The 43,093-nt window shown below is 67.9% G+C and carries 43 protein-coding genes and 1 pseudogene; 23 read left to right on the top strand and 21 right to left on the bottom strand.

What is annotated here, in order from left to right; all coding sequences use genetic code 11:
- Positions 1-380 precede the first annotated feature (380 nt).
- The 3 genes from OC184_RS12025 to OC184_RS12015 all read right to left on the bottom strand — a co-directional run bounded on the left by OC184_RS12025 (position 381) and on the right by OC184_RS12015 (position 3,282).
- Positions 381-749 carry a sugar-binding domain-containing protein gene (locus OC184_RS12025; protein ID WP_265507433.1) on the bottom strand — a complete coding sequence of 123 codons (369 nt, stop codon included), beginning with the start codon at positions 747-749 and terminating at the stop codon, positions 381-383.
- Between the two features lie 314 nt (positions 750-1,063).
- Complete coding sequence (locus OC184_RS12020) at positions 1,064-2,215, bottom strand: Hint domain-containing protein (RefSeq protein ID WP_265507432.1); 1,152 nt, start codon at positions 2,213-2,215, stop codon at positions 1,064-1,066.
- Positions 2,216-2,304: 89 nt separating this feature from the next.
- Positions 2,305-3,282 (bottom strand): GlxA family transcriptional regulator, encoded by a 978-nt coding sequence (locus OC184_RS12015; protein WP_265507431.1) that lies wholly within the window; start codon positions 3,280-3,282, stop codon positions 2,305-2,307.
- A 138-nt stretch (positions 3,283-3,420) separates the two neighbouring features.
- On the opposite strand from OC184_RS12015, the gene OC184_RS12010 reads away from it, so the two are divergent.
- Positions 3,421-4,830, top strand: coding sequence for a class II 3-deoxy-7-phosphoheptulonate synthase (locus OC184_RS12010; protein ID WP_265507430.1), 1,410 nt, complete (start codon positions 3,421-3,423; stop codon positions 4,828-4,830).
- A 35-nt stretch (positions 4,831-4,865) separates the two neighbouring features.
- Here the strand turns inward: OC184_RS12010 and OC184_RS12005 are convergent, their stop codons facing one another.
- From OC184_RS12005 to OC184_RS11980, 6 genes are all read right to left on the bottom strand, one after another.
- A complete protein-coding gene (locus OC184_RS12005; RefSeq protein ID WP_265507429.1) occupies positions 4,866-5,735 on the bottom strand; it encodes a lysophospholipid acyltransferase family protein in 870 nt (289 codons plus the stop codon).
- Complete coding sequence (locus tag OC184_RS12000; protein ID WP_265507428.1) at positions 5,711-6,655, bottom strand: DMT family transporter; 945 nt, start codon at positions 6,653-6,655, stop codon at positions 5,711-5,713. Before OC184_RS12000 ends, OC184_RS12005 begins: the two co-directional genes overlap by 25 nt.
- A gap of 383 nt (positions 6,656-7,038) precedes the next feature.
- Positions 7,039-8,361 carry an HlyC/CorC family transporter gene (locus OC184_RS11995; protein WP_265507427.1) on the bottom strand — a complete coding sequence of 441 codons (1,323 nt, stop codon included), beginning with the start codon at positions 8,359-8,361 and terminating at the stop codon, positions 7,039-7,041.
- Between the two features lie 10 nt (positions 8,362-8,371).
- Entirely contained in the window at positions 8,372-9,340 is a 969-nt protein-coding gene (locus OC184_RS11990; RefSeq protein ID WP_265507426.1) for a site-specific tyrosine recombinase XerD, read from the bottom strand.
- Positions 9,337-10,785 carry a hypothetical protein gene (locus OC184_RS11985; RefSeq protein WP_265507425.1) on the bottom strand — a complete coding sequence of 483 codons (1,449 nt, stop codon included), beginning with the start codon at positions 10,783-10,785 and terminating at the stop codon, positions 9,337-9,339. Before OC184_RS11985 ends, OC184_RS11990 begins: the two co-directional genes overlap by 4 nt.
- Positions 10,778-10,930, bottom strand: a complete 153-nt coding sequence (locus OC184_RS11980; RefSeq protein ID WP_265507424.1) for a hypothetical protein — start codon at positions 10,928-10,930, stop codon at positions 10,778-10,780. Before OC184_RS11980 ends, OC184_RS11985 begins: the two co-directional genes overlap by 8 nt.
- A gap of 48 nt (positions 10,931-10,978) precedes the next feature.
- Here OC184_RS11980 and OC184_RS11975 point away from each other — a divergent pair, with 48 nt between their 5' ends.
- Both OC184_RS11975 and aroB read left to right on the top strand, forming a co-directional pair.
- On the top strand, positions 10,979-11,605 hold the full coding sequence (locus OC184_RS11975; protein ID WP_265507423.1) for a shikimate kinase: 627 nt from the start codon (positions 10,979-10,981) through the stop codon (positions 11,603-11,605).
- Complete coding sequence (gene aroB / locus OC184_RS11970) at positions 11,605-12,711, top strand: 3-dehydroquinate synthase (protein ID WP_265507422.1); 1,107 nt, start codon at positions 11,605-11,607, stop codon at positions 12,709-12,711. The genes OC184_RS11975 and aroB overlap by 1 nt, the downstream gene beginning before the upstream one ends.
- Before the next feature lie 173 nt (positions 12,712-12,884).
- Here the strand turns inward: aroB and OC184_RS11965 are convergent, their stop codons facing one another.
- The 8 genes from OC184_RS11965 to ectA all read right to left on the bottom strand — a co-directional run bounded on the left by OC184_RS11965 (position 12,885) and on the right by ectA (position 20,804).
- Complete coding sequence (locus tag OC184_RS11965; RefSeq protein ID WP_265507421.1) at positions 12,885-14,345, bottom strand: phospholipase D-like domain-containing protein; 1,461 nt, start codon at positions 14,343-14,345, stop codon at positions 12,885-12,887.
- Between the two features lie 125 nt (positions 14,346-14,470).
- Positions 14,471-14,707: a hypothetical protein gene (locus tag OC184_RS11960; RefSeq protein ID WP_265507420.1), complete on the bottom strand. Its 237-nt coding sequence runs from the start codon at positions 14,705-14,707 to the stop codon at positions 14,471-14,473.
- Positions 14,708-14,742: 35 nt separating this feature from the next.
- Entirely contained in the window at positions 14,743-15,228 is a 486-nt protein-coding gene (locus tag OC184_RS11955; protein WP_265507419.1) for a hypothetical protein, read from the bottom strand.
- A gap of 269 nt (positions 15,229-15,497) precedes the next feature.
- Positions 15,498-16,952 (bottom strand): globin-coupled sensor protein, encoded by a 1,455-nt coding sequence (locus OC184_RS11950; protein ID WP_265507418.1) that lies wholly within the window; start codon positions 16,950-16,952, stop codon positions 15,498-15,500.
- Positions 16,953-17,096: 144 nt separating this feature from the next.
- Positions 17,097-18,515 carry an aspartate kinase gene (locus tag OC184_RS11945; RefSeq protein WP_265507417.1) on the bottom strand — a complete coding sequence of 473 codons (1,419 nt, stop codon included), beginning with the start codon at positions 18,513-18,515 and terminating at the stop codon, positions 17,097-17,099.
- Positions 18,516-18,518: 3 nt separating this feature from the next.
- On the bottom strand, positions 18,519-18,911 hold the full coding sequence (locus OC184_RS11940; protein WP_265507416.1) for an ectoine synthase: 393 nt from the start codon (positions 18,909-18,911) through the stop codon (positions 18,519-18,521).
- 5 nt (positions 18,912-18,916) lie between these two features.
- Positions 18,917-20,212 (bottom strand): diaminobutyrate--2-oxoglutarate transaminase, encoded by a 1,296-nt coding sequence (ectB, locus tag OC184_RS11935; RefSeq protein WP_265507415.1) that lies wholly within the window; start codon positions 20,210-20,212, stop codon positions 18,917-18,919.
- A gap of 55 nt (positions 20,213-20,267) precedes the next feature.
- A complete protein-coding gene (ectA, locus tag OC184_RS11930) occupies positions 20,268-20,804 on the bottom strand; it encodes a diaminobutyrate acetyltransferase (RefSeq protein ID WP_265507414.1) in 537 nt (178 codons plus the stop codon).
- Positions 20,805-21,032: 228 nt separating this feature from the next.
- Here ectA and OC184_RS11925 point away from each other — a divergent pair, with 228 nt between their 5' ends.
- On the top strand, positions 21,033-21,536 hold the full coding sequence (locus OC184_RS11925; RefSeq protein WP_265507413.1) for a MarR family winged helix-turn-helix transcriptional regulator: 504 nt from the start codon (positions 21,033-21,035) through the stop codon (positions 21,534-21,536).
- A 5-nt stretch (positions 21,537-21,541) separates the two neighbouring features.
- Here the strand turns inward: OC184_RS11925 and gndA are convergent, their stop codons facing one another.
- Both gndA and OC184_RS11915 read right to left on the bottom strand, forming a co-directional pair.
- The gene (gene gndA, locus OC184_RS11920; protein ID WP_378927190.1) at positions 21,542-22,942 is read right to left on the bottom strand and encodes an NADP-dependent phosphogluconate dehydrogenase; all 1,401 of its coding nucleotides are present in this window, start codon (positions 22,940-22,942) and stop codon (positions 21,542-21,544) included.
- A gap of 64 nt (positions 22,943-23,006) precedes the next feature.
- Positions 23,007-23,456, bottom strand: a complete 450-nt coding sequence (locus OC184_RS11915) for a PaaI family thioesterase (RefSeq protein WP_265507411.1) — start codon at positions 23,454-23,456, stop codon at positions 23,007-23,009.
- Between the two features lie 467 nt (positions 23,457-23,923).
- Between OC184_RS11915 and OC184_RS11910 the strand changes: the two genes are divergently transcribed.
- The 8 genes from OC184_RS11910 (at position 23,924) to rnd (ending at position 30,959) form a co-directional block, all read left to right on the top strand.
- Positions 23,924-26,200 (top strand): putative monovalent cation/H+ antiporter subunit A, encoded by a 2,277-nt coding sequence (locus OC184_RS11910; protein ID WP_265507410.1) that lies wholly within the window; start codon positions 23,924-23,926, stop codon positions 26,198-26,200.
- Between the two features lies 1 nt (position 26,201).
- Positions 26,202-26,621: a Na+/H+ antiporter subunit B gene (locus OC184_RS11905; RefSeq protein ID WP_265507409.1), complete on the top strand. Its 420-nt coding sequence runs from the start codon at positions 26,202-26,204 to the stop codon at positions 26,619-26,621.
- A 2-nt stretch (positions 26,622-26,623) separates the two neighbouring features.
- Positions 26,624-27,058: a Na+/H+ antiporter subunit C gene (locus tag OC184_RS11900; protein ID WP_265507408.1), complete on the top strand. Its 435-nt coding sequence runs from the start codon at positions 26,624-26,626 to the stop codon at positions 27,056-27,058.
- Complete coding sequence (locus OC184_RS11895; protein ID WP_265507407.1) at positions 27,055-28,554, top strand: Na+/H+ antiporter subunit D; 1,500 nt, start codon at positions 27,055-27,057, stop codon at positions 28,552-28,554. Before OC184_RS11900 ends, OC184_RS11895 begins: the two co-directional genes overlap by 4 nt.
- Positions 28,551-29,027, top strand: coding sequence for a Na+/H+ antiporter subunit E (locus OC184_RS11890; protein ID WP_265507406.1), 477 nt, complete (start codon positions 28,551-28,553; stop codon positions 29,025-29,027). Before OC184_RS11895 ends, OC184_RS11890 begins: the two co-directional genes overlap by 4 nt.
- A gap of 4 nt (positions 29,028-29,031) precedes the next feature.
- A complete protein-coding gene (locus OC184_RS11885) occupies positions 29,032-29,322 on the top strand; it encodes a monovalent cation/H+ antiporter complex subunit F (protein WP_265507405.1) in 291 nt (96 codons plus the stop codon).
- A complete protein-coding gene (gene mnhG / locus OC184_RS11880; RefSeq protein ID WP_265507404.1) occupies positions 29,319-29,678 on the top strand; it encodes a monovalent cation/H(+) antiporter subunit G in 360 nt (119 codons plus the stop codon). Before OC184_RS11885 ends, mnhG begins: the two co-directional genes overlap by 4 nt.
- Positions 29,679-29,783: 105 nt before the next feature.
- On the top strand, positions 29,784-30,959 hold the full coding sequence (gene rnd / locus OC184_RS11875; protein ID WP_265507436.1) for a ribonuclease D: 1,176 nt from the start codon (positions 29,784-29,786) through the stop codon (positions 30,957-30,959).
- A gap of 808 nt (positions 30,960-31,767) precedes the next feature.
- Here the strand turns inward: rnd and OC184_RS11870 are convergent.
- Positions 31,768-32,535 (bottom strand): PAS domain-containing protein, encoded by a 768-nt coding sequence (locus tag OC184_RS11870; protein WP_265507403.1) that lies wholly within the window; start codon positions 32,533-32,535, stop codon positions 31,768-31,770.
- A gap of 207 nt (positions 32,536-32,742) precedes the next feature.
- Here OC184_RS11870 and gmk point away from each other — a divergent pair, with 207 nt between their 5' ends.
- From gmk to OC184_RS11815, 11 genes are all read left to right on the top strand, one after another.
- Positions 32,743-33,372, top strand: coding sequence for a guanylate kinase (gene gmk / locus OC184_RS11865; protein WP_265507435.1), 630 nt, complete (start codon positions 32,743-32,745; stop codon positions 33,370-33,372).
- Entirely contained in the window at positions 33,372-33,905 is a 534-nt protein-coding gene (locus OC184_RS11860; protein WP_265507402.1) for a gamma carbonic anhydrase family protein, read from the top strand. Before gmk ends, OC184_RS11860 begins: the two co-directional genes overlap by 1 nt.
- Entirely contained in the window at positions 33,853-35,004 is a 1,152-nt protein-coding gene (locus tag OC184_RS11855; protein ID WP_265507401.1) for a sensor histidine kinase, read from the top strand. The genes OC184_RS11860 and OC184_RS11855 overlap by 53 nt, the downstream gene beginning before the upstream one ends.
- Before the next feature lie 95 nt (positions 35,005-35,099).
- A complete protein-coding gene (gene rpiA / locus OC184_RS11850) occupies positions 35,100-35,855 on the top strand; it encodes a ribose-5-phosphate isomerase RpiA (RefSeq protein ID WP_265507400.1) in 756 nt (251 codons plus the stop codon).
- A gap of 4 nt (positions 35,856-35,859) precedes the next feature.
- Entirely contained in the window at positions 35,860-37,239 is a 1,380-nt protein-coding gene (gene gorA, locus OC184_RS11845; protein ID WP_265507399.1) for a glutathione-disulfide reductase, read from the top strand.
- A 114-nt stretch (positions 37,240-37,353) separates the two neighbouring features.
- Positions 37,354-38,565, top strand: a complete 1,212-nt coding sequence (gene hflK, locus OC184_RS11840) for an FtsH protease activity modulator HflK (protein ID WP_265507398.1) — start codon at positions 37,354-37,356, stop codon at positions 38,563-38,565.
- Positions 38,565-39,755 (top strand): protease modulator HflC, encoded by a 1,191-nt coding sequence (gene hflC, locus OC184_RS11835; RefSeq protein WP_265507397.1) that lies wholly within the window; start codon positions 38,565-38,567, stop codon positions 39,753-39,755. The genes hflK and hflC overlap by 1 nt, the downstream gene beginning before the upstream one ends.
- Positions 39,756-40,140: 385 nt before the next feature.
- Positions 40,141-41,523, top strand: coding sequence for a DegQ family serine endoprotease (locus OC184_RS11830; protein WP_265507434.1), 1,383 nt, complete (start codon positions 40,141-40,143; stop codon positions 41,521-41,523).
- Positions 41,524-41,618: 95 nt separating this feature from the next.
- Positions 41,619-41,942 carry a 2Fe-2S iron-sulfur cluster-binding protein gene (locus OC184_RS11825; RefSeq protein WP_265507396.1) on the top strand — a complete coding sequence of 108 codons (324 nt, stop codon included), beginning with the start codon at positions 41,619-41,621 and terminating at the stop codon, positions 41,940-41,942.
- A gap of 104 nt (positions 41,943-42,046) precedes the next feature.
- Positions 42,047-42,280, top strand: coding sequence for a hypothetical protein (locus OC184_RS11820; protein WP_265507395.1), 234 nt, complete (start codon positions 42,047-42,049; stop codon positions 42,278-42,280).
- Between the two features lie 21 nt (positions 42,281-42,301).
- Positions 42,302-42,853 (top strand): glutathione S-transferase family protein, encoded by a 552-nt coding sequence (locus tag OC184_RS11815; RefSeq protein WP_265507394.1) that lies wholly within the window; start codon positions 42,302-42,304, stop codon positions 42,851-42,853.
- Here the strand turns inward: OC184_RS11815 and OC184_RS11810 are convergent.
- Positions 42,850-43,093 (bottom strand): annotated as a pseudogene (locus OC184_RS11810) (hypothetical protein); the annotation flags it as partial. The gene OC184_RS11815 and the pseudogene OC184_RS11810 sit on opposite strands and share 4 nt — an antisense overlap.

Raw genomic sequence — 43,093 nt, 5'->3', positions numbered from 1 at the left:
TGGGTGATGGTAGTCTCTGGCATGGGCATATCCCTTTCTCGGTTGAGAATTGACGGCGTTCTGATCACCGCCATGATATGCCGCCCCCCCCCCGAGGCATCACCAACTTTCGCTCATTACTCATGAGCGGCATCAGCGAGTCGTTCAGGAAATGATCGACCGGCCGGCCCTGGGCATCGAGCCACCAGCCCAAAAGCTCGCCCCGCTGAAGGTCGTCCAGGTGATCCTTGACGGCCCTGATCTGCGTCAGCGTCGTCTCCTCGGCCAGTGACCCGCAGGACGTGACGCCAAGGTCGGTGCGGCCCTTCGGTGAGGCAGTAGAGCGGGGCCGTCAGATAGTGACATTCGACGCCCAGCTTCCGTGCGAAGCCCGTCACGACCTAGAGGGTGTTCGTGCCGGACGAGCGGGTGACGCCGCCGGTCAGGCCCAAGACCCTGCTGTCGGGTTGCGGCCGCTCGTGCAGGGCGCGCACCGCGAAGCTGAGCGTCCGGCCGGTGGCGGTCGCGATCCGCAGAGCGCGCCACTCGATCAGCTTGCCGATCGTCGCGCCGGCCGCCTCGCCCATCGGGCGCTTCTGCTCCAGATGGTCGGGCAGGTCGAGGACGACGGCGGCGTCGACCAGGCGGTAACGGGCTGCCAGCGCCTCGCCCAATTCGACGCAGTCGGTCAGTGGCAGCGCGACGTCGATGTGCACCGCGCCATCCTCTCGCACCTGGGCGATCAGCTTGTTGACCCGAACCCGCGTCATGCCAATCCTCGACGCGATATCATGCTGCGTCAGCCCGTCGACGAGATAGTGCCATGCCACGCGCGCGTCCGTACTCCTCGGCCAGATCGGCTGGCACCGTGACCTCTGTCGGCGCGACATCCTTGCCCATGCGCGCTTTCCTCACTGCAGAAGACCCGCCTTTCCGGAGAAGGGATCCACCTATGTTGCCGCGGTGATCGATGGCCAGGGTGGCATCGTCGTCCGGCTCTTTGCTCGGGCCAGTTCGGCAGGAACGGCCGGAACGGTCCGCCTCAGTGACGGCCAAGCATTCCTGCGACGCCGAAGGCGCAGCATCAAGTTGTGGCAGGCTCCAGCGTCGCGACCAGGGGCTTGTTGTTGCGCAGGTGGCGGGCCGACAGCTGCCGTGCCTTGCGCCCGGCGGGCACGGGGCGCGGGGTGGGCGGCGGACCCTCGGCCACCGCAGGCAGCGCGGCCCTGATCTGCTGCCGCTGACCTTCCGGATAGGCGGACAGCGCGACGGGCCCGGGGTAGAGGCTCTCGCTCCAGGCGCCTTCGGTGTCGATGAGGTCGTGATGCTCCAGCAGGACGTGCCAGTAGCGGATCGCGGTGACCGGCGCGACAAAGATCGCCGGCTGACCGACAAGGTGACGCGCCGCGACCAGCACCTCGGGGCAGCCGAACATCCGCCCCGCAATGGCCGAGCGGATCAGCAGCCGGTGCTGCGGCGATACCACCAGCCGGCGGCAGGGCTGGCCGTCGCCAAGGGCACCGGCCGCGATGCCGATCGGCCGGTCCTGCGGTCTCAGATCCAGGTGCAGGGGGTCGGCCAGCCGGCTTCCGATCCACAGGACGGGGCGCGGCCCGCGGTCCAGCGTCATGACCAGGTCGCCCACGCGCAGGTCCTCGACCGGGCAAAGGCCAATGGTGGTGCGAATCATGGTCCCGTGGCCGAAACAGGCGGCCGCATAGGAGAGCGATTCATAGCCGCTGCCGATCAGGCTGACCTTGCTGTAGCTGTAGGTCAGGCTCTGGTCGAATTCGGGGAAGATCTGGCGGCCGCCGATCTCTTGGGGCAGGGGGAAGACCAGCACCGACTGTCGGGCGCCCAGTTCCGTCCCCAGCCCGCCGGGTTCGAGCGTCCGGGGGAGCATCATCACGAACTGGTCGGCAACCTCGGCCCCGTCGGCGTCCAAGCGCACCGGGCCCGACATCACGGCCCCCAGCCAGTTCGACAGCCGGGTTCCCGCATCCACCGTCACCGCCGTATCGCCAGACCCGAAGGTGGCAGGCTCCAGCAGCCTCTGATCCGCCTCGCCAGGGAAATAGAGGCCCAAGTCGAAGAAGCCGCCATCGTCGCTCAGCGTGATCTCGGACCGAATGGCCTGCGACATGTCGACCGGCCCGCTGCCATCCGAGAAAGGCACGAACACCGCGGGCGATTCCCGCCCCGAGTCGATCGGATCGCTGAAGGTCAAAACGGTCATCCTGATCGGCATCGCGCCCTTGAAGATGATCGCTTCTGCCCTTCCCGGCAGGCCGATCAGAGGCTTAGGTCACATTCGTTAACGACAGGTTAACGCGGATCGGCGGAGGTCCCCCGCTCGCGATAGGGGGTGCTGCCGTATTGCGCGCGATAGCATTTCGAGAAATGCGAGGGGCTGGAAAAGCCCGAGGCCAGCGCGATCTCGATGATCGACAGCTCGGTCTGCATCAGCAGGTTGCGGGCGCGCGCCAGCCGCGTCTCCATGTAATAGCGCTTGGGGCTGCGGTTCAGGTATCGGCGGAACAGCCGTTCCAGCTGGCGCGTGGACATGCCGGCGTCGGCAGCCAGTTGCGCGGGGCTGATCGGCTCTTCAAGGTTGGCCTCGATCCGGGCGATCACGGCGGCCAGGCGCGGGTGGCGCACGCCGATGCGGGTCGGGATCGACAGGCGCTGGCGGTCCTGGTCGGTGCGGATCGCAGTGTGCAGCATCTGGTCGGCCACGTCGGCGGCCAGGCCGTCGCCATGCGCCTCGGCGATCAGGTGCAGCATCAGGTCGATGCTGGAGGTGCCGCCCGCCGCCGTCAGCCGGTTGCCGTCATGGACGAAGACCGACCGGAACAGGTCCACCTCGGGAAAGGCTTCGGCGAAGCCGTCGTGGTTTTCCCAGTGGATGGTGGCCTTGCGCCGGTCCAGAAGCCCCGCCTCGGCCAGGATCCAGGCGCCGGTGCAGACGGCCCCCATCGCTGCGCCGCCACGGGCCTGGCGGCGCAGCCAGGCCAGCACGGGGCGGGTCGCCGCTCGGGCGACCTCGGTGCCGCCGCAGACGATCACGGCCTCGTCCCGGCCAGGCGGGGGCGCGTCGGCATCCAGCCCCGCATCGACCATCACCCGCGTGCCGTTCGAACAGACCGCCACGTCGCCGCGCGGTCCGACCAGCCGCCATTCGAACAGCGGCTGCCCCGATGCGCGGTTCGCCAGCCGCAGCGGCTCGATCGCGGCGGTGAAGGACATCATCGTGAAGCGGTCGAGCAGCAGGAAGGTGAAGCGGCGGGGTTTGTCGGATGGCATCTGGCTATCTGGCTGTGCGGTTGCGTCCGGCACCCAAACAGGCTTTCGCCTTCCGGGCAAGCACAGGTTGCGGCAAGGCCTTTCCCTGAAGATCGTTCACGACTATATGTGCGCGACCATTTCCAAGGAGCGCAGGACATGACGCAGGAGAACCGCAAGACCGTCGCCACCCAGACCTGGGACAAGGCCGGCTGGCGCGCCTATCCCCGTGTCCAGATGCCCGACTATACCGACGCCGCCGCCCTGGAAGCGGTGGAAACGCAACTGCGCCGTCTTCCGCCCCTGGTCTTCGCCGGAGAGGCGCGCAGGCTGAAGTCGCAGCTGGCCGATGCCGCGGCGGGGCGGGGGTTCCTGCTGCAGGGCGGCGACTGCGCCGAAAGCTTCAGCGAATTCAGCGCCGACAACCTGCGCGACACGTTCAAGGTGCTGCTGCAGATGGCCGTCGTGCTGACCTGGGGCGCGCAGATGCCCGTCGTCAAGGTCGGCCGGATGGCCGGCCAGTTCGCCAAGCCCCGCAGCGCACCCACCGAAAACATCGGCGGAACCGAGCTGCCCAGCTATCGCGGCGACATCATCAACGGCTTCGACTTCACGGCCGAGTCGCGCATCCCCGACCCGCAGCGGATGCTGGCGGCCTATACCCAGGCGGCGGCGTCGCTGAACCTGCTGCGCGCCTTCTCGACCGGCGGGTTCGCCGACATGCACCGGGTGCAGAACTGGATCGCCGATTTCGTCGGCGGCCCCGAGGCGGCGAAGTATCGCGACATCGCGAACCGCATCAGCGACGCGATGGCCTTCATGCAGGCGGCGGGCGTCAATTCGGACACGGCGCACCAGCTGTCCAAGGTCGATTTCTATACCAGCCACGAGGCGCTGCTGCTGGAATACGAAGAGGCGCTGGCGCGGACCGACTCGACGACCGGGCTGCCGATCGCGGGTTCCGGCCACATGATCTGGATCGGCGATCGGACGCGTCAGCCGGACGGCGCCCATGTCGAATTCTGCCGCGGCGTGCAGAACCCGATCGGCCTGAAGTGCGGCCCGACCACGACGGCGGACAACCTCAAGGTGCTGATGGCCAAGCTGAACCCGGCGAACGAACCAGGGCGCCTGACCCTGATCGCCCGCTTCGGCGCAGGCAAGGTCGGCGAACACCTGCCGCGCCTGATCAAGGCGGTTCAGGACGAAGGCGCCAACGTGCTGTGGTCCTGCGATCCGATGCACGGCAACGTCATGAAGTCCTCGACCGGCTACAAGACGCGGGCCTTCGATTCGATCCTGCGCGAGGTGCGCGAGTTCTTCGGCGTCCACAAAGCCGAGGGCACGATCCCTGGCGGCGTGCATTTCGAGATGACCGGGCAGGACGTGACCGAGTGCACCGGCGGCGTGCGCGCCGTCACCGACGAGGACCTGTCCGACCGCTATCACACCGCCTGCGATCCGCGCCTGAACGCCAGCCAGTCGCTGGAACTGGCCTTCCTGGTCGCCGAGGAGCTGCGCGCCCGTCGCGAAGGTGCGGCACCCGAACGCGCGTCGGCCGCCGGCTGAACGTCAAGCGGCCCGGGCGGATCGTCCGGGCCGTTTCACTTCCAGCGCCGATGGATCCAGAACCACTGGTCCATGTGGCGCCTGACCAACATCTCCAGGTCGTCGTTTAGCGCCTGCATCATGGCGCGCGGCTCGTCCAAGGCGACGGGCGCGCCGACATGCACGCGAAAGCTCAGCCCGTCGGGCTGGCGGATCCCGGCGATGGGGACCAGCAGCGCGTCATAGCGGCGCGTCAGTTCTGCCGGTGTCAGAACGGTCCTGGTCGGCAGGTCGAAAAATCGCAGCTCGGCCCCGTCATGGTCGAACTGATCGAAGCCCAGGGCCAGCCAGCCGCCGCCCCGCAGGAACCGCAGCATCGCCGCCAGCCCGGCCCGTCCGCGCGGGAACAGCGGCTCGGCGATGGCCGTGATGGCCGGGACATAGTGGCGGTTGAACGCCTCGTTGTTCATCGGCCGATAGAGTGCGCCGACCGGCCAGCCCCGCGCGGCCAGCGCGGCGCGCATGGCGTCGTAGTTGCCGAAATGCGCGCAGGCCAGGATGACCGGACGGCCGCTGTGGAAGGTCTCTTCCAGCGCGGCCAGCCCCGGCCCCTCCAGCGGGTCGGAGGCGCGGATGCGCGCGGTGAAAGCCTCGCCCGAATAGATCTCGGCCAGGCTGCGGCCGGCATTGGCGGGGACCGCGCGCACCAGCGCCTCGATTTCGGGCTGCGACAGGTCTGGGCGGGCCAGCCGCAGGTTGTCGCGGATCCGCCGACGCCAGCCCGCCAGCGGCGCGACGACATGGGCGAACAGCCAGCCCATCGCGGGGATGCGGCGGTCATAGGGCAGAAGGCGCGCCACGCTCATCACGCTCAGGAAAAGGCCATTGGCAAGCCGGTCGGTCAGCGTGGGTCGGTCGTCGCGCATTGATCCCCTTGTGCCGCGCGGGCTTCGCGCGACCAGACGTAAAGGCCTGCGCCGACGATAACCGCCGCGCCGGTGATGGTCCACAGGTCGGGCAGCTGCCCAAAGAACAGCCAGCCCCAGAGGCCCGCCCAGACCAGCCCGGTATAGCCGAAGGGCGCCAGCACCCCCGCCTCGGCCGTGCTGAAGGCGCGCACCAACAGATACTGGCTGGTTGTGCCAAACAGGGCCAGCAGCGCAAAGGCCCACAGGTCCGCGCCCGCGATCGGCTGCCAGACGAAGGGCACCACAAGGGTGGTCGCAACGCTGCCCAGCACCGCCGACCACAGGACCGAGGTCGCGACCGCGTCGCCGCGCACGATCCGCGTCAGCAGCGCCCCCGCCGCGAAGGTGAAGGCGCCCGCCAGCGGCAGCAACGCCGCCGGCTGGAAGACGCCGAACCCCGGCCTGATGATCAGCATCGCCCCCAGAAGTGCCGCCGCGATGCCCGCGACGCGCCTCGGGCCAATCTTTTCATGCAGGAAGACGGCGGCGCCCAGGGTGATCAGAACCGGGTTCAGGTCCATGATCGCCGTCGCCTCGGCCAGACCGATGTATTGGAGCGATGTGAAGAACAGCCCGACCGAGCCCAGCTGCATCGCTGCCCGCGCGAACTGCGCCGCCGGTTGCCGTGTTCGCAGCAGCGGGAACATCCGGCCCCGGAAGATCAGCACGAAGATCAGCAGGTTGCCCACGAACCGCGCCCAGATCACCTGCGCCGGGTGATAGATCTGCGTCAGGTGCTTTGCCGTCGCATCCATGAGGGTGAAACCCAGGATCGCCGCCAGAAGCAGCGCGATGCCCCGCGCGTGGTCCGACCCCGGCCGCCTCAGGCCTTGGCGGCCCAGTCTCATCCGCGCAAAGCCCTGTGCAAGCGCCCGCATCAGGCGGACGCCCCGCGAAGCATGTGTTCCGTGCCCGGCCGACAGCGATGCGCGTCGAGGCGCTTTGATGAGGCACAGGGGGCCGACAGGTTGCAAGCTGCCAATGCCTTCCTTACCGGTATGCCCGCCACCGCCATCAGCATGTCACGTACCACCTCATTTCCGCATCCGTGCCGCCGACCGGCGGCAGCTTTCGCCGTGATGGCGCCTGTTGCCCGCACCGCTCCCCAGCCAGATCCGATTGACCCGGCCGTCCTTGGACGGCGCCGGCCGGTTTGCGGTGCGGCGCGATGGCGGTGCGGGCTGCAAGTTGCATGAAGGGCCTTCAGGCAGGGATGTCCCCTGCCGTGTTAGGTCCCCCCGCGCGGCGTTGCAAGCCGCGCTCAGTCCTGCGAGGGACGCACCAGGGGGCGGATGCGCAGCCGGGTGATGCGGTTTTCCCGGCGCGTCACGACCTCGAAGCGATAGCCGTGGAAGCTGAAGACCTGGCCCTGTTCCGGGATCGACTGCGCCATGTGGATCACCAGCCCCGCGACGGTGTTGGCCTCCTCGTCGGGCAGGGTCCAGTCCAGCTGGCGGTTCAGGTCGCGGATCGTCATCCCGCCCTCGACCAGATAATCGCCCTGCGCGTTCGGGCGCAGGGTCTGGTCGGCCTCGGTGTCATGTTCGTCGGCGATCTCGCCCACGATCTCCTCGATGATGTCTTCCAGAGTGATCAGGCCGCGGAGCGAGCCGTATTCGTCGACGACCAGCGCGAAATGGGTCCGGCGCTTGAGAAATTCTCGCATCTGTTCGTCCAGCGCGCTGGTTTCCGGCACGAAATAGGGGGGCATGACGACTGCCATGACGTCGAAGCGCCCGGCCGCCGTCGTGTCGCCCGCGTCGCGCACCGCCCGGTTCACGGCGCGCAGCAGGTCCTTGGCGTGGATGACGCCGACGATGTTCTCGCGCTCCTTGCGATAGACGGGCAGGCGGGTGTGCGGGCTGGCCAGCACGGTCTCCAGGATCTTTTCGGGCGGCAGCTCGGCGTCGATCATCTGGATTTCGCTGCGGTGGCGCATGATCTCCTCGACGGTGCGGTTGCCAAGGTCCAGCGCGCCCAGAAGGCGGTCGCGGTCCTCCTTGTTGACGGCGCCGGCGGCATGGCCGATCGACAGCGCGCCCTCGATCTCCTCCTCGATCGAGAACATGTGCCGGCCGGGGTCCGTTTCCAGGCCAAAGATCGACAGGATTCCGCGCACGATCAGCCGGACGACGCTGACCACCGGCGACAGGATGATGGTCAGCACCCGGATCGGCCGGGCGACGCGGCTGGCCACGTTTTCAGGCGCGGAAATGGCATAGGTCTTGGGCATCACTTCCGAGAAGATCAACACCAACACGGTCATCACCAGTGTCGCGATGGCCACGCCGCTGCCGCCGATCAGGCGCGTGAACAGCGCCGTCGCCAGGCTGGCCGACAGGATGTTCACGACGTTGTTGCCCAGAAGGATCGCCCCGATCAGCCGTTCGCTGTCCTGGGTCAGGCGCAGCGCGGTTTCGGACCCGGCGTCGCCCCTGTCGGCGCGGGACCGCAGCTTGGCCTTGCTGGAGGCGGTCAGCGCCGTCTCCGAGCCTGAAAAGAACGCCGACATCATCAGCAGGACAAGGATCGCGCCGGCTGTCAGCCACAACGCGATGTCGAAGGTACTTGAAGGGTCGTCCATGTTTCCCGGATCAGCCTTGGGGTTTGGGGGGTGGGTCCGCCGCCGGAACGCCGGCCAGCGGGTGGTGGTTCAGCACAAGATCGCGCATGCGCTGGTCGAGGACGTGCGTGTAGATCTCGGTCGTGCCCAGATCGGCATGTCCCAGAAGCATCTGGATGCTGCGCAGATCGGCGCCGCCCTCCAGCAGATGCGTCGCGAAGGCGTGGCGGATCACGTGCGGCGTCACGCGGGTCGGGTCCAGCCCCGCCGTCACCGCCATCTGCTGCAGCAGCCGCGAAAAGCTCTGCCGTGGCAGGTGACCGGCGGCGCCGGGGGCCGGGAACAGCCAGCGCCCGCCGCGTCCGGCCAGCACGCGGTGCAGGACGCTGCCCTGCGGGGCGGCGTCGCGCAGTTCCAGCCAGGTGCGCAGCGCCGTGCGCGCGGGCTGCCCCAACGGCACAAGGCGGTCCTTGCCGCCCTTGCCCCGCACCAGCAGGACAACGGGGTCGCCGCGGCAGCCCGCGACCGGAAGCGTCACCAGTTCGCTGACACGCATCCCGGTGGCATAGAGCATCTCGATCAGGCAGGTGTTGCGCGCCCGGTCCTGCGCTGTGCGTCCGATCGCCGGCGCGGCGGCCAGAAGGGCGTCGATCTCGGACCGGGTCAGCGTCTTGGGCAGGCGCTGGCTGCGGCCCGGCCCGGAGATGCGAATGGCCGGGTCGTCGTCACGCCAGCCTTCCTCCAAGGCGAAGCGGGTGAACTGGCGGATGGCCGACAGGCGCCGGGCGCGGGTCGCGCGGGACAGGCCCTGAGCGTCGCAGAAGGTCAGGTAATCCTCGACCTGGTCCCGCGTCAGTCCGGCCAACGCCAAGCCGCGGGCCGACAGCCAGTCGGACAGGTCCCGCAGGTCGCGGCCATAGGCAAGAAGCGTATTGCGTGCCGCCCCCGCCTCGGCCGCTTGCGCGTCAAGAAACGCCGAGATGGCGTGGTGGTCGCTCATGGCTGAGCCGTCATCTGCGGCAGAAGCGTGATCTGGGTCTCTGCCTTGTCGGCGTCGGCGTCGAGCCCCAGGGCGCGCAGCATCGCGATACCCCGGCCGGCGCGTGCCAGATCGCCTTCCAGCGCGGCGTCGACATCGGCCATAGCGGTCAGCAGCGCCTCTCCGCGGCGGATGTCGGGGGCGGGCTGGGGCGGCGCGGCCAGATCTGCGGCGGGCTCTGACCGGGGCGTGCCAGGCAGGCCGACCCAGGCGCGCAGCAGGGACGTGATCTCGGCCACCTGGGGGTCATCGCTGTCGGGCAGGTCGGCGGCGACCATCTCGGCCAGAAGGTCGGCCATGCCGGCCTTGCGGAACTCTTCGAAGGCGCGGGGCAGGGCCTGTTGCAGATCGCCATTGACCAGCGCCGCCTCCAGCGTGCGCATGACGCTGGCGCGTTCCCACACCCCGCCCGAGGCCGCCGGGCGTTGTTCGGCATAAATGCGGCGCAGGTCCGAGGCGGGAAGGGCGCCTGCGACCGCCAGACGCTCGGCCGCCTCGAGCCGGGCCTTGAAGCCGCCGTTCAGCCGCAGGTCGGACTGGGCGAAGGCCACGGGCAGCGGCGTGGTCGGCAGGGGCTGGCCCACGGCCTCGTGGATGCGGAACTCCAGCGGGGTCATGCGGTCGGCGGGCTCGAGGATCTGGCCGCCATCAACCAGACCGTCGTCCAGGAAATGCGTCAGCAGGATCGCGCGGCGTTCGTCGACAAGGCCAAGCGCCTCGGCCCCGTGCAGGCTGATCGCCGCGGCGGCCCAATCGCCGGACTGCGCCAGGCAGAAGATGCGGGCGGCGAAGCTGGGTGCAATGCCCGGCGTGCCGTTCATGATGGCGCAGGCGCGGCCTTCATCCCCCTCCAGCAGGGCGACGTCGAAAAGGCGGCGGAAGATTTCGGGCTCGCCCGGACCGGCGGCGCCCAGCAGCGCCTGCGCCTGATCCAGCGCGCCCATGTCCAGCAGCCGGTCGGCGCGGGCCAGGAACAGCTGGCCGCGGTTGCCGGCCTCGGTCGGCGGGGCCAGCTGGGCGGTCAGCACCCGCTTCAGCAGGTCCTGCATCGCGTCCAGCCGCGCTGGCGTGGCCAGAACCATCTGCGACAGCGTCCCGGCGTCGCTTCCCGCCCAGAGATCCGGCGGCAGTCCGGCCCGCCTGGGGCTGGTCGTCCCGGTCCGGTCGGGATCGCCGCCGTCCAGCCGCGTGACCTGCACCGGCCCGACCGCGCCGCTTTCGGCCACGGGCTGCGGCCGGGCCGGCGCATCGGGCGGCCGGTCGCCGGGCCGCCAGGCCGAGGATTCACGCGTCGGTCCCCGCACGCTGCCCGACAGCCAGTCGCTGGCCGACAGCGGCTGCTGCGCGACCGCCGACAGCGGCAGGAGGGTGGCCAGGGCCGCCGCGATGAGGCCGGGTCTATTCACCGGCGGGCCCGTCTGGCTGATCGGTCATGTCCAGGGGCGTGCGCACCTCGGACCGGGTGGGGGTCATGTCGGCGAAATAGGCATAGGCCACAAGGGCAACCAGCCCCGCCAGAATCAGGATCACCAGCAGTTTCAACATCCGCATCGCATTCGCCCTTGCTCGACCGTCTTTTCGTTGCCTTCGGCCGGTCTTATGCCGGCCCGTGCCGAATATATATGGCAATTTCCGAAAGATCACGTCATTCAGTCACGCAATTCGAAGGGGGCGCAAATGACAGGGCGGCTAACGCGCCATATCGTGCTGATCGGGATGATGGGCGCCGGCAAGACCGCCATCGGGACCGAACTGGCGCGGCGGCTGCGCGTGCCCTTCACCGATTCGGACATCGAGATCGAAGCCGCCGCGGCCATGACCATCACCGAAATCTTCGCTCGCGACGGCGAGGCGTTCTTCCGCGCCCGCGAGGCGCAGGTGCTGGCGCGGCTGCTGGCCGGGCCGGCCGGCGTCATCTCGACCGGGGGCGGGGCTTGGATGCAGCCCGGCAACCGCGACCTGATCGGCGCCAGCGGCATGTCGGTCTGGCTGAACTGCGACCCCGAACTGCTGTGGCAGCGGGTGCGCCAGCGCCAGACGCGGCCGCTGCTGCAGACCGCCGACCCCAAGGGCACGCTGCTGCGCCTGCTGGCGGAACGCAGCCCGGTCTATGCCACGGCCGAGGTCGAGTTCGTGTCGCGGGCCGGCGACAGCATCGAAAGTTCGGCCTTGCGGCTGATCGCCCAGCTGCGTGCGACCGACCCCGGCCTGATGAAGGAGGCATGATGACCGATCCTGTCACCGTTCACGTTCCACTGGGCGAGCGTGCCTATGACGTCCGCATCGGAGCGGGCCTTCTGGCCCGTGCCGGGGCGCAGATCGCGCCTCTGCTGGCGCGGCCGCGCGTGGCCGTGGTCACGGATGCCAACGTGGCGGCGCTGCATCTTCGTCCGCTTCAGGACGCCCTGCGCGCCGAGGGGATCGACAGCGAGGCGCTGGTCCTGCCGGCGGGCGAAGGCACGAAGAACTGGGATCAGCTGTCCGCCTGCGTGGAATGGCTTCTGGAGCAGCAGGTCGAGCGGCGCGACGTTGTCGTGGCGCTGGGCGGCGGCGTGATTGGCGATCTGGTGGGGTTCGCCGCGGCCATCCTGCGGCGGGGCGTACGCTTCGTGCAGGTGCCGACGACGCTTCTGGCGCAGGTCGACAGCAGCGTCGGTGGCAAGACGGGGATCAACAGCGCCAAGGGCAAGAACCTGATCGGCGCGTTCCACCAGCCGTCGCTGGTCCTTGCGGATATCAACGTGCTGGATACGCTGAGCGAGCGCGATTTCCTGGCCGGATATGGCGAAGTGGCGAAGTATGGGCTGCTGGGCGACGCCGCGTTCTTCGGCTGGCTGGAAGATAACGCGCCGCTGCTGCGCCACGATGCGGGCCTGCGGCAGCATGCGGTGGCGCATTCGGTCGCCATGAAGGCCGGCATCGTGACCCGTGACGAAACCGAGCAGGGTGAGCGTGCGCTGTTGAACCTGGGCCACACCTTTGGACATGCGCTGGAGGCGGCGACCGGCTATTCCGACCGGCTGCTGCACGGAGAGGGCGTGGCCATCGGCTGCGCGCTGGCTTTCGAGCTGTCGGCGCGCATGGGGCTGTGCCCACAAGAGGCGCCGAGCCGCGTGATGGCCCATCTGCGCCAGATGGGAATGGCCGCCCGGCTGTCCGAGATCCCTGGGGAGCTGCCCGACGACCAGGAGCTGATCCGCCTGATGGGGCAGGACAAGAAGGTGATCGACGGTCGCCTGCGCTTCGTTCTGGCGCATGACGTGGGCGACGCTTTCGTCAGCGACGCCGTCGACCGCGCGGTTCTGGCCGAGGTCCTGCGGGAAGCCCGCTGAGCCGGAACGGCGGCGAAGCGTCGGGCGGCCCCATCGAGGCGCCGCCAGACGCTGGCTGTCGCCGGCGCCTGCGCGGGCCGAGGTGCCGGCTGTCGCGGAAGGAGCCTGGCTTGCATCGGCGTTCTGGAGGCTTCGCGGCTTTGCCGCCGCGGATCGTCGGCGCGCGGGTGCCCCTAGAGGCCCGGGATGAGGCTTCTGACCCCTCGACGCAGGCTTCTCCAGCGGCTGGACGGCCGCTCGGGGTCGAGAAGCTGATTTTCCTCGAGAACCGTGGTTTCGATGCTGTTCGTCTCCGGGATCTCGAACGGGACGAGCGACCTGCCATCCGTCCGCAGCGTCTCGATCGCGGCGATGAGAGAGCCGTCGGCGTCCGCCAGAACCTGATCCAGCTTCGACTGCGCGACGCCAAGATGCTCCGAAAGCAGGTCGTTCCGCAGCTTCAGGATCTGGCGCCGCTTGTCGTCGTCGCCCGGCCCGGCCTCGATGCTGATGTCGCATTCGGTATCGAACCCCAGCGACCGGTTGTTCAGGTTGGACGAGCCGACCTTCAGCAGCCTGTCGTCGACGACCATGACCTTGGCATGGACATAGATCGGCTGACCGCCCGCCGTGACCGGCGTATAGAGCCGGAAGCGCCCGTAGCGGTCGGCCTTCCGGATCAGGTGCAGCAGCCGTGCGCGGGAGGAGCCCATGACCTCCTCCTCCAGCCAGCCTTCGGCCGAGAGTGGGTTTATGATCACGATCTCGGGACTGTCGGGCAGCTTCAGGCGTTCGGCCATCGCCTCGGCGATCCGGCGCGAGGCGAAATACTGGCTCTCGATATAGATCGTGTGGCGGGCGGCGGCGATGCCTGCAAGGTACAGGGCCTCGATCTCGTGCAAAGCCTCTCGGTCATCATACTCGGGCGCAGTCCGCGCCACGGCCACGTCGACGTCGCGGAGCAGCGGCTGCAGGCTGTCTGGCCAGAGGCTTGGCTGGGGCTTTGGCGGCTGAAGCGTTTCTCCGGTGGCTCGGCGCCACCTTTCGCGCGCAAGTTCGCCCAGGGCTTGCGCGACGTCGCCCTCAACCGCGGTCGAGACATCGTGCCACGGGCCATAGCGCCGCTTGGTGGTCGGACGGACGCGCAAGGGGTTGTCGTCAAGATGCTCTCGGGTGTCCCAACGGTCGGCGGTGATGTCGATCCCGCCGCAGAAGGCCAGCGTGTCGTCGATGACCACGATCTTCTGGTGATGGGCAGAGCCGACCGGATGGGCCCCATCCAGCTTGAAATGGATGCGGTCGTTCGTCATCCAGTCCAGGATGACCAGCGGCGTCGTTCCCCGTCCCAGGGCGTTCAACGCGCCGAGGTTCCAGCGCAGAACGTGGATCTGCACATCCTGCCGGTTTTCGGCGACCCAGCCCAGGAACTTGCCGAGCCGGTTGGGCACCTTGTCGTCCTCGTCGGGGCGGTCCAGCGGGATCCGGGTATCGAAGTCCCAGCCGATCAGCATCACACTGTGCTGAGCCTGCTGCACGGCGTCGCGGACGAGCGAGAAATATTCGGCGGCATCGATGATCACGGCCATCCGGCTGGCGCGCTTGATCTGCCAGCAGGTGTCGCCGGGGCGGAGGATCGGGGTATCCCTGTCTGTCATCCAAGCTCCTGCAGGAAGCGTTCCTTGTCAGCGGGCCGATGCGCGTCCCGGCGGCAGGTCATGGTCGGACGCCCGCGGCCGGTATGGCCGCGGGCGCGACTGCCGCAAAAGGCTGCCCAGGTGGCTTATTGCACCTCGGCCGGCTCTTCGACGATGACAGGTTCCTCGGCCACGACTCCATCGTCGGTGACGACGGCCTCGTCGGTCACGACGGCCTCGGGGGCCTCATCGGAAAACCACCCGAGGATCCAGCCCAGCAGCAGCAGCGCCAGGATCACCACGACGATGATACCGATCCACTTGCCTGCGCCCCCCTTCGAGTCAGAGGTCTTGGTCACCTTCGGGTCGCGATAGTCCGCCATGTTCGCTTCCTTTCCTTGATCTGTCGGTTCGAGGATCAGCCGTGCCGCTGGTCCAGCCGCGCGTTGCGCATATACGACCGGGTGAACGGATCGGTGTTGTCCTGGTCGCGCCGACCCATCCATTCTTCGTTGGTGCTGCGCGTTCCGGGATCGCTGTAGGGATCAAGCCCCGCGTCGCGGAACTCGTCGCTTCTCTGGTCGAGGTTGTAGGCCTCGTCCTCGGGCCGGCGCATGATCTGCTGCACCCGCGCGATCTGCGTCTCGTCCACCTCGGCCGAGACGACATAGTCCCCCCTGCGGACGCTCTGCTGATAGGTCCGGAGGTCGTCGTCGGGCAGGTGCAGGTCGTGCAGCCTGTCGGTATGCGTGCGGTCAGTCCGCATGCCGTCGGCACCGACGGGATCGTCCATGTCCGGGATGACACGGATGTCCCCGCTTGAAATTCCAAGGTCGCTCAACTCTCGCCGGACAAGGTCTGCGGTCGCGAAAGTGCGATAGATCGCAGTGACGTTCCTGTGCATCTGGCTCCTCCAAGTGCTTTCCGCATAGGAAAAGGCACAGGGCGGGGCTGTGGTTCCATCCGCCGGCGATCCAGGGCCAACGGGAACGCGTCTTTGTGTCGCGGCGAGAGGTTGGACGGGCAGGGTCCGGATGCTGCCTGTCGTCACACCCAGTCCCAGTCCGAGAACCGGCAGTCCGCACCGACGGACCCCGCAATTGTCGGACTGCGGCCCGGCTGGCCGGTCCTGACGCGCCGCAGCCCGGCACCGGCCACCCGGCGCCCGGTCGTTCAGACCGCCTGACGCCATTCGATCGCGGTGGGGCTGCTCAGGCTGAAGCGGCTGACCATGTTTCCAAGCGACTCGGCCTCGGTGTTCAACAGCGCGCTGGTGGCACTTGCCTGCTCGACCATGGCGGCGTTCTGCTGCGTCACGTCGTCGAGATAGCTGACCGCGCTGTTGATCTCGGAGATGCTCAGCGCCTGGCGCTGCGCCGTGGCCGACATCTCGGTGACGCTGGCCTCGATGTCGTTGAAGACCGAGATGATGTCGGTCAGCGCGGAATGCGTCGCGGTTACCAGCTCGGCCCCGTGCGCCGTTTGCCGGACGCTGCGGTCGATCAGTTTTTGGATCGTGCGGACCGCATCGGCGGATCGCTGCGCCAGCGCGCGGACCTCGGCCGCAACGACGGCGAAGCCGCGGCCCGCGTCGCCTGCCCGGGCGGCCTCGACGCCGGCGTTCAGTGCCAGCAGGTTGGTCTGGAAGGCGATCTCGCTGATGACGCCGATGATCTGCTCCATCTCGTTCGCGCTGGCCGAGACGTCGGCCATCGCCGTGCGGGTTTCATCCATGATGCGGCTGCCGTTCGCCGCCACCTCTCGGGCCTTGGCGGCCATCTCCTCGGCGGCGCGGCTGCGTTGCGCGGAATCCTTGACCGCGGCGGTCATCTCGTTCAGCGCGGCGGCGGTCTGCTCGAGGCTGGCGGCTTGCTGTTCGGTGCGGCGCGCCAGGTCGTCAGAGGCTGCCGCGATCTCTCGGGTGCCGGTGCCGATCTGCTCGGCCCCCTGCCGGACCGAGGACATGATCGCGGCCAGACGCTCGACCGTGTCGTTGAAGCGGGTCTTCTGCGACAGCGCCGGATCGACGCGTGCGGTCAAATCTCCGTCGGACAGCCGGCCGAGCGCGTCCGACAGCGTGTGGAAGGCCCGGTGCTGGGCTTCCTCGGCCTCTTGGCGACGCTCGTCCACCTGTTCCAGATAGGTCGAAATCGACAGGTCGATGTCCAGAAGCGCGGCCCGCATCAGCGCCGACAGGTCGTCGGCCAGCCGCGCGCGCCCGGCGGCGGTCAGCGTCCGTCGGTCGTTCACCATGTCGCTGATGATGTGGTGCAGAACCAGCCCATAGCCGCCGATATACCACCGCGGCTCAAGCCCGATGCGGGCATGAACGGCGCCGATCCGCAGGACCGACTTCGCGTAGTCGTCGCCGAAATCCGCCGACAGGATGCGCTTCCAGTGCTGCTGCTGGCTGCCCTTGGCGCGCTGGCTGTGGGCGTCGTCGGTGAAGTGGCGGCGCAGATGGGGGATCGACGCGATGCGCTGATAGAACTCGCTCAGCGCGGCTTCGACGCTGTCTTGAACGCCACCCGCCAGCGAGCGCAGCCGGTCCTGCGCATCGGCGCCCAGATCCAGGAAGTTCAGGCGCGCCTCAAGCTCGACCGACGAGGCACAGTTCTGATTGGTCACCGCAGGTTCCTTTCGCATGACAGAAGCGGACAGGTCCTGCTTAGCGCCGAATCTTTAAGGCCTGCTGAACAAGGGCGCATGATTTGCAACGTAAAAGGCCGGCCGCAGATGCCGCCGGCCCTTCAGGTCGTCATCTGGCTGCGCTTAGGCGGCCTTCGGCAGCGCCGCCTTCGCGTCCTCGACCAAAGCGCGGTGCAGCGCCTTGATCGACGAGGCCAGCGCGTCTCGTTCGACGATGAACTGCACATCCACCGGACGCGGTCCCTGGGTCGCGCCGATCGCCGAGACGCCGGCATCGGCCAGCGCGTTCAGCCCGCGGCTGAGGACCGCCAGCCCGTCCAGGTCGCGCCCGACAGCCGAGGCCATTGCGACCGCCCGCGACGAGACGCAGGCCGAGGGATAGCGCTCGGTCAGGTCCTTCTCGACCCGGCGCAGCACCTTGAGGCTGCTGTCCACGTAGTGCGTGATCGTGTTGGCGTTCGACACCTTGCTGACAATGCGAACCTTGTGGCGGGTCAGCACCTCGAGGATGGTGGCGTCATAGCCCTTGGCGCCGACCATGTCCTGTTCGAACAGCTCCAGCGCGAACAGATCCAGTCCGGTGACGATCTCGACCGCCGGTTCTGTCGCCGGCTGGTCGTCGATCAGCGTACCGGGATCGTGCGGCTCGAACGCATTCGTCACGCGCAGCGGCACACCCGACTGGCGCAGCGTCTTGGCGGCCTTGGGGTGGATCGCCTCCATCCCCAGGTTCGACAGCTGGTCGGCCACGTCATAATTCGTGCGCCCCAGCTTGCGGACAACGTCGTGGCCCACCAGCTTGGGATCGGCCGAGGACAGGTGGAATTCCTTGTGGATGATCGCCTCGCGCGCGCCGGTCAGGGCCGCCAGCCGCGAGAACGTCACCTCGGAATAGCCGCGGTCGAATTCGCGCATCAGGCCTTCGCGGCACTGGGCATAGCCGGTGACGATGGGCATTTCCGACGCCGGATCGACGCCTTCCATCGCGCCCAGAATACGCTGGTCCAGCGTGACCTCGCCCTCGTCGCGCCAGCCTGACAGGTCCACGAACCGGGCCGAGATCCCGGCCCGCTGCAGCATCAGCGTGGTGACGAACGCGGAATGCGCCTCTCCCAGGCCCGACAGCAGCTCTCGCGTCTGCAGCATGTGTTCGGACAGCCGGAAGTGGCCGTAGGAACACAGGCGCTGCAGGTCGATCAGGCAGTTCTTCGCACCAAGCAGGCGGTCGCGGACGAAAGCGTCGGCGCTGTCCACGTCACCCGGATGGTCCAGGACAGCGCGGTGCGCCTCCAGCATGGCGGTGCTGGCGCGGTCCAGCGCGGCCAGCCAGCCGTGGTCGTCCTCGCTGCTGGCGAAGGCGGCATAGACACCGGGCTCGCCGGACTTCTTGTGCTCGAGCAGCAGGTTGGTGATGCCACCGAAGGCCGAGACCACGAAGATGCGGCCATAGGGGTTCTGACGGTCGCCGATCAGCACCGTGTCGCGCAGCTCATGAACCCGCGACATCGAGGTGCCGCCGATCTTTTCGACGGTATGGGTCATGGCTCAGGCCGTTTCGGCAGCCGGGGCATAGCTGCCGTCCTCTCGGTGGACCTCGGTGCCGGTCACGGGCGGATTGAAGCAGCAGGCCATGACCAGCGTCTCCTCCGCACGCAGCGTGTGCTTGTCATGCAGGTTCAGCGCATACATCACGCCGGGCGTGATCTCGTGCGTCTCGCCAGTGGCCAGATCGGTGATCGACCCCTTGCCGGACATGCAATAGACGCTCTCGAAGTGGTTCTTGTAGTGGAACGTATGCTCCGACCCCGCCTCCAGCGTGGTGATGTGGAAGGAAAAGCCCATCCCGTCATCGGCCAGCAGCATCCGGACCGAGTTCCAGCGGGCGTCGGACACCGATCGGTCGGTGTCCTTGAGGTCGTGGAAATTGCGAACGATCATATCGATTACTCCGCAGCGATGTTGGTGGTGGCAAGGACGTCACGGGCAGCATCCAGCAGGATGTCGAAGCCCTTTTCAAGCACGTCCTTCGGCGTGGTCAGGGGCGCCAGAACCTTGACCACCTGGTCCTCGTTCCCCGAAGTCTCGATGATCAGGCCACCATCGAATGCGCGCTTGCAGATCGCGCCGGCCAGCTCACCCGAGCCGACGTCGACGCCGCGCATTAGGCCGCGGCCCTTCAGGAAGGCCCCCGGAACCATGTCGCGCAGCTGCGTCAGCCGCGTTTCAATGATCTGAGCCTTTTCGGCCAGTTCGGCCTCGAAGGCCTTGTCCGACCAGAACTTCTCAACCGCGACGCGGGCCGTCACGAAGGCATGGGTGTTGCCGCGGAAGGTGCCGTTATGTTCCGCCGGGCCGAAGACGTCATGTTCGGGGCGCACCAGGACCATGGCCAGCGGCAGGCCGAAGCCCGACACGGACTTCGCCATCGGCACCAGGTCCGGAACCACGCCCATGTCCTCGAACGAGAAGAACTTGCCGGTGCGGCCGCAGCCCGCCTGGATGTCATCCAGGATCAGCAGCGCGCCGTGACGCTTGGCGATGTCGGCCACCGCCCGCACGAACTCGGCGGACGCGGCGTTCAGGCCGCCTTCGCCCTGTACGGTTTCCAGCATGATCGCGGCGGGGGCGTCGATACCGCCCGAAGCGTCGGACAGCATCTGGTCCAAGAGCGCGGCGCTGTCGAGGCCCTTGGCATATCCGTCGAAGGGCACACGGGTCACGCCCTGCGTCTCCATCCCCGCGCCGCCACGGTGATAGCCGTTCCCGGTCGCGGCCAGCGCGCCCATGGTCACACCGTGGAAGCCGTTGGTGAAGGCGATGACGTTGGTGCGGCCGGTTGACTTGCGCGCGATCTTCATCGCGGCCTCGACCGCATTGGCTCCGGTCGGACCGGTGAACATCACGCGGTGATCCATGCCGCGCGGGGCCAAGATGTGCCGCTCGAACGCGTCAAGGAACTCGGCCTTGGTCGTGGTGTGCAGGTCAAGCCCGTGAGCAATGCCGTCGCTGCTGATATGCTCGATCAGCGCGGCCTTCATGTCGGGGTCGTTGTGACCATAGTTCAGCGACGAGCAGCCGGCGAGAAAGTCGATATGCTCGCGCCCGTCGGCCGCGCGCATGATCGAGCCGCTGGCCGAGGTGAAGACCGAGGGAATGCCCCGGCAATAGGACCGCGCCTCGCTTTCGCGGCGCTGGAAGATCGTCGTGTCGTCGGTGATGTTCGTCATGTCTTTAGGCATGAGACGTCCTTTCGCACGGTGTGCGTTTTTGAGAATGCTTCGATGGGTGAAGTAATCAGGCGGCGAAGGCCCGACCTGCCTCGCGCGGCAGGGTGATCGTCACCATGTGCTCGGTCGCGTGGCGCCCGTCGAAATGTTCGTGGCGGGTGTAATGGGGATCGTCCGACAGCTCTCCGCCGACATGGCGGGCCAGGCTGCGAAACAGCGCCCAAGATGCGTCGTTGTCGCGCGTGATGGTCGTGTTCAGCCGGGTCGCATCGGCGCATGCATCGCGATTGATCAGGTGCATCAGCATCTTGCGGCCGAGTCCCAGACCGCGCGCCTTGCCGCTGACAGCGACCTGCCAGACGAACAGCGCGTCCTCGTTGGGGATCATGTGGCCGGAAATCCAGCCCACGATCCGGCCGTCAAGCTCGGCCACGACGCAGGTGTCGCGGAAGTGCTCGGCTTGCACGATGTTGCAGTACATCGAGTTCTCGTCCAGCGGCTTGCAGTCGCGCACCAACTCCCACACGTCGGATCCGTCGGTGGGATCCGGCTTGCGCAGCACCAGCTGCTGGGGGCGTTCGATGTCTTGCACGTCTCTGGGCATGGGCTCCTGATCCTCAGTTGCTTCGGGCATCAAACTAGTAAACCTTGCCCTTGGTTGCAACCGCCTTGGCTGAAAATCAGGCGTTTTCAGCTAAGTGGCCGCGATATAAAGGCATATTTCGGATGATGCGCACGGATGCGTGACCGCTCGGGGTTCGTCAGGCAAATTGTTTTCGCCCCGAAGTGAATGGCGTTGCCCTTGCCCGTCAGGCGCTGGCATAATGCGCCCATGACCGAGCCTGCCGCCAAGCCACGAACAGATGCCGCGCTGATCGCGCTGCGGCGCATCCTGCGCGCGACCGAACAATATGAACGTGACCTGGCGCAGGCCGCGCGGCTGACGCCCGCCAAGCTGCGGGTGCTGCAGATCCTGGCCGGGCGCGAGGGGCGGTCCGCCATGCCGACGCAGCTGTCGACGCAGATGGGCGTCAGCCAGGCTACGGTGACGGCGTTGGTCGATCAGCTGGACAAGCTGGGCCTGACGCAGCGCCAGCGGTCCAGCACCGACCGGCGGCAGCTGCACGTGATCCTGACCGAGGAGGGGGCCGCGGCCCTGCGCGATGCCCCCGACGCCCTGCAGCAGCATTTCGTCACCGGATTCGAGGCGCTGCAGGATTGGGAGCAGGCGATGCTGGTCGCCTCGCTCGAACGGGTGGCGGCGATGCTGAACGCCCATGGCATCGACGCATCGCCGGTCCTGACACTGGGAGAGATCAGCCGCATCCGCCGCTGACGGCGTCAGCCCCAGGGGCCGTGGCGGTCGTCGATTCCGTCCAGACGCTCGAACCCATGCGCGCCGAAGAAGTCGCGCTGCGCCTGGATCATGTTCGCCGTCCCGCGCGCGGTGCGCATCATGTCGAACCACATCAGCCCGGATGCCAGCGCCGGCAGCGCATGGCCCGCGGCGATCCCCTGCGTCACGACCTGCCGCAGCGCCGGCATCGCCCGCGCCAGAAGGTCGGCAAAGAAGGGTGCCATGATCAGGTTGCGGGCCGGATCCTCGGCCAGCGCGTCGGCCATGTCGTTCAGCATGGCCGACCGGATGATGCACCCGGCGCGCCACACGCGGGCGATGCCGGGCAGGTCCAGCGTCCAGCCAAATCGGCCGGACGCGCCGTCGATCATCGTGAAGCCCTGCGCATAGCAGAGGATCTTGCCGGCGATCAGCGCTTGTTCCAGCACCTCCGCGTCAAGCGGGCAGGGGCCGGGCGCGGCGCCGAAGCGTGCCTCTCCGGCCTGGCGTTCGTCCAGCCGGGCCGAGACATTGCGTGCCATGACCGCGGCCTCGATCACCGGGATGGGGGCAGACAGGTGCTGCGCCTCGATGGCGGTCCAGCGGCCGGTGCCCTTCTGGCCCGCGCGGTCCAGGATCACGTCGGGCATTGCGGCACCGGTATGGCGATCGCGCGCAGCCGTCACCTTGGCCGAGATCTCAATGAGATAGCTGGAGAGGACGCCGTCGTTCCACCCCGCAAAGATGTCCGAGATCGCTGCCGCGTGCAGCCCCATCCCGTCGCGCATCAGGCCATAAACCTCGGCGATCATCTGCATGTCGGCATATTCGATGCCGTTATGCACCATCTTGACGAAATGCCCGGCGCCCGCGTCGCCCATCCGGGCCGCGCAGGGCGTGCCGTCGTCGGCCTTGGCCGAGATCGCGGTCATCACCGGCGCGACCAGATCCCAGTCTGTCTGACTGCCGCCGCCCATGATCGCGGGACCGTGGCGCGCGCCGTCCTCTCCGCCAGAAACGCCCATGCCCAGGAAGCGGAAGGGCAGGGCGGCCTGATCGCGGCGGTTGGTGTCGTGGAAATCCGCGTTGCCAGCGTCGATGACCAGGTCCTCCGGCCCCAGCAACGGCGACAGCGATTCCAGCTGCGCATCAACGGCGACGCCGGCGGGCACCATCAGGATGATCGCGCGGGGCGGTGCGATGGCGGCGACCAGGTCGGCCAGCGTCTCGGTCGGCACGATCCGCGCGGCCAGGTCACCCGCGTCGTCGTGAAACCGCTGCGCCACGCCCGAGGTCCGGTTCCAGACCGCGATGGGAAAGCCCTTTTCCGCGATGTTCAGCGCCAGCGCCGCCCCCATCGTGCCCAGCCCGATCAGCCCGATGCGCGGCTGGTTGCCGTCCGTCATGTCCATGTCTCCACCCTTGGTCGCAATGCGTTCGGGGGATGGTTACGCTAACGGCGCGGCGCTGTCACGACGTGGCGGGGCGTGGCTTGATGCAGATCAGCGTCTGCAGGCCGGTCGCCACATGCGTCCGCTGCCCGCCGCCGACGCCCCAGACGTCCAGCTGGCAGATGGTCAGCGTGCGCCCCGGCTTGACGACGCGGCCCTCGGCCTCCAGCCAGTCGCCCTGCGCGGGGTTCAGCAGGTTCAGCTTGAATTCAGTCGTCAGCACGTCATGGCCGGGCGGAAACAGCGTGAAGGCCGCATAGCCGCCGGCCGAATCCGCCAGCGCCGCCGTGCCGCCCGCGTGGAAATAGCCGTGCTGCTGGGTCAGTTCGCGCCTGAAGGGCAGGCGCAGCGTGACATGCCCCGGCAGGGCGGCGACGATGCTGGCGCCCAAGTGGCGCATCAGGCCCTGCGCATCGAAGCTTGCGCGCAGCCGGTCGAGGGTTTCCGGTGAAAGCGGGGTGTCGGTCATGGCGCTCCTCCCAAGGCTGCGGCCAGTCTGCTGCGTCATCGGGCGGTGGGGAAGCCCCTCGCCCGATGACGGAGGGTCGCGGCGGAAGTGATGGTGCTGCCTGGGCCAGTGCCAGGCGCGCGCCAGTGGTCGGATCTGAACCTGCGCTTGCGAAGCACCGCGAATCGACGGGCGCCGGAGGGTCCATCCGTGCGCGCCCCACGCCCTGCGTTCGGCGCCGCCCAAGACCCGACACGGCCGCGGATGCCGGGGGGCCTTGCTGCGACCAACCGCCGCAACGGCGCGGGTGCGGCGATGAAGCCTGATACTCCTTTACACGCGCGAGGGTCCGATTTCCGGCGGCATCCTGCAAAACAGGTGAATCGCAGAACTTTTTCGGCGGCCCTGCCGACCGGTGCGTCTGTCTTCCGCCAAAAAAGGGTGCTAAGACCCTGCGCCAACTGCATGCCGCGACAGAGGTTCGAGACATGACCGACGACTATCCCAAGGTTGACCGCGTGATGGGGGGGCCTGCGGGCTGGATCTCCATCGCCTTCCCGGCGGTCCTGTTCCTCTATTTCCTGGGGCTTCTGCCGCAGATCGTGAACGGTCCGCAGGTGCACGGGATCGACTGGGTGCCTTCCTTGGGCGTCAGGTTCTCGGTGCTGCTGGACGGTCTCAGCATGACCTTCGCGCTGCTGATCACCGGGATCGGAACGGCGGTGACGCTCTACTCCGCGCGGTATCTGGGGCAGCATCCGCAATATCCGCGCTTCGTCTGCTATCTGCTGATGTTCATGGTCGGCATGCTGGGCCTTGTGCTGGCCGACAACCTGATCGCGCTGTTCGTCTTCTGGGAGGTGACGACCATCGCGTCCTACCTGCTGATCGGCTTCAACGCCGACAGCGCCAAGTCGCGCCGGTCTGCGCTGCAGGCGCTGCTGCTGACGGGGACGGGCGGGCTGGTCATGCTGGGCGGGATGATCATCCTGGGCAACGTCGCGGGCACGTTCGAGCTGTCGCGGATCCTGCAGATGGGCGACATGATCCGCGCGCATCCCTGGTACATGGGCATCCTGCTGCTGTTCCTGGCGGGCGCCTTCACGAAATCGGCGCAGGTGCCGTTCCATTTCTGGCTGCCGAACGCGATGGCCGCGCCGACGCCGGTCTCGGCCTATCTGCACAGCGCGACGATGGTGAAGGGCGGCGTCTTCCTGATGGCGCGAATGAACCCGGCGCTTGGCGGGACCGACGCATGGTTCTGGATCCTGACCATCTTTGGCGGGATCACGGCGGTCTTCGCCTCGGTCATGGCGCTGCGGCAGACGGACATCAAGCAGACGCTGGCCTATACCACGCTGATGGCCCTGGGGTCGCTGACCATGTTCATCGGCGCAGGGACGCATTACGCCATCGTCGGCGCGATGACCTTCCTGGTGGTGCACTCGCTCTACAAGGCGGCGCTGTTCCTGATGATCGGGATCGTGGACCACGCCACCGGCACGCGCGACGCGACGGTGCTGCGGGGGCTGTGGAAGGCGATGCCGCTGACCGGCGCGGCGGCGGGACTGGCCGCGCTGAGCATGGCGGGCATCCCGCCGATGGTCGGCTTCATCGGCAAGGAGTTCATGTACAAGGCCAGCCTTGGCCTTGGCGGGTTCGGTGCGATCTGGGTCACCGTGATGATCTTCGCGGCCTCGGCGCTGATGTTCGTGACCGGCGGCATCGTCGCGCTGAAGCCCTTCCGGGGCGAGCTTGCCGACACCCCCACGCCCGCGCATGAAGGCCCGTGGCCGATGCTGGCGGGTCCGTTGGTCTTGGGCGCGCTTTCGCTGTTCTTCGGACTGGTGCCGGGGGTGCTGGGCCACTATCTGGTCGGCCCCGCCACCCACGCGGTCGAGGGCGAGGTCCACGAGGTTCACCTCTATCTGTGGGGCGGCGTCAACATGGCGCTGATCCTGTCGCTGCTGACCTTCCTGGCGGGCTGGCTGCTCTATCGCAGTCACGAATCCATCCGCGCCCGGCTGGCCGCCTTCGAGGCGCGCAACCCCATCGATTTCGACGCGGGCTGGGACCGGGTCCTGGACGGCTTCAAGGCCTTCGCCGCCTGGCTGACCGGGCTGATCCAGACCGGCAGCCTGCAGCGGTACATGGCGGTCACCTTCTCAAGCTTCGTGGTGCTGGTCGGCGGCACGTATCTGATCAAGGGCGCCTTCGGCGACGGGCTGGGGCTTGCCACGGCCTCGGTCCATCCGGTCCAGTGGACTGTGCTGGCGCTGATCGCCGCGGGGTCGATCCTGGTCGTCTGGACGCACAGCCGCATGACCGCCGTGGCCGCGATGGGGGTCGTGGGCATCGGCGTGTCGGTGATCTTCATCATGTTCAGCGCTCCGGACGTCGCCATCACCCAGCTGCTGGTCGAGGTTCTGGTCGTCGTGCTGGTCAGCCTCGCCATGCTGCGGCTGCCCTATCTGCCGCGGCGGTCGCGGGCGTCCTTCCGCGCGGGCCACGCCATCATCGCGGCGGGCGTGGGCGTGGTCACGACCTTCCTGACCCTCTCGGTCCTCAGCACCCCGTTCGACCGGCGCCTGACCACCTTCTTCGAGACGGCCTCCTATCCCGAGGCGCATGGCCGCAACATCGTCAACGTGATCCTGGTCGACTTCCGCGCCCTGGACACCTTCGGCGAGATCACGGTGGTGGCCATGGCCGCGCTTGGAGCGCTGGCCCTGCTGCGCGGCACCGCACGTAAGAAGGAGAGCTGAGATGCAGTCGCTGATCCTGACCACGACCACGCGCCTTCTGGCGGCGCTGCTCCTCATGTTCTCGGTCTATGCACTGCTGCGCGGCCACAACCTGCCCGGCGGCGGCTTCATCGGCGGGCTGATCGGCGCGACGGGCTTCATCCTCTATACCATCGCCACCTCCGAAGTCGAAGCCCGCCGGGCGCTGCGCGTCGATCCGTCGAACATCGCGGTGGTGGGCCTGGGCATCGCCGGCCTTGCCGGCCTCTCGGCGGGGCTGGCCGGAGAGCCGTTCTTCACCGGCCAGTGGCTGTTCCTGTTCGCCGAGGACGGCGGCAAGGGCCTACCGCTGTCCACCGTCCTTGTATTCGATATCGGGGTCTATCTGGCCGTCTTCGGCGGCATCCTGACGCTGGTCTTCGCCCTGGAAGAGGAGATCTAAGCGTGGAACTGCTGCTTGCCATCACCATCGGCATCGTCGTGGCGACCTCGGTCTACCTGATGCTAGACCGCAACGCGCTGCGTTTCCTGTTCGGGCTGGTCCTGCTGTCTAACGCGGTCAACCTGATCATCTTCGCGGGCGGCCGCCTGACCGCAGGCGCCCCGCCGCTGATCCCCGAAGGCGCCTATGCACCCGTGGACGTCGTGGCGAACGCCCTGCCGCAGGCGCTGGTGCTGACAGCCATCGTCATCGGCTTCGGCCTTTTGGCCTTCACGCTGGCGCTGGTCTATCGCACCTTCATGACCCTCGGCACCGTCAACAGCGACGAGATGCGCATCGCCGAGCCGCGCGACAAGCGCCAGCTTGACGAGAGCCGGCTCGGCATGGGCAAGGCCGACCCCGAACATCCCGCGACCGGGCAGGAGGCCGGTATATGAACTGGCTTCTTGTCTATCCGATCGTCATCCCGCTGATGACGGCGGTCGTGTCGTACCTGTTCCGCAACAGCCGCGCCGGGCGCTGGATCTCGGTCGCTGGCACGGCGGCGCTGCTGCTGGCCAGCCTGCTGCTGATGGCCGAGGTGCTGGATCGCGGCGTCGTCGCGGCGCAGATGTCGAACTGGGAGGCGCCCTTCGGCATCACCCTGGCGGCCGACCTTCTGGGCGCGGTGATGGTCGTCATCACCGCCATCACCGGCATGGCGACCGTGATCTACAGCCTGTCCGACATTTCCGAGCGGCTGGAACGGATGGGCTTCCACGCGCTTCTGCAGATCCTGCTGATGGGCGTCTGCGGGGCCTTCCTGACGGGCGACCTCTTCAACCTCTATGTCTGGTTCGAGGTGATGCTGATCGCCAGCTTCGGCCTGCTGGTGCTGGGCGGCGACCGCCAGCAGCTGGATGGCGGCATCAAGTACGTGATGCTGAACCTGGTCTCGACCATCATGTTCCTGACCGGGATCGGGCTTCTTTACGGCATCACCGGCACGCTGAACATGGCCGACCTGCACCTGGCCGTGCGAGAGGTCCAGAACCAGGGCCTGCTGACCACGATCGCGGTGATGTTCATGGTGGCCTTCGGCGTCAAGGCGGCGCTGTTCCCGCTGTTCTTCTGGCTGCCTGCGTCCTATCACACGCCGCCCGTCGCGGTCTCGGCGATCTTCGCTGGCCTGCTGACCAAGGTCGGGGTGTATTCGCTGATCCGCTGCTTCACGCTGATCTTCAACCAGGACGTGGGCTTCACTCACACGCTACTTTTGTGGCTGTCGGTGATCACGATGGTCACGGGCGTGCTTGGCGCGGCGGCGATGAACGACTTCCGCCGCATCCTGTCGTTCCACATCATCAGCCAGATCGGCTACATGGTGCTGGGCCTGGCGATCTATACGCCCCTGGGCCTGATGGGGGCGGTCTTCTACCTGGTCCACCACATCATCGTGAAGGCGAACCTGTTCTTCGTGGCGGGCGTGGCCAAGCGCATCGGCGGCTCGACCGACCTGGCGCGGCTTGGCGGCCTGTACACCCACGCGCCGCTGCTGGCCTTCCTGTTCCTGATCCCGGCATTCTCTCTGGCAGGGTTCCCGCCGCTGTCGGGCTTCTGGGCGAAATACGTGGTGGTCAAGGCCGCGCTCGACCTGGAAATGTGGGGCGTGGCCGCGATCTCTCTGGCGGTGGGCCTCCTGACGATCTTCTCGATGACCAAGATCTGGGGCGCGGCCTTCTGGCCGGACCATCCCGACGGCATCAAACCGCGCCTGTCGGACCTGCCCATGGGCGACCGGGTGGCGCTGATGCTGCCGATCATCGGGCTGGCGGCGCTGACCTGCATCATCGGGCTGTTTCCCGAACCCTTCGTGCAGTTCGCCGAACGCTCGGCCACGCAATTGCTTGACCCGACCGAATACATCACGACCGTCCTGGGGGTGCAGCCATGAACCTCTTTGCCATCAACATCGTGCTGGCCTTCGCCTGGGTGGCGCTGACGGGCGGGCTGACGCTTGGCGGCCTGACGACGGGCTTCGTCGTGGGACTGGGCGCCATGTGGCTGGTCAGGCCGCTGTTCCCGCATACGGGCAGCTATTTCATGCGGCTCTACTACTGGGCCCGGCTGATCGTGATGTTCGTCTATGAGCTGATCGTCAGTTCGCTGCCGGTGGCCAAGGACGTGCTGACGCCGGGGCAATTCTCGAAGCCCGCGCTGATCGCGGTGCCGCTGAACGTCACGACTGACCTGCAGATCACGTTGCTGGCGAATTTCATCTCGCTGACGCCGGGCACGCTCAGCCTGGACGTGTCCGACGATCGCAAGACGCTGTATATCCATGCCATGTTCGGCGACGAACCCGATGAGATCCGCGCCCAGATCCGCGACCGGTTCGAGGTCTGGGTGCGCGAGGCGACAGAGTAGGGCCATGACGATGATGGATTTCGCAATTCTGCTGGGCTTCGCGCTGGTCATCCTGGGGTTGACGCTGGCGGCGATCCGGCTGTTCATCGGCCCGACCCTGGCCGACCGCATCGTGGCGCTGGACATGATGACGGTCCAGCTGGTGGCCTTTGGCGGGCTTGCCGCGCTGCAGTCGCGCAGCGCCGCGTTCCTGGACGTCGCGGTGGTGCTGGCCCTGGTGGGCTTTCTGGCCACCGTCTGCCTGGCGCGCTATCTGGAACGCCGCATCCTGCTGAAGTCGGAGGAGCTGAAATGATCGTCGACCTGATCGTGTCCTTCCTGATCGTGGCCGGGGGCGTCTTCTGCCTGTCGGCGGGCCTGGGCGTCCTGCGCCTTCCCGACGTGTTCACGCGGATGCACGCCTCGACCAAGGCGGGCACGCTGGGGTCGGGGTTGATCCTGATCGCCGTCGCCGTGGTCTTCGCCGAGGGTACCGTGATCGCCCGCGCCGTCGCGGCAATCCTGTTCCTGTTGCTGACCGCCCCGGTCGCGGCGCATCTGATCGGCCGCGCGGCCTTCCGGACGGGCGTTCCCATGGTCGATCGCACCGCCTGCGAGCCCGGTGTCGCCGAGGCGCTGCGCAGTCCCGGACCGGCGGACGACCAGCCCTAAGGGGCAGGGGGCGCTGTCGGGGCTTTCCAAACACGGCGCATGCGCGTAGATCTTGCCGATTGGCGGACGAACCGCCTGATTTGAAAGATCTACATGAGCCAGGATATCCCCACGATCACCCGCACCGAGGAGCTTGCGCGCTTCTGCGAGGCTGCGAAATCCGCCCCCTATGTCACCGTCGACACCGAGTTCCTGCGCGAGCGGACCTATTGGTCGAAGCTGTGCCTGATCCAGCTGGCCCTTCCGCCCTCGTCGACCGGCGGCAACCCGGGAGGAGAGGGCGTGCTGGTCGATCCCCTGGCCGAGGGGCTGTCGCTCGAGCCGCTCTACGACCTCTTCCGCTTCAAGGATACGGTCAAGGTCTTTCACGCCGCGCGCCAGGACCTGGAGATATTCTTCCACGACGCGCAGCTGTTCCCTGAACCGCTGTTCGACACCCAGGTCGCGGCGATGGTCTGCGGCTTCGGTGAGCAGGTCGGCTACGAAACGCTGGTGCGCAAGATTGCCAAGGCGAACCTCGACAAGTCGTCGCGCTTCACCGACTGGTCGCGCCGCCCTCTGACGGATGCGCAGAAGGCCTATGCCCTGGCCGACGTGACGCATCTGCGCGTGATCTATGAATTCCTTTCGGCCGAGCTGAAGAAGACCGGGCGCGAGGCCTGGCTGGCCGAGGAAATCGCCGTCCTCGAGGACCCCGAGACCTATATCACCCGCCCCGAAGAGGCGTGGATGAAGGTCCGCACGCGCACAAACTCTCCGCGCTTCCTGGCGATCCTGAGAGAGCTGGCCCAGTTCCGCGAAGCCTATGCCCAGGAACGCGACATTCCCCGCAGCCGCGTCTTCAAGGACGACGCGATGATCGAGGTCGCCTCGACCAAGCCCGCGACCGAGGCCGACCTGGGCCGGTCCCGCCTGCTGCTACGCGAGGCCCGCAAGGGAGAGATTGCGAACGGTATCCTGGCGGCCGTCAAGGCGGGCCTCGAAGCCAAGGATCTGCCGCAGCCCAAGGCCGAGGAACCCGGCAAGCCGGGCAACGCCGCCTTGTCGGACCTGCTGCGCGTGCTGCTGAAGGCCAAGGCCGATGCAGCGGGGGTGGCGCCCAAGCTAATCGCCTCGTCCGCCGATCTCGATGCCATCGCGACAGGCGATCGCGACCTGCCGGCACTGCATGGCTGGCGGCACGAGGTCTTCGGACGCGACGCCCTGCGCCTGGCCGCAGGCGAGATTGCGCTGTCCGCCCGCGGGGGCGCGGTCAAGGTCGTTCCATGCGGCTCCGCCTGACCGGCCCCGCCGCGTGATCGCCACCCGGCACGGCCGCCCGCCGGGGCGGTCGTTTTTGGGCATCCCGCTCGTGCTGGCTGCACCGGACTCTTCAAGACCACATCAGTGACCGCATCATGGCACGACCGGCTGCAGCGGCGGTCAGGCCAGCAGGCGGCTTGATTTTTCATGTACACTCCAACTTGCACGGACACTACGCGAGTCCGGCTGCGGTGTTCATTGTAAAGCATCGGCCCGGCCATCGCGCCCAAGGTGGCTGGCGTGGGGTGGCCGCACCGCGACCGGCTTCGTGCCATGCCCATGACCACGATCGGCGAGCGGGCAGGGGATCCTCTGCGCGGTTCAGGCAGCAACCCGGTCGCACCACGGGGGCCTGTGCAACGCGAAGGACAGACGGCACCGTCCTAGTTACCAGCGCGGGATGAACAACGGCACGGCCGGCACGCATTCAGTTCCACTGGCGTGACGGGGCGGACCGTCTGCGTGGTGGCTTCATCTGAATAGCGGCAGTCAGCCGGAGTATGTCCTTGTGTCAGTTCAGTTCGCAGCAAACGTGCGAAGGCCAATTCTCCCCGCACCATACTGTACCCAACGGCCAACACCGCGCCTCTGGCACAACCTTGCAAATTCTGTGCGTGCCCGGCTGACGTCCACGGTTTCGGTCAACTTCAGGAATTGCTGCACGTCCCGCCTTACATCAACAAGGTTCCGTCCTCGCCTTTGGCCCGTGCATGACACAACCTGTGCATGGCTGGTTTGTTCAGGCGCCAGCGCCCGGTGTAACGTCGTCGGGCGCTGCGATCACACGTCAGTCGTCGCGGTCGTCCAGGGGCTGGGGCTGGATGACCCGGAACAGGGCGCGGCGCTCTTCGGGGGTGTCGGCGCGGGGAAAGCCGCGGGCGCGCTCGGCGGCGGGCTCGCTGGGGCGGCGGGGCCTGAAGTCCTGCGGCTCCTCGGCGAAGCCGATGGCCGAGGGCGAGGGTGCGATCGTCTTGCCGCCCTCGATGATCGGCAGGACCTCGTCCTCGACCAGGTCGAAGCGGCGGGGCGCAACCCCCGTGTCGCCCTCGGCCACAAGGCAGCCCAGGGCGCGCGTGACGTCCTGCAGGTCGGACCTCAGCGGCAGAAGCAGCATCTGCGCCTTCAGTTCGGGGCGGGCATAGTCGGGCTTGCCGTGCAGCGTCATCCGGGCGATCTGCGGTCCCTTGAAGACGCTTTCCAGCACGTCCGAGAATCGCCCCCGAGAGCTTGTGTTCAGGAAGGCGCAGAGCGGCATGCCGCGCACCTCCATCCCCATCAGGTCGATCAGGTGCCGCCCGGCCAGTCGCAAACGGCCCGCGCCGGGCGCGATCCGTTCGATGATGAAGGCATAGTCCAGCGCGTGAGAGATGCCGCGCGGATCGACGTCGCTGCGCATCGGCACCGCCCGGCCCTTGCGGATCGACGTCCAGTAGTCGTGCAACCCGCGCAGCACCCGGTCGGGCCGGCACGTCTCGTAATCCTGCAGGCGCACGATGCGCGCCGGCCCGTCATCCGGCCGCGCGCTCTTGCGCATGTCGTCGTCGCGTTCCGACACGTCCTACCCCTAAACCTGACAAAGCGGATCGGTCATCCGCATGGTGTTCGCTTCCCATCATAACGCCGTGCCGGTGCCAGAGCCGAGTCATTTCCTGAATGAATGGTTAAGATGTGACTCCCCGTGAGGTGGTCCGACTTGACCCACGCAGCCTGCCGGGGCATCCCACGGGGCAAGTCTTCGGAAGGCAAGGATCCGCCCAGCATGATGAACCGCACCGGCCTGATGGTCATCCTGTCGTCTCCCTCGGGGGCGGGCAAGTCGACGCTGGCGCGGCGTCTGATGGATTGGGACCCGTCGCTGCGGTTCTCGGTCTCGGCCACCACGCGCGCGCCGCGGCCCGGAGAGATCGACGGCGTGCATTACTACTTCACTTCGGCCGAGGATTTCCGGCGGATGGTCCAGCAGGACCAGATGCTGGAACATGCCGAAGTGTTCGGCAATCTCTATGGCAGCCCGCGCGCCCCGGTCGAGGCGGCGATGCGCGACGGGCGCGACACGCTGTTCGACGTCGACTGGCAGGGCGGGCAGCAGATCCGTGCCTCGGCGCTTGGCGGCCATGTCGTGTCGATCTTCGTGCTGCCGCCGTCGCTGCCGGAGCTTGAGCGCCGCCTGCGGGCCCGTGGCCAGGACAGCGAGACCGTGATTGCCGGGCGGATGCTGAAGAGCCGGTCCGAGATCAGCCACTGGGCCGAATACGATTATGTCCTGGTTAACGACGACCTGGACGAGACCGAGGCCCGGCTGCGCGCCATCCTGACGTCCGAGCGGCTGCGCCGCGAACGCCAGGGCGGACTGGGGGCCTTCGTGAAGCAACTGATGACCGAGGACGCGTGATGATCTGGTCGCTGGACGGCGTGACGCCGCAGATTGCAGAAGATGCCTGGGTTGCGCCGGACGCGCAGCTGATGGGCCGGGTGGTGCTGGAGGAGGCGGCCTCGGTCTGGTTCGGCGCCGTCCTGCGCGGCGACAACGAGGAGATCCGCGTCGGACGCGGCAGCAACGTGCAGGACCTGTGCTGCCTGCACACCGATCTCGGACATCCGCTGGTGATCGGCGCCGACTGCACCATTGGCCACCGTGCCATCCTGCATGGCTGCCGGATCGGCGACGGGGCGCTGGTCGGCATGGGCGCCACGATCCTCAATGGCGCCGTCATCGGGCCGGGCGCCTTGATTGGGGCCGGTGCGCTGATCGCCGAGGGGAAGGAAATCCCGGCGGGGGCCCTTGTGATGGGCGCGCCCGGCAAGGTGGTGCGTATGCTGGACGAGTCGGCGGTGGCCGAACTGCGGGCCTCGGCCGCGCGGTATCGGGCCAATGCCGCACGCTTCCGCGCGGGCCTTGTCGCGGCGGGCCCTGCCGGTGCGTGACAACGCGCGCCGCGTCAGCGGCTTTCTGGACGGGGTGCCGCTGCCGATGCTGGCCGTGGACCGGCAGGCGCGCGTCGTGGCCGCCAATCCGCCGGCCATGTCGCTTCTGGGCACCGACATCCTGAACCGGCCCTTCGTGACGGTCCTGCGGCACCCGTCCATCGTGCAGGCGGTGGACTGGGTGCTGGACCCGGCCGGAACCCCGGCCCCCGCCGCCGATCCCGAGCTGCCGGCGCCATCGGAACATGCCGCCACGCTGCGGGCGCAGTTCGCCATCGAAGGACGGGACATCCTGGCCGAGGTGACCGTGGCGCCGCTGCCCGCGCCCCTGGGGCGCGGCGCGACGGTGGCGCTGGTCGACCGCTCGGTCGCCGAGGAAGGCGAGATGATGCGCCGCGACTTCGTGGCCAATGTCAGCCACGAGCTGAAGACCCCGCTGACCGCGATGATCGGATTTATCGAGACCCTGCGCGGACCCGCCCGCGACGATACCCGCGCCCGCGACCGGTTCCTGGACATCATGGAGCGCGAGGCGGGTCGGATGAACCGCCTGATCAGCGACCTGCTGTCGCTGAGCCGCGTCCAGGCCGAGGAGCGTCGCCGCCCCTCGGGTGAGGTCGACCTGCCGGGGCTTCTGAACTCGGTCCTGGCGACACTGGCGCCGCGGGCCGAGGCGGCCGGTGTGGTGGTGCGGACCGAAGGGCTGGGGCAGCCGGTCCGCCTGCCGGGCGATGCCGACCAGCTGACGCAGGTGTTCCAGAACCTGGTCGAGAACGCGCTGAAATACGGCGGCTCGGGCGGATCGCTGCGGGTCGCGCTGGCGCGGGTGCCGCACGAACCGGTGCTGCGGGGCCCGGGCTGGGCCGTCACCATCGAGGATCGCGGCGAGGGGATCGAGGAACAGCACCTGCCGCGCCTGACCGAGCGGTTCTACCGCGTCGATCCCCACCGCTCGCGCGAGCAGGGGGGCACGGGGCTGGGCTTGGCGATCGTCAAGCACATCCTGAACCGCCACCGAGGCCGGCTGCGGATCGAGAGCCGGCGCGGCGAGGGCAGTCGCTTCACCGTGATCCTGCCCGAACGGCTGACGCGCGGCTGAGGACGGATTGTCCGCAGGGATGCTGGCCTGTCCCCCTCGCCCTTCGGGGCGGGTTGGCCTATAAGCGCGCCACATCTTGAGGAAGGGATACCGTCATGTCGCAATCGTCCGGGGTCGATCCGGCCAAGCTGGCTGCCGCACAGGCGGCCGTCGCGCTGGTCGAGGACGGGATGAAGCTGGGCCTCGGCACCGGCTCGACCGCCGCCGTCATGGTGCGGGAACTGGCCGCGCGGGTCGCGGCCGAGGGGCTGAAGCTGCGCTGCGCCGCCACGTCGCAGGCGACCGCCGACCTGGCGACCAGCCTGGGGCTGCGGATCGAGAGCCTGGACGAGATCGGCTGGCTGGACATGACCATCGACGGCGCCGACGAGGTCGATCCCGACCTGCACCTGATCAAGGGCGGCGGGGCCGCGCATCTGCGCGAGAAGGTCGTCGCCGCCGCCAGTGACCGCATGGTCGTCGTCGCCGACCCCGGCAAGGTCGTGGAAATTCTGGGCGCCTTCCCGCTGCCGGTCGAGGTGCTGGCCTTCGGCTTCGAGACGACGCGCAAGCTGATCCGCCGCGCCCTGGACGAGCTGGAGCTGGGCGGCCACGACGTGATGCAGCGCCTGCGGGGCAGCGACCCGGTCATCACCGACGAGGGCAACCTGATCCTCGACCTGCACCTGGGCTGCATTCCCGACGCCCCCGCGCTGGCGCGCGCGCTGGCCGCGATTCCCGGCGTGGTCGAACATGGGCTGTTCCTGGGCATGTGCGATCTGGCGATCATCGGCCGCAAGGACGGCAGCGTGATCCAGCTGGCGCGCGATGCCGACATCGACGCCGACCTGCTGGCCAATGAAGGAGAGTGAACCTGTGAGTTTCGACTATGACCTGTTCGTGATCGGCGGCGGCTCGGGCGGCGTGCGTGCGGCGCGGATCGCGGCGGGAGATCACGGCGCCAAGGTCGGCCTGGCCGAGGAAAGCCGCATGGGCGGCACCTGCGTCATCCGCGGCTGCGTCCCCAAGAAGCTGATGATCTTCGCGTCCCAGGCCGGCCTGATGGCCGAGGAGATGCGCGGCTATGGCTGGGCAGACGCGCAGGCCGGCGCCTTCGACTGGGAGATCTTCCGCGAGAAAATGGACGCCGAACTGACCAGGCTGGAACTGATCTATCGCGCCGGGCTGAACCGCGCCGGCGTCGAGGTCCACGACCAGCGCGCCAGGCTGGTCGGCCACCACGAGATCGAGCTGGCCGACGGCACCCGCAAGACCTCCCGCCACATCCTGATTGCGGCCGGCGGGCGTCCGACGAAGATCGGCATCCCGGGCGAGGAGCTGGGCATCGTCTCGGACGATTTCTTCCTGATGGAGAAGCTGCCGCGCCGCGTCCTGCTGATCGGCGGCGGCTTCATCGCGTGCGAATTCGCGAGCATCCTGGCGGGCCTGGGCGTCGAGGCGGTGCAGGTCTATCGCGGCGACGCGGTGCTGCGCGGCTTCGACCGCGAGGCCCGCGACATGGCGACCCTGCAGCTGAGCCATGTCGGCGTCGACCTGCGGCTGGGCCTGACGCCCACGCGGCTGGACAAGGCCGGCGACGGGATCGAGGTCTCCTTCGACGACGGCAGCAGCGACCGCTTCGACGCGGTGCTGTTCGCGACCGGGCGCACGCCCTATACCGGCGGCCTGGGGCTTGAGAACACCGAGGTGCGCCTGAAGCCGAATGGCGCCATCGAGGTGGACGACTGGTCGCAGACCTGCGTGCCCTCGATCTTCGCGGTGGGCGACGTGACCGACCGCGTGAACCTGACGCCGGTGGCGATCCGCGAGGGTCACGCCTTCGCCGACACGATGTTCGGGGCGAAGCCTCGCAAGGTGGACCACTCGGTCGTGGCCAGCGCCGTCTATCTGCGCCCGCACGAGCTGGGCACCGTCGGCCTGACCGAGGAAGAGGCGCGGGCGCGCGGCCCGGTCGACGTCTATTCGACCGTCTTCCGCCCGATGCGGTCGATGTTCGCAGGCAGCGACGCCCGCGTGATGATGAAGCTGCTGGTCGATCCCGCCACCGACAAGGTGCTGGGCTGCCACATCTTCGGCCCCGAGGCCGGAGAGATGATCCAACTGGCCGCCATCCCGATCACCATGGGCGCGACCAAGGCGCAGTTCGATGCGACCATCGCCGTGCATCCCACGGCCGCCGAGGAACTGGTGACGATGCGGGCGCCGTCGCGGCGTCACGACGCTCCGCATGGCTGACAAAACCGTGGGCGCGGCCGCAGGTCGCAGCTGACGGGCCGGGGCAGGGTTGACTTTTCGGCCCTGCGCCCCAGTTTTCAAGCAACGGAATTTCCAGCGAAAGAAGGACGATCGATGGCAAATCAGGGCCCCTGGGGCGGAGGCGGCGGAGGCAATGGCGGCCGGGACGACGGCGATCGGGACAAGCGCCCGAACCGTCCCTGGGGCGACCAGCAGCCGCCGAACGGGTCGCGGCGACCGGGGTCCGGCGATTCACAACGTCCCGAGATCGAAGACCTGATGAAGAAGGGCCAGGAACGCCTGCGTGTGCTGATGGGCGGCCGCGGAACCGGCGGCGGGACCGGCGGCAACGGTCGCGGGCCTGGCGGCCCGAACATCGGGCTGAACCGCTCGACCCTGGTGATCGCCGGCCTTGTCGGCGTGGCGCTGTGGGGTTTTGCCAGCTTTTACCGGGTGCAGACGAACGAACAGTCGGTCGAGTTCCTGTTCGGCCGCGCCGTCGCCGTCGGCACCGAGGGTCTGAACTTTGCCCCTTGGCCGTTCGTCACCGCCGAGGTGGTGCCCGTCACCAACGAACGCGTGACCGAGATCGGCACCGGGCGCGGCGGCGACATGGACAACGGCCTGATGCTGACCCGCGACCAGAACATCGTCGACATGGAATACCAGGTCGTCTGGAACATCAGCGACCCCGAGAAATACCTGTTCAACCTGGCCGATCCCGCCGACACTATGCGCGCGGTGGCCGAATCCGCCATGCGCGACATCATCGCGCGGTCGGAACTGGCGCCGATCCTGAACCGCGACCGCGGGGCCATCGCCTCTGACCTGCAGGAATCGGTGCAGTCCACGCTGGACGCCTATCAGTCGGGCATCAACGTCGTCCGCGTCAACTTGGACCGCGCCGACCCGCCCGAAGAGGTCATCGACAGCTTCCGCGCCGTCCAGGCCGCCCAGCAGGAACGCGACCGGCTTGAGAAAGAGGCCGACGCCTATGCGAACCGCGTCCTGGCTCAGGCCCGCGGCGACGCGGCGCAGGCGCTGGAACAGGCCGAGGGCTATCGCGCCGAGGCGGTGAACACCGCCGCCGGTGAGGCCGCCCGCTTCAACTCGATCTACGAGGAATACGTGAACGCGCCCGAGGTTACCCGCCGCCGGATGTATCTGGAGACGATGGAGCAGGTTCTGGGCGACGTGAACAAGATCATCATCGGCGAAGGCGTCAGCCAGGGATCGGGCATCGTGCCCTACCTGCCGCTCGACCAGCTGCGTGGCGGTTCGACCGCGCCTGCCGCCATCAACACCACCAGCGGGGGGACGAACTGATGGCCGCCAAGAAAATCGCCGGCGCGATCGCCATTCCGCTGCTGATCGTGGTCGCCGTCGTCGCGGCGACGGCGCTGTTCATCGTGGACGAACGCGAAAAGGCGCTGGTGCTGCGCCTTGGCCGCGTCGTCGACGTGCAGGAGGAGCCGGGCCTGAACTTCAAGCTGCCGCTGGTCGACAACGTCGTGAAATACGACGGCCGCATCCTGGGCCTGCCGACCAGCCCGCTGGAGGTGACGCCGCTGGACGACCGCCGCCTGGTGGTCGATGCCTTCGCGCGCTGGCGGATCACCGACCCGGTGCGTTTCCGTCAGGCCGTCGGCACGGCGGGGGTTTCGGGCGCGCAGATGCGGCTTGAGCCGATCGTCAGGAACGCCATCCGCGAGGTGCTGGGCACCGTGCCCTCGACCCAGGTGCTGTCCGACGACCGGACCACGCTGATGAACCAGATCCGCGACGAGGCGCGCAGCAACTCGGGCGGTTTGGGGGTCGAGATCATCGACGTCCGCCTGACCCGGACCGACCTGCCCGAGCAGAACCTGAACGCCACCTATGCCCGGATGCGGGCCGAGCGGGAGCGTGAGGCCGCCGACGAGATCGCCCGCGGCGGCGAGGCCGCGCAACGCGTCCGCGCCGCCGCGGACCGGACCGTGGTCGAGCTGACCTCCGAGGCGCAGCGCCGCGCCGAGATCGTCCGAGGCGAGGCCGACGCGCAGCGCAACGCGATCTATGCCGGCGCCTATGGCCGCGACCCCGAGTTCTTTGCCTTCACCCGGTCGCTGACCTCGTACGAACGCGCGCTGCGGGGCGACAACAGCTCGATCGTGCTTCAGCCGGACAGCGAGTTCTTCACCTATCTGTCGAACGACGGCTCGGCCAATGCGAATCCCGCGCCGACCCCAGTGCCGCCCACCGAGCCGACGGCGGCGGCTGATGCGCCAACGCCGACCGAGGACGACGAGGAACTGGTCACCCCAGAGGTGACCGACCGCGAAGGCAACCGCCTGGGCGAATCCGCAGGCGTACGCCTGACCCCGGTTCCCGAAAGTCTGGTCACGCCGCCGCAGGAAACCGAGGTTCTTCTTCCCGACGCAACCATCGGCGAAGGTGAGGCGGCGGCCGATCCTGCCACCGCAGAACCTGAGGCGGCGGAACCGGAAGCCGCACCCGCTGAAGGGCAGACGAACTGAAACGGGGCAACGGGCAGAGAGCGATCTCTGCCCGTTCTTCATTCGGGGGGGTGCAATAAAAATCACGATGAGTTCACGACCCGAGAGCGTGGTTTATTTGCAACTGCTTCCTACATGGCGTTCATAGGCCCCGCAGCCCGGGCCGCGACATTGGCGGGCTGCCCAGAAAAATGAGGACATCCGCATGAAATCGCTTCTTCCTCGCCATCTCGTGACCGCTTCGGCGCTGGCCCTCGTGGTCGGCCTTGGCCATGCGGGCGCCCAGCAGGTGGTCGAGCCCGCCAACGACGACGTTTCCCCCGAAGTCAGCCAGCAGGCGCAAGAGGCCGCCGAGGCCAACCGGCCGCTTGGTGCCGTGGCCGAGCCGACCGAATCGGCCCAGGTGATGCCCGGCAGCTTTGCCGATCTGGCCGAGCAGGTCTCGCCCGCGGTCGTGAACATCACGACGACGTCGGTCGTGTCGCAGCCCACCGGCGGACCGGGCGGCCCTGCCTTCCCCGAGGGCAGCCCGTTTTCGGACCTGTTCCGCGACTTCGGCTTCCCCGGCGCGCCGAACGGCCCCGAGGGCATGCCGCAGCGCCGGATGCCGCAGCGTTCGAACGCTCTCGGCTCGGGCTTCGTGATCTCGGCTGACGGCTATATCGTGACGAACAACCACGTCATCGAGGGGGCCGACCAGATCGAGATCGAGTTTTATTCCGGCGAGACGCTGCCGGCCGAGGTGGTGGGCACCGACCCCAACACCGACGTCGCGCTGCTGAAGGTCGAAAGCGACGATGCCATCCCCTTCGTGCGCTTCGGCGACAGCGACGATGCCCGCGTCGGCGACTGGGTGCTGGCGCTTGGCAACCCCTTGGGGCAGGGCTTTTCGGCCAGTTCCGGCATCGTGTCGGCGCGCAATCGCGAGCTGTCGGGCACCTATGACGACTATCTGCAGACCGACGCGGCGATCAACCGCGGCAACTCGGGCGGGCCGCTGTTCAACCTTGATGGAGAGGTGATCGGCGTGAACACCGCGATCCTGTCGCCGAACGGCGGATCGATCGGGATCGGCTTCTCCATGGCGTCGAATGTCGTGTCGCAGGTCGTCGACCAGCTTCGGGAATTCGGAGAGACGCGGCGCGGCTGGCTGGGCGTGATGATCCAGGACGTCACTCCGGAGATGGCCGAGGCCCTGGGCCTTGAACAGGCCGGCGGCGCGATGGTCACCGACGTTCCGGAAGGTCCGGCCCGCGAAGCTGGCCTGCAGATGGGCGACGTGATCACCAGCTTCGATGGCGCCGAGGTCGAGGATACGCGCGGCCTTGTCCGCCGCGTGGCCGAAGCTCCGGCCGGAGAGACGGTCGAGGTCGTCGTCATGCGCGACGGCGACAGCGAGACGCTGGACGTGACCTTGGGCCGCCGCGAGACCGCGCAGGGCAACGCCGACGCCGAAGCCCCCGCCGAGGCGAGCGAATCCGACGTGCTGGGCATGACGGTGACGCCGCTGACCCCGCAGATGGCGTCCGAGCTGGACGTGTCCGAGGCCGAGGGCCTGGTCATCACCGCCGTCGATCCCGAAAGCGCCGCTGCCGAGAAGGGCTTGGCCGCCGGCGACGTCATCACTGAGGCGAACCAGCAGCCCGTGGCGACCGTCGCCGATCTGGAAGCCCGGATCGAGGAGGCCCGCGAGGCCGGCCGCCGGTCCGTCCTGATGCTGATCCGCCGCGGCGGAGAGCCACTGTTCCTAGCCCTGCCGCTGGAGCAGGAAGACGCCACGGCCGAGTGATCGGGCAATCGGAACGACAAGGGGCGGCCGGATCGGCCGCCCCTTTTCAAATGGAGGGTGATCGCCTAACTCGGATTGGACAGAAGGGAACGAGCATGGCGAAGATCACCTATATCGAACACAATGGCACCCGTCACGACGTCGAGGTGCGCCCCGGCATGACCGTCATGGAGGGTGCGCGCGACAACGGCATTCCCGGCATCGATGCCGATTGCGGCGGCGCCTGCGCCTGTTCGACCTGCCACGTCTATGTCGATCCCGCCTGGCTGGACAAGCTGCCGCCGCGCGACCCGATGGAGGAGGACATGCTGGACTTCGCCTACCAGCCCGATCCCGAACGCTCTCGCCTGACCTGCCAGATCAAGGTGACCGAGGAGCTGGACGGCCTGGTCGTCCAGATGCCCGAACGGCAGATCTGACGCCTTGAACCTCTGCGATCGGATCCGGTTCGGTTCGGGCCGCGTTGGACCAATGAAGGCGGCGGATGTCGTCGCACTGGTCCCAACGACGCAGGAGGATGACCATGGCCAAGCTGACATTCGAAGGCATGCCGCCGATCGAGGGCAGTGCCGAAGCCGGCGGCGATTATGTCCGTTTCCGCACGGATTCGCTGCCCGATGCGGATGCCGTTGCCGAGCCGCGCGACGGCATGATCGACCTGGACGGCCAGTCCGCGAAGGTGTTTCTGGAAAGCGCCCAGACCCATGACGACGGCGTGATCGAGCTTGTGCTGCGCCGTTATTCCCCCTCGGCCTGACCAGCAGTCCGGGGCAGGCCGATGACGGAACTGGTGCTGTGGCATGTCCCCAGGTCGCGGTCGGTGCGCGTGCTGTGGCTGCTCGAGGAGATCGGCTGCCCCTATCGGCTGGAACGGCTGCCTGCGGCCGCCAGTCTTGAACAGGCATTGCACCCGAGCCAAGCGCCCGCCCTGCAGGACGGCGACGTCAAGATGCACGAGACGGGCGCCATGACCGAATGGCTGTGCGAAACACGCGCGCCGCAACTGTGGCGCGCGCCAGCGGCGCAGGGGCGCATCGGCTGGCTGGACTGGCTGCATTTTGCCGAAACGCTTCTGCACCTGGTCGCGGCCCGCGACGTTCCCGGCGGGCGTGCGCGGCTTCAATCGGCACTGGACCTGCTGGCGGACTGGCTGGACGGGTCGGAATGGCTGCTCAGCCATTTTAGCGGGGCGGACTGCCAGATGGGCTATTCCGTCTGGATGGCCGCCCAGGTGGTTCCGGCGCAGGACCGGCCGGCGCTGGCGGCCTATCTGGACCGCTGCCTGTCGCGCCCGGCTTTCCAGGCCCAGACACAGGCATCATGGGCCTAGGTGCTCAGTCCCGACATCTGGTGGATGGGGTTTAGGATGAATCTGTCGGGCTGGGATGTCCAGATCTTGCAGATGAATTCGTAAGGCGTGAGGGCCAGCCATGGTCCGCCATCGGTCCAAGGACCATGGCTGGCGAGGGTCTTGAGCCGGCGGGCGAAGTTGTAGGCGGGCATGAAGTCCGCGAGATGGGTGCGGAGCTGATCGTGGCTATCGTAGTGGAAGCGTTTGACCGTGGCCTTG

It is taken from the genome of Paracoccus rhizosphaerae (assembly GCF_026162645.1).
Taxonomy (GTDB): domain Bacteria; phylum Pseudomonadota; class Alphaproteobacteria; order Rhodobacterales; family Rhodobacteraceae; genus Paracoccus; species Paracoccus rhizosphaerae.
Note: the sequence above shows the minus strand (reverse complement) of the source record. Positions and strands in the feature narration are given on the sequence as shown.

Excerpts from the sequence above, each read along its gene's own strand:
- OC184_RS11890 (WP_265507406.1), top strand. The coding sequence starts at position 28,551 with ATGAACCTCTTTGCCATCAACATCGTGCTGGCCTTCGCCTGGGTGGCG.
- OC184_RS11940 (WP_265507416.1), bottom strand. The coding sequence starts at position 18,911 with ATGATCGTTCGCAATTTCCACGACCTCAAGGACACCGACCGATCGGTG.
- OC184_RS11975 (WP_265507423.1), top strand. The coding sequence starts at position 10,979 with ATGCCGGCCCGTGCCGAATATATATGGCAATTTCCGAAAGATCACGTC.
- OC184_RS11815 (WP_265507394.1), top strand. The coding sequence starts at position 42,302 with ATGACGGAACTGGTGCTGTGGCATGTCCCCAGGTCGCGGTCGGTGCGC.
- OC184_RS11965 (WP_265507421.1), bottom strand. The coding sequence starts at position 14,345 with ATGACAGACAGGGATACCCCGATCCTCCGCCCCGGCGACACCTGCTGG.
- OC184_RS11925 (WP_265507413.1), top strand. The coding sequence starts at position 21,033 with ATGACCGAGCCTGCCGCCAAGCCACGAACAGATGCCGCGCTGATCGCG.
- ectB (WP_265507415.1), bottom strand. The coding sequence starts at position 20,212 with ATGCCTAAAGACATGACGAACATCACCGACGACACGACGATCTTCCAG.
- OC184_RS12010 (WP_265507430.1), top strand. The coding sequence starts at position 3,421 with ATGACGCAGGAGAACCGCAAGACCGTCGCCACCCAGACCTGGGACAAG.
- rpiA (WP_265507400.1), top strand. The coding sequence starts at position 35,100 with ATGTCGCAATCGTCCGGGGTCGATCCGGCCAAGCTGGCTGCCGCACAG.
- gndA (WP_378927190.1), bottom strand. The coding sequence starts at position 22,942 with ATGACGGACGGCAACCAGCCGCGCATCGGGCTGATCGGGCTGGGCACG.
- OC184_RS11885 (WP_265507405.1), top strand. The coding sequence starts at position 29,032 with ATGACGATGATGGATTTCGCAATTCTGCTGGGCTTCGCGCTGGTCATC.
- hflK (WP_265507398.1), top strand. The coding sequence starts at position 37,354 with ATGGCAAATCAGGGCCCCTGGGGCGGAGGCGGCGGAGGCAATGGCGGC.
- OC184_RS12025 (WP_265507433.1), bottom strand. The coding sequence starts at position 749 with ATGACGCGGGTTCGGGTCAACAAGCTGATCGCCCAGGTGCGAGAGGAT.
- OC184_RS11910 (WP_265507410.1), top strand. The coding sequence starts at position 23,924 with ATGACCGACGACTATCCCAAGGTTGACCGCGTGATGGGGGGGCCTGCG.
- OC184_RS11905 (WP_265507409.1), top strand. The coding sequence starts at position 26,202 with ATGCAGTCGCTGATCCTGACCACGACCACGCGCCTTCTGGCGGCGCTG.
- aroB (WP_265507422.1), top strand. The coding sequence starts at position 11,605 with ATGACCGATCCTGTCACCGTTCACGTTCCACTGGGCGAGCGTGCCTAT.
- OC184_RS12005 (WP_265507429.1), bottom strand. The coding sequence starts at position 5,735 with ATGCGCGACGACCGACCCACGCTGACCGACCGGCTTGCCAATGGCCTT.
- OC184_RS11825 (WP_265507396.1), top strand. The coding sequence starts at position 41,619 with ATGGCGAAGATCACCTATATCGAACACAATGGCACCCGTCACGACGTC.
- mnhG (WP_265507404.1), top strand. The coding sequence starts at position 29,319 with ATGATCGTCGACCTGATCGTGTCCTTCCTGATCGTGGCCGGGGGCGTC.
- OC184_RS11990 (WP_265507426.1), bottom strand. The coding sequence starts at position 9,340 with ATGAGCGACCACCACGCCATCTCGGCGTTTCTTGACGCGCAAGCGGCC.
- OC184_RS11955 (WP_265507419.1), bottom strand. The coding sequence starts at position 15,228 with ATGCACAGGAACGTCACTGCGATCTATCGCACTTTCGCGACCGCAGAC.
- OC184_RS12015 (WP_265507431.1), bottom strand. The coding sequence starts at position 3,282 with ATGCCATCCGACAAACCCCGCCGCTTCACCTTCCTGCTGCTCGACCGC.
- OC184_RS11945 (WP_265507417.1), bottom strand. The coding sequence starts at position 18,515 with ATGACCCATACCGTCGAAAAGATCGGCGGCACCTCGATGTCGCGGGTT.
- OC184_RS11830 (WP_265507434.1), top strand. The coding sequence starts at position 40,141 with ATGCCCGGCAGCTTTGCCGATCTGGCCGAGCAGGTCTCGCCCGCGGTC.
- hflC (WP_265507397.1), top strand. The coding sequence starts at position 38,565 with ATGGCCGCCAAGAAAATCGCCGGCGCGATCGCCATTCCGCTGCTGATC.
- ectA (WP_265507414.1), bottom strand. The coding sequence starts at position 20,804 with ATGCCCAGAGACGTGCAAGACATCGAACGCCCCCAGCAGCTGGTGCTG.
- OC184_RS11980 (WP_265507424.1), bottom strand. The coding sequence starts at position 10,930 with ATGCGGATGTTGAAACTGCTGGTGATCCTGATTCTGGCGGGGCTGGTT.
- OC184_RS12000 (WP_265507428.1), bottom strand. The coding sequence starts at position 6,655 with ATGCGGGCGCTTGCACAGGGCTTTGCGCGGATGAGACTGGGCCGCCAA.
- OC184_RS11995 (WP_265507427.1), bottom strand. The coding sequence starts at position 8,361 with ATGGACGACCCTTCAAGTACCTTCGACATCGCGTTGTGGCTGACAGCC.
- gmk (WP_265507435.1), top strand. The coding sequence starts at position 32,743 with ATGAACCGCACCGGCCTGATGGTCATCCTGTCGTCTCCCTCGGGGGCG.
- OC184_RS11915 (WP_265507411.1), bottom strand. The coding sequence starts at position 23,456 with ATGACCGACACCCCGCTTTCACCGGAAACCCTCGACCGGCTGCGCGCA.
- OC184_RS11960 (WP_265507420.1), bottom strand. The coding sequence starts at position 14,707 with ATGGCGGACTATCGCGACCCGAAGGTGACCAAGACCTCTGACTCGAAG.
- OC184_RS11820 (WP_265507395.1), top strand. The coding sequence starts at position 42,047 with ATGGCCAAGCTGACATTCGAAGGCATGCCGCCGATCGAGGGCAGTGCC.
- OC184_RS11860 (WP_265507402.1), top strand. The coding sequence starts at position 33,372 with ATGATCTGGTCGCTGGACGGCGTGACGCCGCAGATTGCAGAAGATGCC.
- OC184_RS11855 (WP_265507401.1), top strand. The coding sequence starts at position 33,853 with ATGCCGCACGCTTCCGCGCGGGCCTTGTCGCGGCGGGCCCTGCCGGTG.
- OC184_RS11895 (WP_265507407.1), top strand. The coding sequence starts at position 27,055 with ATGAACTGGCTTCTTGTCTATCCGATCGTCATCCCGCTGATGACGGCG.
- OC184_RS12020 (WP_265507432.1), bottom strand. The coding sequence starts at position 2,215 with ATGACCGTTTTGACCTTCAGCGATCCGATCGACTCGGGGCGGGAATCG.